Genomic DNA, 57,671 nt, shown 5'->3' with positions numbered 1-57,671 from the left:
GACTTGAGATGGGGTGATTTTCAAGTAATTGTGTAACCTTAGGCATGACGACCAGCGGCAGCGCCCCCAAAACGTCTGTAGTTCAAGGAATGAAGATAGATTTTGAGGTACGTAGTACCGGAACTATTGCTCTTGTTCCGGTGCTACGCACCTTAACCGTCCTACTTGGTCTAAATACTACAGACGTTTTGGCGGCGCTGCCGCTGGTCGATGATCATAAGTTTGATAATTTGTTGATTATCAATTTACCTCAGATTTAAGAATAATCACCCCTCCACCTCCTTCATCAACCCCAACCCATATTCCCTAATCCGCGTAATCAACTCAATACTCCCCTTGCCTTTTTCCGTCAGGCTGTATTCCGTTTTTGGTGGCACCACGGCGTACACTTTCCGATCGATGTAGCCATCTTCCTCCAGTTCCCGCAGTTGGGAGGTCAACATTTTATCCGAAATATGGGGAATGTCACGACGCAGTTCACTGTAGCGGAGGGTGTTGAATTGTAGGCGCCAGAGGATGGGCATTTTCCACACGCCACCCAACTGCTCCATCACCAATTGTACCGGGTTGTAATAAACTTTTCCTTTGTAGATGAAATCTGGCATGCTGCAAGGGTTGATTTGTCCATACTTACCAAAAAGTGTGTATCGCACTTTTGGGTTAAACACTTTACAAAAGTAGGTATAAGCCGGAATTTTGTGGAGACTTTTTAACCCACTAGACAAATTCCGAACCAATGAAAAAGATCATCCTTGTTGTTTATGCACTCCTTTTCCTGATTCCAACATTCGCCCAGCACAATGCCGGAAACAACGGCAAAGTGTTGATGATTGCCTCCAACCCCTCGGTGAGCAAACAAACCGGCTGGCCCATCGGCGTGTGGTACGCGGAGCTGGCGCATCCTTATTGGGTATTCAGCGAAGCCGGATATACTGTAGACATAGCCTCTCCCGAAGGTGGTGAAATCAAATTTGACGGATTCAGCGACCCCGAAGACCCCAGCCAATACGCAGCCTTTGACTACGTGTCGCTGGGATTTAAAAAAGACCCTGCTAAAATGGCTTTGACCAAAAACACGCTCAAACTATCTACAGTCAATCCACAGGATTACAAAGCGATCTTTGTTTGTGGTGGGCAGGGGCCGATGTACACCTTCTACGAAAACACCGAGCTACACCAGTTTTTTGTCAATTTTTACCAAACAGGTAAACCCACTGCGGCCATTTGCCACGGCACCTGTATTTTGCTAAAGGCCAAATTGCCCAACGGCAAGTATTTGGTGGAAGCCAAACGTTGGACGGGATTTGCCTCCAGCGAAGAACAATACGCAGACAACTACGTAGGCCAGCAAATCCAGCCCTTCCGCATTGAAGACCTGGCGCGCAAAATGCCCAACAGCAAATACGAATGTGGCGCTCCCTTTTCCGCCTACGCAGTTAAGGACGGGAACCTGATCACCGGCCAGCAACAAAACAGCGGTGAAGCTGCGGCCAAATTGGTGCTCAAAGCCCTGGAGGAAGACAAAAAACGCTACCCTACCTACGTCCTGATCCACGGGGCTTGGGCCGATGAAAGCGCCTGGGGTTTTGTCCGCAACGACCTGGCCAAACGGGCAAATGTGGTGGTGGTCAATTTGCCCGCCCACGGCATTGACCTGACTCCTGCCAACCAGGTTTCCTTGGCCGCTTATGTCAAAACCGTCAGCAATGCCATCAACGCCCAATCGGGTAAGGTGATTTTGGTGGCCCACAGCATGGCTGGAATAGTGGCTTCGCAGGTGGCTGAATATTTGCCCACTAAAATTGACAAGATCGTCTACGTCAGCGCTTACCTGCCCCGCAATGGTGAAGATTTGTTGACTTTGTCCAAAAAGGACGGGGAAAGCAAAGTAGGAGGCGCATTGGAATTCAGCGCTGATTATTCGGCGGCGAGCATCAAAAAAGACCTGATTGCGCCCGCGGTATGTGCCGATTGTCCCGATTTTATGAAAGAGGCACTTGTCAAATACCACAAGGCAGAACCCGCCAAACCACTGGGTGAAAAGGTGGTATTGACAGCCAAAAACTTTGGCGCAGTACCCAAATACTACATCCACACCAGCAAGGACGCCGCGGTAGGCTACGAACTGCAACAACAAATGGTGAAAGCCAACGGAAGCATCAAAAAGACCTTCACCATGGCCACCTCACATTTGCCTTTTGTGGTCAATCCAGCTGAATTTTTGGGCATCCTTACGAGCATTAAATAAGCTCAAAATGAAATACCTGAAATCTTTAACTTTGGCATTGGTGTTGTTCCTCATCGGGAGCAATGCCATTGCTCAAATCCCGGTGGAAATTTTACTCGGGCACGAAAAGACCAGCTTCGACTTGATGTTTTTTAAATACCTCAAGAAGCATGATGGCAACAACTCCCGGGTTTTGTTTTTCAACCGCAACCGCGCCAGCATCGATTACCGCCAAACTTCCAGCACCTACCTGCCCCAGTTTGGGTTTACCGAAGCCCTTTCTTACAATCACCCTGCCTGGAAGGGTTTTGCTCCGGTATTGGTGGCGCAGTTACTCAATCGGGGAATTTATCCCAAAGCAGGCCTGCAATACGCTAAACTGGCCAAGGATTTTACCTTCTTTAGTTGGGTAGTGGCCGAATTGCAGAAGGAGCCGAATGTTGACTTTTTTGTGCTGACCCGGTATACACCGCCACTTTCGGAACGCCTCCACTTATATACCCAGCTGGAATTGGTCAATGCTTTTCCTACAGTGGAAAACAAAACTTTTAGTCTGATTCAACGGTTTAGACTAGGGTTAAAGGTAAGGGATTGGCAGTACGGCCTGGGGGCTGATTTTAGCCAAAATGGTCGGAATACCTGGACCAATACTGATAACTTAGGCCTCTTTTTACGCCATGAGTTTTAATCATTCGGTTTAAAAGACTTAGCATATGACCCTCGCATTCATCGGCATCGGCAACGTAGGTTTTGCCCTCGCCAATCGACTACAACACCTCGGTCACCAAATCATCATCGCCCATCCCGATGGAAACTCGGATAGCGTCCGTGAAGCACTGGCCCAGAACCCCCATTGGCTGGTTCAGCCCCTGCAAATGGCAATTGACTCAGCAGATATAGTTTTTGTGGCTACCCCTTTCAAGGTGGTCTCGGAACTACTGAGTGGATTGCAATTCAAGGGGAAAACCCTGGTGGATTGCACCAACCCGGTTGGCCCTGGCGTTTCGCACGGCCTCAAAAGTGAACGTTCAGGTGCGGAAGTCGTTCAGGAATTGGCACCGGATGCCCATGTCGTCAAAGCCTATACGATCTACGGCTATGAGAACCTGGAGAACAGCAACTTTCCTGAGTACAATGTAAAACCCGCCATGTTTATTTGTGGGAATGATGCCAACGCGAAAGCCCAAGTTACCCAGCTTAATACTGATTTAGGCTTCGAAACCCTCGACACGGGTGCATTAAGTCAGGCCCTGCACTTGGAGCACATGACCCTGTTGTGGGTAAAAATGGTGAGAATGGGCGGGAGGTCGCCGAGGATGGTGTGGGGCGTTTTAAATAGTGATAAATGATGAGTGATGAATGATGAGTTGTCCGTCAATTCATCATTCATCACTTATCATTCATCATTTATTCCGCTGCTTTAAACTTCTTAAACGCCTCCGTCAACTTTGGCACCACCTCAAAAAGGTCGCCTACCACACCGTAGTCTGCAGCCTTGAAGAATGGAGCTTCGGGGTCTTTGTTGATGACTACGATGGTTTTGGAGTTGTTGACCCCGGCGAGGTGCTGGATGGCACCGGAAATGCCGATGGCGATATAGAGGTTGGGACGAATGGCGATTCCAGTTTGGCCCACGTGTTCGTGGTGAGGACGCCAGTGTACGTCAGCAACCGGGCGAGAGCAAGCGGTGGTAGCGCCCAGCACATTGGCCAGGTCTTCCACGATGCCCCAGTTTTCCGGGCCTTTCATACCCCGACCTGCGGATACCACCAGTTCAGCTTCGGGCAATGGCACAATACCTTCGATCCGGCTCACCGATTTCACCTTTACGCGGCTGGCCGGTACGGCAATTGCCAGGGCTTCAACCGGAGCCGCACTACCTACTACCGCAGGTTGCAGGGAGTTGCCCATTACCGACAACACCTTCACATCCGATTTGATTTCATATTCGGCAATGGCTTTGCCAGAGAAAACGCCTTTTTTAACTTTGAAACCACCATCCACAGTTGGAATGCTGTTGACGCCAGCTACCGAACCAGCGCTCAAACGTGCCGCCAAACGACCGTGGATCGACTTTCCGGTGGAGGAGTGGCTTAGCACAATTACCTTGGCACCCACCTGTTGGCTTGCTTCGGCGATAACCTTGGCGTAAACCTGGCTATCAAATTGATCGAGTGCCGCATCGGCAACGTGCAATACCTTGCTTGCGCCGTACAATCCTAGATCAGCCGCATTGTGTGCCGTGCCCAGGGCCAGCGCCACACATTCAGTGCCAAGCACCTGAGCGGTTTTATATCCGTAAGTCACCGCTTCGAAGGCGGTTTTTTTGAAATTTCCTTTTTGGCTTTCAGCAAATACGAGAACCATAGTTGTTATTTTATAGGGTTGAGAAGTTGAGAAGTTGAGAAGTTTAGGCTACCGCAGTTACTTAGACCACTGCGACTCTCAACTTCTCAACTCCTCAACTTCTCAACTGGAAATTAAATTACTTTCGCTTCCTCATGCAGGAGTTTCACCAACTCTTCCATGTTTTCGGGGGCAATCATTTTTACTGCCGACTTGGCTGGCGGCAAGGTGTATTGTACCGTCACTGCCTTGTCTTCAAACGCAGCAGGAGTCACTACTTTCAGCGCCTTGGATTTGGCCATCATGATGCCTTTCATGTTGGGGATGCGCTGTTCGGCCAGGCCTTTGGCAGCACTCACCACAAAAGGAGTATCTACTTCAACCTCTTCTACACCACCTTCGATGTCGCGCTGGATCGTTGCCGTTTTTCCATCGCTGGTATCTAACTTGGTCGCATAAGAAACGAAAGGCAAGTCCAGGTATTCCGCGATCATGGCACCAATTTCGGAGCCATTGTAATCGATGGTTTCTTTGCCCAAGAGAATCAGGTCGTAACTTTCGGCACGGGCATGTTCTGCAATTTGGAAGGCCACATTCAGGGCACTGGGCGGGTTCATGTCGATGCGTACGGCATCGTCGGCACCAATGGCCAAACCTTTGCGGATGACCTGGTCGTTGTCGGCAGGGCCAACATTGATCAGGGTAACGGTTCCGCCCAGGGCTTCCTTTAGTTCAAGTGCGCGTACCAGGGCATACCACTCATCGTAGGGGTTCATGATGTACTGTACCCCATTGCCGTCCAGCTCGGTGTTGCTGGCGTTAAAAGCGATTTTGGTGGTGGTGTCGGGCGTTTTGCTCACGCAGACCAGTATTTTCATCGAATACGTATTTTTGGCAAAAATGAAGTTTTATTTTAGCTTTATTTTAGCTTTGGCAAAGATATGGATTTCGCTAGCAAAGCTGAAACTAATTTAGCGAATTTTCGCTAGATTCTCTTTTGTAACTTTTTTAAGGGGCAAAAAGTTCACCCTAATAACAAATCAGTGTTTATGTCCAGTAATCGTTTACTTCAACTGTTGGAAATGCAGGAGTCCGATCCGGCAGATACTTTTGTACTGTTTGCGTTGGCCAAAGAGTACGAAGGACAAGCGGATGACTCCGAGGCATTGCATTACTACCAGCAAGTGCTGGAAAAAGACCCACATTACGTTGGTGTTTTTTACCACCTCGCCAAATTGTACGAGCGTCAGGAAGCCTTGTTGGAAGCGGTTTCGACCTATGAAAAAGGCATTGAGGTGGCCAAAGCTACCAGTGATCAACATGCCTTGGCGGAATTGCAGTCGGCGAAATTGAATTTGGAATTGGAACTATGAGGAAGTTTAGGAGTTGAGGGGTTGAGAAGTTGAGGCTACCGCAAGCGACTTAGACGTGACCTTGTCAGAATCGCTCGCGGTAGCCTCAACTTCTCAACCCCTCAACTCCTCAACTTTTATCAATCCCAACAACTCCTCGTGAATCTCCCGCCAGTGCGCATTCAGATTCACACTGCGAATCAAAATATCGTGGGTTCCAAAACGGTAATCTAGCCTGATGGGCTGATCTGTTTGTGGGTAAACGAGCATTCCAGTTGCCACCCGCGAGCGTTCGTCGCGTTGCTCCTGATTGAGTAAGTAGCTGTACAATTGGTAGAGGTTGGTGGAAAACAGTTTATCCACCTCAAAACGACTCCCACCTAGTGGCTGCCGATAATATTTGGCGTCGATAATGATTTTTCGGTTTGTACTTTCCAAGGTAACATCCGTTTCCATAATGGGCAGGTAATTCAAATGCTGGGGATCCTGCGTGGCTTCCCACTGCCAGCGAATTTGCTCGCGGCGTACCCAATACTCCTGCTGTTCTTTTTGGTAAAAACGAAAGAGGAAAGATTCAAAGACGCGGTTCATTTTGCGGTCATCGCGGCGGAAATCGACAAATTTGAACTGGCCAACACTTTCGGTGGGCAGCAAATTCTCCGCCACAATGCGGCATATGTGTAGCAGGAAATGATACAAGCGTTGATCACGCCGCAGTTGCACTTGTTGAAAAGCACGAGGTGTCAGGGCGATTCGCTTCATGGGCGGAAACATCCGCTGCAATTGTTGCAACTCGGCTTTGAGGCTTTTATCCACGGCCGGCGTTTGCAACAAATGTTGGACCGTAGCTGCCAGAATTTGATTGCCGGGCGTATCCGCGCTGTATTCGTCAAACTGGCAGATGCTGCGCCGATGCCAGAGTTGATGAGTTTTTAGGGTGGCGCTCAAATTTAGTTTCCCTTTGATGCCTTCTACCACCTGCTCATGTTCCTCATAATCATGATCCAAACCACGCTTGAACAATACCCGTAGGCCATTGATCAACACTTTAGCAAACAAATCCGGCAGGTTTTTGAATTGTTCGATTTGGATGTTGACCCGCTCAGCCTCGTCCAGGGTATTCCATGCGTAACACAGGAGGTAGTAGAGGTTTTGTATCGGGATCATGGCCGGGCAATTTCCAGATTATGGAAAATTTTATCCACCCGCTCCGGCTGGTCAAACCACATTTCTTCCAGCATGGGCCGGATCTCGTAGCGCAACAAATCCTGGTACCATTGCCATTCGTCCAATGCCGGATTGTAGGTGCAAAAATAGCTGTGCCCCAGCCGAAAATCCTTGCCAAGGTTGGGGTCTCGGGCGATTTCCTCATTTAATTTGGGGATTTGTTGGGCAATAAACTGGGCCAGAGTCGCCGAAATCCCTTGCTTCTGCAAATGCTCAACAAAACTTTGATCATAACAAGGTTCAATGTCGATGAAAGCAAAACGCCGCCGCAAGGCGTAATCGATGATGGCCAGTGAACGGTCGGCAGTATTCATGGTGCCGATCAGGTACAAATTGGGAGGGACAAAAAAATCGGGATCAGTGGCCCTACTGTAGGTGAGGCGCACGGCGTAGGTTTCGCTGCGTTTATCGGCTTCGATCAGTTGGAGTAATTCGCCCAAAATTTTACTCAGGTTGCCGCGGTTGATTTCATCGATGATCAAAAAATAAGCCTTGTCTGGATGTTCATGGGCCACTTGACACAATTGGTAAAAGACCCCATTGCGCAACTCAAACCCACCGTTTGGGGCAGGTCGCAAACCTTGTACAAAATCCTCGTAGCTGTAGGATTGGTGAAATTGAAGCCGCTGAATTTGAGCACTGTTTTTAAATCCCATCAAGCCATAGGCCAGTTTGGTGGCTAAAAAGGTTTTGCCCACTCCCGGTGGCCCTTGCAAAATGACGTTGCGTTTGCGCTTCAACAAATGCATCAGGCGCACAAATTGCTCGGTAGGGATGAAGGGGCGATCGGGGTCGTCCTCGTAGCGATAGCGGGGTACAAAAGCAGGTTCTTCAGGTTCACGCACTACCGCCGAACCTAAATCTTCGGTATTGGGATAAGTTACACTGCTTTTACCCTTTGCTTGATCAGGCACCAGGTTCAATATCTTATCATTGAACTCAAGGACTTCGGCTTTTATTTTTTCAAAAATGGTCTTGGTTTCGGCATAGGATTGCACCACCCAAAGCTGGTTTTCCACCATTTTATCCGGGTTCAGTTTTGCAGGAGCCATTTTGCCCGCAGTGCTGATTTGGCCAATTTTTAACAAAAATTGATTGGATTTTAAGTGCCCCTGGGGAATATCCAGGTGGATACTCACACTCGCCGTACTGCTTCCAAAGGGGGAACTGGAGCGAAAATCGCTAATTTTCACCGCGTATTTTTTCAAATGCAAATCAGCAATGAGTTGTTGGCCAAGCTTTTCTAGAAAGGCCCGGGTTTGCTTTTGAACCTCACCTTCAAAAAGCAAGGGTAAAAAGATGCTGAACGGCTTTTGGTAACCTTGAAAAGGGTCGCGATTGCCCAAAGGGTACACGTCGAGTTGATCCAGGGTGTCCGTATCCAGATGAGCAAAGTAGCTGCGGTTTTTTTGCCGAATGCGTTGTTTGATCTCTTCAACTTTTGCTGCATCAATTTTTTGCTGTTCCGCCAGTTGCCGCAGGCATTCCATGCGTAAAAGCTGGATGGGCTGGAAGGGGAGCTGCTGGTATTTCACGAGCAAATTTTGCACCCTTAGCTGATCCAGTTGCCCCAGGTGGGCATACAATTGCGCTGGGTCTTCGGAGAATTGGTGGTATTGTTGAGCGAGTTGTTGAAGGTATTCAAATTCGGCTTGCATGGTTCTTCTGTGTGCAAGGAAAGGTAAATAAAAATGGGCTAAGTAGTGGGGCAAAAATAAGTGTTCATTTTTTTTGAGCCAAAGGATTAGATAAGAAACTTAAAATGAACCGTTTACTTATCTAATCCTTTGGCAAAATGAAACACTTATTTTTTTATTGCCCCTAAAATAAAAAAGAGCCACCGAAATAGCTTCGGCGGCCCATATACATTCAAGCTCAATATGTGTCAAATTGGATAAACTGGGGATCTTGTTTTACAATTGGTTTTTGGGATTATTTACAATTGGCCAAAAGCTTGCGCAAGTCTTCTTTGTCGTTTAGCACCACCGTTCTGCCATTTTTGGTTTTCACCCGATAAGGGAATACCAACTCTGGTCGATCAGTAGACAATGGGTTGTTTTTCACCCAACGTTCGATCAAATCGCGGAAAGCATCAGCACTGCGGATTTCTACCACCACACCACTAGGCAGTTTTACTTTGGCTGGGAAAATCACATCAAAGCATGGAGTGGGATCAATGCCACATTTTGCATTGGCTTTACGCAGGTCTTCCGCAGAGGCGATCACTGCCGTGGTACTGTCGCGATACACTATACCAAAAGGTATTTTTACAATCGTTGCACCATTAGCCGCAGGGTGTGCTCTACGCCAGGCCAGTGCTTGTTTGGCAAAATCCTCGGCATCCTGTGCTATTGCAGTACTACCATCAGGGTGCTGAATGGTGTCTGGGAAAACGATGCGGAAACAAGGGCGGGGATCATGGCCTAAACTAGGGCGATCGGGGCCTGGCTTACATTCCGCCAGAATTTTCCGCAAATCGTCAGCTCCGCTTATCCGCACAATGGTTCCATCCGCTTTTTCTACCTGATAAGGGATGACAATTTGTGGGTGTCTGTCCGCATTGGGGTGTTTGTCACGCCATCTTTTCAACAGTGCCGCAAATGCATCGGCGCTATTTATCGTAATGGTGCTGTCGTTGGGCAATTTTACTTGCACAGGGAAGATTACCTTGTAGCAAGGCTTTAGACTAGGACGATCTGGTAAACAAGATTCAATCAGTTTTTTCAACTCTTCAGGGCTGTTAAGCGTAGTGTTTGAACCATCAGCAAGGGTTACTTCAATTGGGAAAATGATTTTAGGGCGGCCATTGAGGCTCGAGTTTTTCCAACGTTCGATGAAGTTTTTGTGTTGGCGTTCACCATCAATCACCAGCGTATCCCCATTGGGCAATTCTACACTGATCGGGAAAACAAACTCAAAACAACAACGAGTAGTGTCACGTGGACCGCGTGGTCCCTGGCCCAGCAAAGGGTCGCCAAGGGTGAAGTTATCTTCACTTACGACAAGGTCTTCTTTCTGGCAAGCTGTGAATAACACTGTGGCAAACAGCGCAAACACCGCTCCGATTTGTAAAATGGACTTTAACATGGTTTTTGAAATTTTTGGGTTAAGAATGCTTAGATTGTACTAGTAAGCCGAGGTTTTTTATCTTGTACTCACTTTTTTGAAAAAAAAATTAAAAAATTGTGGGCTAGATAAAAGCACAGGGGCGATAAAAAAATAAGTTTTCATTTTGCCAAAGGATTAGTGCAAGCAAACGGTTCATTTCAAGTGGCTCAGCTAATCCTTTGGCTCAGAGAAAATGAAAACTTATTTTTGCCCCACTATTAAGATTTTCAAATGCGTTTGTTTTTCAATTTTCACCAGGATTCGTCCTGTTCAATTTTTTTCTAGATGTCGGATTTAGAGCGTTGGCAAGCATTAAAAGATGGTGACAAACAGGCCCTGGAGCATATTTACCGCGACCATGCCGCGGTACTGTTTAAATATGGCCGCAAGTTTATGCCGGATGCTCAGTTGGTAGAAGACTGCATTCAGGATTTGTTTATTGAACTGTGGGATGCTCGTCAACGGATTTCAGCTACCGATTCTATTCGCAAGTATTTATTCGTTTCCCTCCGCCGTAAAATTGTCAAAACACTGGATCGGCAAGTGAAAAAAATCGCCTCCGAAGAACCCGAAGAGCGCCATTTTCAGGCTGATTTTGGGATCGATCAACTCTTGATTCAAAACGAAATGGATGCAGAGCGCGAGTCCAAACTGAAAGTAGCAATGGCTGCCCTCAGCGAACGCCAACGAGAAGTTTTGTACCTGAAATATTTTGCCGAGATGGATTACAACCAGATTGGCGAGATCATGGAATTGAACTATCAATCCGCCCGGAATTTGTCGCATCGTGCGCTTGAATCTTTACGGCAAATCCTTTTGGTGATTTTTATTGTCTGGTTGTGTAATTTTTTCGGTTTGATCTGAGTACAAAACAAAACCCGCTGGCTTATCCCAGTAAAAGCAGGAATCAATGCACAAGCTCATTATAGTGTCATTATTGTTAATCACGAGTTTTTCTTGTACCAAAGACGAAATCGCTACGGTAGATACTGCATTACAACCCTTGTTTGACAGTTTTGCCGTTGAAGCCCAAACACGAGGACTAAACCTGGACATGACCCAATACAGTGGGATTTTTATGGAACTGGAAGAAGCCAATGTTGCGGCCAAATGTCAAACGATCTCCAACGGCACCAAAAGAGTGGTCGTGGATCAAAGCTTTTGGAATTCGGCCAGTGCCCTACAACGAGAAATGGTGGTTTTTCACGAATTGGGACATTGCGTGCTCAATCGCGCCCACCTGGATGACGCCCGTACCGATGGCGCTTGTGTCAGTATGATGCAGAGTGGACTCGGTCTTTGCAAAATGAGCTATACGAACCAGACGAGAAGCGCTTATTTAGATGAGTTGTTCAAATAATGTTTTTAACTCAATCCTGCACTTCGGCTTCGCTCAGTGACCGAATTGAGTTAAAAACCCAAACCCTGAATATGTGAAATCAGAAACCTTTACATCTTACACTTCCCTGGACTTTGCCCAGGAACCTTCCTTCATCCGCTGGGTCAGGGCCGGAGATGAAGAAGCTGCCGTTTTTTGGCAAAACTGGCTGCAAGAGCACCCGGAAAAAGCCACTGAGGTAGCGGAGGGCCGCCTGCTTGCCGCTGCTTTGCGTGTACAGGAGGAGGAACCTAGCGCCCTGCAGTTGCAAAACCTGTGGAACCGGATTGATGCTGCTACTGCCGAAAAAGCAACAGTTGCTGAAGATACCCCCATTGTACCAATCAGTGGCGGCGCCAAAATTCGGCCCATGCGCCGTTGGCTCAGTTATGCCGCTGCGGCCTGTGTGACCCTGTTGCTGGTAGCCTTTTTTTACAACCCTACCCGCAGCATCAGCGCTGGCATCGCCGAACAAAAAACGCATCAACTGCCCGATGGCTCCAGCGTGGTGCTCAATGCGGCTAGCAAGGTGAGTTACCATCCCTTGCGTTGGGGCTTGGCGCGCAAAATCGAATTGGAAGGTGAAGCCTTTTTTAAAGTCACCAAAGGCCGCCGGTTTGTAGTCAATACAGCAAAAGGTGCCGTGGAAGTGCTGGGTACCAGCTTCAACGTACGGGTACGGGGCAACTCTTTTGCGGTAGCTTGTGTTACGGGTAAAGTGAGGGTGTCCAATCCAAGAGGGGAGCAAATTTTAACTCCAGGATTAAATACCCAAACCAACGAAAATGGGGATTTGGTAGCTCCTTATACCCTGAATACCCAGGCTACTGCAGCCTGGCGAGAAGGCAAGTTTTATTTCAACGATGCTCCGCTGCAAGAAGTATTCGAAGAAATCCAACGGCAATTCGAGGTGAGGGTACAAACCTCACCCGAGATCGCCAATCGTAAAGTGACGACTTATTTTGAGGGCAATAACCTCGATTCTGCTTTATACAACGTGTGCTGGCCATTGAGATTGGAAACGAGCGTACGTGGAAACCTGATTATTGTAAAATGAGTTGAGAAAGTTGAAGCATTCCACTCTTGGCACTTCGACTCCGCTCAGTGACCGAGAGTGGAATGCTTCAACTTTCTCAACCTTAACTAAAAACAACCATGCCCATCAAAACGCTGGTCGTATGGCTTGTCTTTTCCTTTTTCTCCTGCACCTTGGTGGGCCAGTCGCCCTATGCCTTTGTTGAAAAATTTCAAAATACCCCACTTGAACAAGCATTCGATATTTTAGCCAAAAAGCACAACCTCAAATTCTCCTACGAAAACCTGACAGTAGCCAATATCCGCGTTTCCAAAAGGATCAATGCCAAAGATTTATCAACGGCGTTAAGCCAGTTGTTGGCAGGGCTGGAATTGGAATATCACATCACCGGAACCGGACAAATTTTGGTGCGCAAAGCCTTAAGTGAATCCGAACTCAGCGTGAGTGAAGTGAAAATAAAAGTACCACGTAAAGTCAACGGCGTCCTTATCGATGCCTGGACGCAGCAGCCACTGGCTTATGGCCACGTGCTTTGTGGTCAAGGCGATGGGGTGATCAGTGATGAAAATGGGCGTTTTGAACTTACCCTGGAGGACGGAACTGCCACTACTGAAGTAGCCGTCCAGTACCTGGGCTATCAAACCCGAAAAACGTGGATCAACCCAGGTACCGAGCCACTCGACCTCAAAATAAGACTCACCCCGAAGATAGAACAACTTCAGGGAATGACGGTGACCGCACGTTTGCCCGCCATATCCAACAAGTTGCTGGATGACGCGACGGTGTTGCACGGCCCAGCCTTGCAACGTTTGCCGTCTTTTGTCAACGGTGCCGATGTCATGCGTAGCCTGCAATACTTGCCCGGGGTAAGTGCCCACGATGACCTTTCAGCAGATCTGAACATCCGTGGAGGTAGTGGAGATGAAAACCTGATCATCCTGGATGGCATCACCTTGTACAATGTGACCCACTATTTTGGCATTTTCAGTATCGTCAACCCGCACATGGTCGACGAGGTGAAGGTGTACAAAAATGCCTTCCCCGCAGAATATGGAGGCCGCACTTCTTCGGTGGTAGACATCCGCTCGGCTCAACGCAACCAGGGGGATACGAAAGCACTAGCCATCGCTGATGTAAATCTCATGACCAGCAGCGTCTTACTGGATGTACCGCTGGGAAAACAATTTCGGGTAATGGCGGCTGGGCGGATCACCAACCAAAATCTGGCCAACAGCAAGTTGTTCAATTTGCTCAATTCTGAGGTAAAAGACACCCGTATTTTTGATGCAAGGTCTAGTTTGGCAAGCATAAGGGAAGTGGTATCCCAAAAGCCAGAATTGCGTTTTTTTGACGCCAACCTCAAGGCAAGCTGGCGCCCTTCCGCTCGTTTTAGTGCTGATTTTAATTATTTCAGCGGAGCGGATAAATATGCTTATGCCTATACCCGCACAAGCACTCAACTCATCAACAACCGCAGAGAAACCTTGAACGAATCCTACGATGAAGAAGCCGATTGGTTCAATCAGGGTTTTGGTTTGCAACTGAATCAAAGGTGGAGCACCCGCTTCAATTCCAACCTAAACATTGCCTTTTCAGAATACGGCATCAGCCGGGATTTTTCCCAAAAATCGATCTTCCAAGTTGGCAATCGACTGCGGCCCAATTTTATATTTACCAACAACCACGACAACCACATCAGTGGCCTGGACATCAACTGGAAAAATGAATTGCAGTTGCGGGCAAATCAAAAACTGGTGTTTGGTTTTGAAAGCATCGACAACAAGTCTACCCTCTATCTTAAGGATGGGAAACTGGCTTCATTGGACCTGGATGACCGTGGCACACAACAATCGCTATATGGGGAATACCAGGCTAATCTGGCGGATTCAACCTTGAATTTCAGCTTTGGATTGCGCGGCACCCGCTACAATGAGAACAATTACCTCTCGCCGCGGCTTGGCGTGTTTGTAAAAGTATCGGACGAGTTTCGTTTAAAGGTTTCCTGGAGTATTTACCAGCAGTTTTTATATCAGTTTTTCCACGAGGATATTTACGGCCGTTCTTATCCTTATTGGGTTTTGGCCAAAGGGGACCCACGTTTTCCAGTGACTACCGCGCACAATACCATGCTGGGTGCCAATTTCCGGAAAGGTAGCTTTGAACTGGATGCGGAGTTTTATGTCAAAAATACCAACAACATGGTGGAGCACGCCCGTACCCTGGTGGCACTGCCCGATTCTTTTGAGTACAAATTCACCACCTTTCAGGGTACTGGAAAAACAATAGGCTTAGACCTTTTACTTAAAAAATCCTTCCCCCATTTTGATACCTGGATCGCTTATACCTTGAGCAAAAGCAGCCAAAGTTTTCCCAATATTGCGAATGGCAGGTGGTTTGCATCACCCAACGACCGCCGCCACCAACTGAAATGGATCAACCAATACAACTGGAAAAAATTTGATTTTTCCTTGGCTTATGTTTTTGCTTCGGGTCGCCCGTACACCGACTTGTCCAAATTGAGCGAAACACCACCGACCGATCGGGGTACAATCACTCCCGAAAGCCGTCTTTCCTACCTCGATGACTACCACCGTGTCGACCTGGCAACGACTTATTCTTTCCACATCGGCAAAACCAATGTGCAGGCCAATCTCAGCTTCTTTAATTTGCTCAACCACCAAAACGTGAAGTACCGCCAGTACATCTATTCCTTTGTACCTGCCGATCCGCGTACTGGGCAGACCAAGCCGCAGAATACGGTGCAGGGATTGGAGTTGCAGTCTTTGGATTTTACGACCTCGATGGGGGTGGTGGTGCGGTTTTGAAGCGAAGCAACAATTTTTTAAATCAGTTCCATTTCTTTTAAAAAGCGCGTATCTTGTTGTCTCGTACAATCCACTAGCTGCAATTTTTTTGTGCCAGGTATCTAGCCTTTAGCTACCATGACACCTCATTTATTCAACCCAAATCCATGCGCAGCTTCCTGTCTCTAATTGTTTTTTTCGCTAGCCTTTCCCTTTGGGCAGGCCCGGTCAAAACCACCGAATTCATCAAAGTGGACCAATTCGGCTACTTCTGCCAATCCAAAAAAATGGCCGTCATCGCTGACCCCCAGGCGGGTTTCAATGCCAGCGAAACGTTTTCTCCCGGACTTGGCAACAACCAATACCAGGTTCGCCGCTGGGACAATGATCAGATCGTGTTCAGTGGCACCCTGCAGGTCTGGAACAATGGCAATACCCATAGCCAATCCGGCGACCGGGGCTGGTGGTTTGACTTCAGCACCGTCACCACGCCCGGCAGCTACTACATCTACGATTTGGCCAATCAGGTCGGTTCCTTTCGCTTTGAAATCGGCGATCAGGTGTACGATGAAGTACTGCGCCAGGCGGTGCGGATGTTTTTTTACCAAAGAATCAACTTCGCCAAAAACACGCCCTATGTGGATGCCAAATGGGTGGATGGCGCCTGTTACGGCGGCCCCAATCAGGACAAGGCCGCCCGGAGCCGTTACGACAAAAGCAACCCCGCCACCGCCCGCGACGTGAGTGGCGGTTGGTTTGATGCAGGTGACCCCAACAAGTACACCACCTTTACTTTTGACCCCTTGCTCAACATGTTGGAGGCTTATCGACTCAATCCGAAGGTATTTAAAGACAATTACAACATCCCAGAGTCGGGCAACGGGATCCCAGATTTACTAGATGAAATCAAATGGGAACTGGATTGGCTCAAACGCATGCAAGACGCCACAGGTACCAATGGTTTGATGATCAAGGTGGGCGTTGACAATTTTAATGAAGTGCCCGCGCTGCCCAGTCTGGATACCCGCCCACGCTACTGGGTAGGGGAATGCACTTCGGCTACAATTACCGGAGCGGCCATCTTCGCCTGCGCCGGGCAGGTGTACAAATCCTTATCCGATCCCGCCCTGCAAGCTTACGGCCAAGACCTGATCGACCGTGCCGTCAAAGCCTGGGCCAGAGCCCTGGTGACTACCCAAAACCTGAGCACTTTTGAAACCGCCTGCGACGACCAAAACATCACCTCCGGCGATGCCGATCGGGATGCAGGTAGCCAATTGGGCAATGCGGTAGCTGCTGCGATTTACCTGTTCGAAGCTACGGGAAACGCGGCTTACAAAACCCACATCGATGCCCACTTTGACAAAATTCGGCCAGTAAATGAAAATTATTGGCACCCGTATAACATGGGCGTTTGTTTTGCCTTGCTCAAATACGCCGGAATGCCCAACGCTTCTTTGGCCGCGATCAGCAAAATCCGCAGCCAGAAGGCCGGCATGAATTACGCTTTTTCGATCAACAACTATCAAAACAGAAGTGACCTTTACAGGGCATACATGGAGGATTGGGCGCACCACTGGGGCAGCAACAACATCCGCTCCAATTCCGGGCTGCTCAACCTGGATTTTATCCATTTTGGCATCAATACCCCCCAGCATGCCCTTTATCAGGAGGTAGCCGAGCAATACCTCCATTGGCTGCACGGGGTGAACCCATTGACGATGATCATGCTCAGCAACATGTATGGGTATGGAGGTGAAAAATGTGTGAACGAACTGTATCACCATTGGTACAAAGACAAGTCGGATTGGGACAATGCCCTGACCTCGCCCAAAGGCCCACCACCGGGCTATCTGACTGGCGGACCAAACAAGGATTTTTCGGTGAAAACCATTTCTCCACCTGCTTCCCAGCCACCACAAAAGAGTTACAAAGACTGGAACTTCAGCTGGCCTGAAAACTCCTGGGAAATCAGCGAGCCCGCCATTTATTATCAGGGGGCTTACATCGCGCTGTTGAGTCGGATCATTGGTGCGGGATCGGGGTGTAGCCCGGCTACTGGTTTGGAAGATGTAACCAGGTTGGATATGCGGATGCAGATAGTGCCCCAGCCCAACCAGGGCGTATTTACTTTGGTGTATGAGGCGGAAGAGGCTGGCGCTAGTATCCTTCGCTTTCGCGATGTACAAGGACGTTTATTGTGGGAAAAAAAGGTGGATGTGCTGTCTGGAGAGAACCGGCTTCAAGTGACGGTAAACAAAGTTCCAGCGGGAATGTACCTATTGGAGCTGCGTACGGAGAGTGGGGTAGGGGTGAAAAAGGTGTTGGTGGAATAAAGTAGGGGCAGCCCTAAGTGGCTGCCCCTACTTTATGTTTTGGCAGGCCGATCGTTTTTATCTTTAGGCACGATGCGGAGCCCCGCTAGGGGCGTAATATGGGTAGTGGTGGTTTCCGGGTTTTCCCGAGTCCCGTAGGGACGAAATGTGGGTATTATGCCCCTTTTGATACCCACATCACGTCCCTACGGGACTCGGAAAACATCGGGGCGTTTTTTGCTACCCATATTGCGCCCCTAGCGGGGCTCGGAGTGCACGAAAAAATCGGATCACCTCAGGGCTGCACACTCACCGCCGTCCAACCCCCATCCACTACCAAGGTCTGCCCGGTAATGTGCCGAGCTTGTGGCGACACCAAAAACAAAGCCGCTTCTGCAATGTCCAATGGACTGGCAGGCCGCCCCATTGGGGTGATATTAGACCAAACCTGATCGTATTCCGGATCGTTGAGGGTGCGTTCGGTAGCAGTTGCTCCCGGAGCTACGGCATTGCAGGTGATGCCATAAGGTGAAAGTTCCACGACCAGGTTTTTGGCCAAAATCTGGATTCCGCCCTTGGTCATGGCATAGGCACCCAGGTTTTTGTGCGCCTGGACTCCGACCACTGAGGACATCAGCAACAGACTTCCACCCTCGCCCTGGGCGCGCATTTGTTTGGCGGCAATTTGTGCCAGAAAGAAGGTTCCCCGCATATTGAGGTTCATCACTTCTTCAAATTGGGTGGGCTGGAAGGTCCAAAAATCCCCGAAATGGGTAATGCCTGCATTGGCAATGGCGATGTCCAGGCGGCCAAATTCTTTTACGCAGGTTTGCACCATACTTTCAATAAAGGCAATCTGGCTTGCATCTCCGGCGCAGGCCAAACAATTGCCTCCTTCCCAACGGATTTCTTCCGCGGCGCATTCGGCCAGTTCGGGGTCGCGATCATTGAGCAAAACTGCCGCCCCCCGCAGCGCCAGCTGTCGGCAGATTTCGTAGCCGATGCCTTGCCCGGCACCGGTAACCAAAGCAACTTTTCCTGTGAATGGCATGGGTAGGGTTGAAAAGGGTTTTAGGAGATACAGGATTCAGTCGACACTTCGACTGAATCCCGGAAATTTGTTTACTAGGCTTGAGGCGAGTTAATTATCAAGTAATTGGGTAATCTTAGGCATAAGGACCAGCGGCAGAGCCGCCAAAACGTCTGTAGCTTAAGGAATGAAGATAGATTTTAAGGTACGTAGTACCGCAACTGTTGCCATTTGTTTCGGTACTACGTACCTTAAAAGCATTGTACGGTCTAAATGCTACAGACGTTTTGGCGGCTCTGCCGCTGGTCGTTGCTTCTAAGTTTGTAACTTATCGATAACCAAATCGCCTCAAGTTTAATGCGAGTCTCTCGTCACAGAATCGCCCGATCCACCTTTGAGGAAGTCCAGATCCGCTCCCAGGTGAGATTGGGTGACGTGTTGCTGGTACAAATGCACGTACCCTCTGGCTTCAAATGCAGGTGACTTCCAGGCTGCTCTGCGTTTTTGTAATTCTTCCTCGCTTACTTCCAGGTGCAGGCTGCGGGCATCGACATCCAACTCAATGAAGTCTCCGTTTTGTACCAAAGCCAGAGTACCCCCTGCCGCCGATTCCGGCGAAACGTGCAGTACCACGGTGCCAAAGCCCGTTCCACTCATCCGGCCATCGGAGATGCGCACCATGTCTTTTACACCTTTTTCCAATAACTTGACCGGTAAGGCCATGTTTCCAACCTCGGGCATCCCCGGGTAGCCTTTGGGCCCTACGGATTTGAGCACCATGACACAGGTTTCATCAATATCCAGCGCTGGATCATCGATACGAGCATGGTAATCTTCAATGTTTTCAAAAACCACGGCCCGGCCCCGGTGTTTGAGCAATTCTGGAGAGGCTGCCGAGGTTTTGATAACGGCACCATTTTCAGCCAGGTTTCCTTTGACAACGACTATCCCTGAAAGTGGGTTGATGGGTTCCTCCAGATCTCCAATTATGGCCTTGTTGTAGTTGTCAAATTCCTGAGCGTTGTCGGTGATCGGGCGACCATTAACCGTAATGGCTGGGTGCAGTAGGTCTCCCATTTCCCGCATCAGTGCAGGCAAACCACCAGCGTAATAGAAGTCTTCCATAAAGTATTGGCCGGAAGGTTGCAGGTTGGCCAAAAGTGGAACGCCGCGGGAGTGTACGTCAAAATCATCCAGGGTAAGGTCAACCCCAATCCGCCCGGCCATGGCCAGCAAGTGAATCACGGCGTTGGTTGAACCACCTATGGCTGCATTGACCTTGATGGCGTTTTCAAAAGCCTCGCGGGTGAGGATATCAGACAAACGTAGATTTTCTTTCACCATTTCCACGATGCGCATACCGGAGTAGTGTGCCAGTACTTTGCGACGGGAATCTGAAGCAGGAATGGCGGCATTGCCAGGCAGAGATAAACCAAGAGCTTCCACCATACAAGCCATAGTCGACGCAGTGCCCATGACGGCGCAGTGCCCACGGCTACGCCCCATACAGGCTTCGGCTTCGCGGAATTCTTCGGCGCTCATTTGTCCCGTTTTGTAGGCTTCGTTGAAGCGCCAAACATCCGAAGTACCGATGTCGCCGCCTTTGTATTTGCCCGTCAGCATAGGCCCACCCGATACTACCAGTGTGGGAATGTTGACACTACAGGCGCCCATTACGAGGGAAGGAGTGGTTTTGTCACAACCACACAATAGCACCACGGCATCCATTGGGTTGGCTCGAATTGATTCCTCCACATCCATACTGGCCAGGTTGCGGTACAACATGGCGGTAGGTTTGATGAGGGTTTCACCGAGTGACATGACCGGGAATTCCACAGGAAAACCACCAGCCTCATAAATGCCATGTTTGACCGATTCGGCCAATTCGCGGAAATGCGCATTACAAGGGGTAAATTCCGACCAGGTATTACAAATGCCAATGACGGGTTTGCCTTTAAATTCATGATCAGGGATGCCCTGGTTTTTCATCCAGGCGCGGTAAATGAAGCCGTCTTTCCCTTTTTTTCCAAACCAGCCCTGGCTACGCAGAGCGGATTGATGTTCTTCTGAGTTTTGTTTGTTCATGCTTTTCTTGCGCTAATGTTTGGCAATAAAGATAGCGGGCAAAGATGATCGGACGAAAAAATAGCCAAGAAAATTAGGAAAAACTTGATTCTTATCGATAATAATTGACTATCTGTGGCACAATCGGCATATTTGCAAGCAAGTGTGTTTGAGTAAAAAACCTAAACCATGTTAATCCCACATTTTTTTCATAAATTCATGCCAACAAAAAACCTGAAGCAATATGGGTATCCTTTTTTATGTCCTAATCCTTTTCGCTTTGTTCCTGTTTTTCTCCGGTATTTTCACCGTAAAACAGCAAACGGCTCTGATGATCGAACGTTTTGGCAAATTCCACAGCGTACGGACTGCGGGCCTGCAGTTCAAAGTTCCCTTCCTGGACCGCACGGCGGGCCGCATCAACTTGAAAATCCAGCAATTGGACGTTGTTGTGGAGACCAAGACCAAAGACAACGTTTTCGTCCGCTTGAAGGTTTCGGTACAATTCAAAGTGCTGGAAGACAGTGTTTACGATGCTTTTTACAAACTCCAGAACCCTACCGAGCAAATCACAGCCTATGTTTTTGATACCGTTCGGGCGGAAGTACCCAAAATGCGCCTGGATGATGTGTTTGAACGCAAAGACGATGTTGCCCTGGCCATTCGCCGTGAGTTGGAAGAGGCCATGAATGATTACGGATATGGCATCGTCAAGGCCCTGGTAACGGACATCGACCCCGATCAGGCTGTCAAAAACGCGATGAACCACATCAACGCTGCTGAACGCCAAAAGCTGGCAGCAGAATATGAAGCAGAATCCGAACGCATCCGCATAGTGGCTCGCGCCAAAGCCGAAGCCGAATCCAAACGCCTGCAAGGTCAGGGTATTGCCGACCAGCGTCGGGAGATTGCCCGTGGCTTGGAGGAATCAGTGGATTTGCTCAACAAAGTGGGCATCAATTCTCAGGAGGCTTCTGCCTTGATCCTGGTTACCCAGCACTACGACACCTTGCAACAAATTGGCCAGCACAGCAACAGCAACCTGATTTTGTTGCCCAATGCGCCCACCGCGGCTGCTGACATGTTGACCCAAATGATCACTTCCTTTGTGAGTACCCAGGAGTTGGCGGAAAAAATGAAGATCAAAAATCCGCCGCAGCAAAAGGTCAAAACATTGGATGCGCCCAAAGAAGAAATTTACCTGGAAAAGGAACAACAATAATGTTGGTAGGGCTGCCTCTCTTACAAAAATGAGGCAGCCTTTTTTATTTCGATTGAAACCAAACACAAGACCAGGCCACTTAATAAACATAGGTAGATAAGAGATACAAATCAACTACTTGAAATATTCTATTCAGAAGCGCCATGCTGCTTGTCATCCTTCTCACCTAAGGGGAAACAACAAAAAACCGTACACTATTAATTTATTTTTTTTTAGATTCGTATCAAATATTTATTAGAACTCCACCAAAAAGTCTCTTTGACCTCATTCTGAATCTGGGTTTATTGAATTTTCAATATCAAACCCCACCTATTCAGCGTTCAACTCAAAACGAAGCATCAAATATGAAAAACCTGCAAATATTGCTGTTGCCCCTTTGTATCCTGGCAGCAATATCCAGTTCGGGCCAGGAAGCCCTCGGTTTACGCCTACAACAATTCACTGGCATCAACAGTACCTTGCTCAATCCGGCCCTAGGTGCCTTATACCACAAGAAATGGGACTTGAACCTGGTCGAAACGGTTAATTCTGTGAGCAACAACTACGCCTTCCTGGAAAATTCCAAAGCAGGCGAATTCAGTAGATACCGTAACATTCAGAACCTATACAGCCGCCCGGATATACCCGCTGACCGTACGCCCGGACCGAACAGCCTGGTTTTGGATTATTATACCCGCAATAGCTCTTATTATGGTGATGTGACGGTAAACGTGTTGGGTCCATCTTTTTTGGTTCGATTGGGCCAACATGGCATTGGCTTCACCACTCGGGCCCGGATGGAAATGGAAACCATTTTCCCCACCGATCTGGGGTATTACACCTACATCAACAACAGGGGCAAAGTCAATATGACGCCCTCTCACGTCAATGGAATGGCCTGGCGGGAATGGGGGCTGCATTATGATTACAGCATTGGTTCGGCTGATGATCGTCGACTTGCGCTGGGCTTTAACCTGCGGTATCTGCAAGGTTACGAAGGGCTCACGATTTTCAATGAGCAATTCAGTTACCAGCAAATCCGTACGGATAGTTTTGAAGTGAGCCCGGGCGCGGCTACCTTGGCTTTCACCAGAGGCAATCTGGGTGCCGATGCCGATACTCCTTACAAACTGCAACAGCAAGGGAAAGGCTGGGGCCTCGATCTTGGGCTTGTTTACGAGTACGTTGGGGAGCGTTGGAACTGCAATGCGGGGATTGCCCTCAACGACCTGGGAGGGATTCGTTTTCGGGATAGCGCACAATTGTACCAGTTTCGCAATGTCGGGACCCTTATTTTTGATACCGACCCTTATACCAGCTGGACTGGACCGACTGACTTGCCCAACAAGGCTGCCCAATTGAGTGAATTGCTCAGTGGTGATCCAAATGCAGCTTTGATTGATTCCTCCTTTATGGTAGGTTTACCGACTAATCTGGTCTTGCAGGCCGGTTTTTACAAAACGGAAGGTTTGCGCTTTTTTGCCGTGTATCAACAACCCTTGGCATTTCGAGACAACCAACTGCACAAAGCCAGCACCCTCTCGGTAGTGAGTGGTTGGGAAAACAATTGGGTAGGGGCGTACCTGCCGCTTACGCTGTACCGCTGGCAGAAGTTGCGCCTGGGTGCCGCAATTCGCCTGGCTTTTTTAACCATCGGTACCGATAATCTCATTCCCTGGATGAGCCGGGGCAATCTTTCTGAAGCGGGTTTTTATGCTGCGTTAAAAATTAGTCCCTGGCCAAAAAACTGGTTCAACGGAGGCAAAGGGCGGGGTGGTAAACAAAAAAGTGGACGCGGGATGGATTGTTATGATTTTTAAAGTGCAAAGTGATTTTATCCCAAAAAGTGCTTGATTCAGCCCATTTCTCGAATGCAATGGGCCGAATCTCTATTTTTACAAAAAAAAGAAATGGGGACAGCGACTATACGTAATTGGGGGTATTTATTATTGACCAGCATACTGCTGGCTGTTATTATGTTGGCTACAAGTTATGCTGATTTTAACCTGGCTGAGAATCAGTGTATAGATTGTATTACGCACCAATATGACTACCTGAAAAATGAGATTCTTCCCACCTTTTTGTATTGGCTTGGAGGTTTACTTGCAGCTACTGTATTCCACCAATTCGTGACCCCTTCAATTGTGCGCCAACAGTTGGCCCAAAAATTTGGAGTACTTGCATTTCTGTCTACTTTTTTGAGTTTAGGCCTAATCCTGGCTGCTGCGATGGCTTATGGGTATTTCAATATTGACTTGTTTCGATTTGACTATGAGGAAGGCCCTAATGCTTTTCCTTATTTCAGAACATTGTATGTTTTTCAGGATAGTGTAAAGTTGTTATCAGCCATTCTATTGTATGAGGTTTTTGTAGAAGCCTATATATTTTTAACAGCAAGTGCAAGGAAGAGTCGTAGTTTACTTTTAACAGCTTTATCTGAATTCCTGCTGGGGTTTGTTGTCTTAACCTTGATTTGGTATTGCTTTAGAGCAATTTATTATGTAGTGTATGGTAAGCCTGATTGTAACAATTGTGATGCAATTAGTATAAGTTGGTATTTTATTCTTCCCATCCTGATTTTACATTTACATTGGTTCTATCGGGTGATTGATATTATTAAAAGAGGATTTGGTCAGGAAAATCGCATTTATCTATGGGAAGCAGCCATAGCGCCATTGATTACTGTAGTTTATTTTGTAACTGTGGGTAATGGTGGCCCCATTTCTCTTGAGTTTATTTCTTTATGTTTTTTTGTTCCTTGTATTTTGGGAATCGGAAGTGCTTTTTTACGTTCAATTTTGATCAGCGAAAAACGTACTTTCCTCACTGAAGTCTCCCAAACCTCCGCCGAACTAGGCGCCCTCCGCGCTCAAATCAATCCCCACTTTTTGTTCAACGCCCTTAATACCCTTTACGCCATTGCGATGAAGGAAAACAGTGAAAAAACCGCCGATGGCATCCAAAAACTGGGAGACATGATGCGCTTCATGTTGCAGGAAAACCACCAAAATCGCATCCCTCTGGCCAAAGAGATTGAGTACCTCCACAACCTGATTGAAATTCAACAATTGCGCCTGGACGACAACCAACAAATTGACCTCAAAATCAACTTACAAAACCCTGATCGGGAGGTATTCATCGCTCCGATGTTGCTCAATCCATTGGTGGAAAACGCCTTCAAACACGGCATCAGTTTTCGCAATGCTTCCTGGATCTACATCACCTTGACGCACGATCCCGAACATATCTTTTTCAAGGTGCACAACAGTTATCACCCCAAAAGTGAATTGGATCCCGAAAAAGACAGCCACGGCATTGGACTCGATAATGTGCGCAAACGCCTGGACCTCTTGTACCCGGACAAACACCAATTCAGCATTCAGGTCTCTGAGCATGATTATTTCGTATCTTTAATCCTCACCATTGTGTAGCTGCCATGAAGTTAAGTGCCATTGCCATCGACGACGAGCCCAAAGCCCTGGAGGTTGTACAAATGCATGCTGCTAAGGTGCCTTTTTTGGACCTGCGCGCCAGCTTTGTCGATGCTTTTGAGGCCTTGCCTTATTTGCGCCAGAACAAGGTTGACCTGCTGTTTTTGGACATCAAAATGCCGGACATTTCCGGGATAGAGTTTGCGCAAATCCTGAAAAATGGCCCGCTGGTGGTGTTCACAACGGCGTACAGTGAGTATGCGGTGCAAGGGTTTGATTTGGACGCAGTGGATTACCTACTCAAACCTTTTTCCCTGGCCCGTTTCACCAAAGCCTGTAATAAGGCCCTGGAAATGAAAAATGTACGCGGGGAAGAAACTCCAGACTTCATTTTTCTAAAAACAGGTTACGAAGAAGAAAAGGTTTACCTCAAGGATATCCTCTACATTGAAGCAGCCGGAAATTACATGACGTATGTGTTGAAAGAGCGCAAATTGATGTGCCGCCAAAACGTGCCAGAGGCGCTGCTAGCCTTGCCAGAGCATGATTTTGTGCGGGTGCACCGCTCTTTCATTGTGGGCGTGAAACACGTGGGCAAAATCGCACGGCAGCAGGTATGGGTGAATGGGGTGGAGATTCCGGTAGGGGCTTCGTATGAGGATGGGGTGGCGCGGATTCGGGAAGTGTTGAGTTAGGCTTATTTTTTCTCCTGCTATTTGTGTGCTTCTCGCCGCATCCTTTCCACAATAGGCTCCCCCGTCAAATGTAGAGCCACCCAGCCTCTGAGCAGCGTCGCAATTTCCAATAAACTATTGTTGCTATCCGCCAAGTACTGTTCCATCTTTTGCCAGATGGGGCGTTTTTCCCGTTCGGGGGCCCGATTCAGGGTGCGTAGAAAACCGAGGATGGTTTGTTCAAAATCTTCCAAAAAGCTGATCTCTTCTTTGTCCATCAAACGGTCACTAGAACGCAGGGCGTTTTCAAAATCGTCGTGCTGCAACTCGTACATAGCCATTACCCGCAACAGTCCGGCAATCACCCGGGCATCCTGGCGGTCTTTTACCTGGTGTTGACGAACGAGTAATTCGCAGGATTCGAGGCATTTCTGGTAGGTGCCAGCGATGAATTGCAGGATGGCCAAATTGATGTAAAAGTGAAATTGGCCGGAAATGGTGATGTCGAAACGTTGAATGCCAGCCTTGATTTTTTCGGCCATTTGATCCAGCCCTTCAATGTTGCCTGTGTTGGTGCGCAGCAACAGATCAGTGCCGACGCTTTTTCGAAACCACCAAGCTTCTTCATGTGCGGACTGGGGTTTGTATTGCTCCAATTGCTGTTGGAGTAGGGTAGCTTCCCTATAGTCTTTTTGTTGAATGGCTAAAGTAAGGTGATTGGCCAAATCGTTGATGTAGGAAAAAGGCTCTTCATCCTTCAACACCGGGAATGCTTTCCAGAGGGCCAGGCCTTTTTTGCCTTCAGCATAAGCTTGATTTAGCTCACCTAGATAATAAAATAAGACAACCCGGATTTGAAAACAAGCTAGTTGAGCCCTAATGGCTTGAGGAGTACTTGTTTCATCCAACAGATCGGCAAATTGGCTACGCAATCGCTCGGCATCAGCACGGTTTTCACTGCGCATGACTCGATTGGTTTCTACTATAACTTTGTCGCTGTTGCTTATCGCCCAAAATTCTTCCTGCATTTGTATTTCCAAAAAACGCTGGGCTTCGGTCAGGGCCAGCAAAGTCGTCTCTTTGCCCTGAGTAAAGGTTCTGCGTAGCAACTTGCGGTACTCTCGATTGATTTCCAGTAAGGATAGCGTGTCTTTGGCGGATTCGGCCATCTCCCTGGCTTCGTCCAGACAATATTCAGCCTGCTCGGGCAACCCGACATCCAGCAAATAACGTGCATCGATGATTTTATCCTTGATTTGGCTGTACAAAGATCTTTTGCTACGGTAAGCACGCATGCTACGCAGAATGGCCTCATAGAGGTAGGCGCGGGTATCGGCCAGGCGTTTGTCAAATACTTTTCGCAGTTTGGCTTCATCCAGTTCCTCCATTTTATTGAGCATTTCAAACAAGTCTACATAGTCAGCCTGGACTTTTTCGCCACTGAGTTTTTTGGAATTGACTTTAAAATAGCGCTTTTCCGCGGGCGCCATTGCCTGGATTAAGCTGAACAAATCGTCTTTCATAACCTGTGTGGACGTTTTGGGAGAGAAAATATTTTTTTTTCATTTTTTTTCTCCCCTTCTGAAACTCGAAACTAAAAACTTGGGATTTAGTCTAAAAAAATAAAAGATACGAGAAAAATAAAGTCGAAAGATATTAAAAATGAACGATTTGTGAATTGATAGATCACATTTGTTTTACCGAAGTACCTGTTTAATCGGTGCTTTTTTGCTCGTCTGAATTCCGATTTTGGGGCACTTGGTGGTTTTCCTGGGCAGGGCTTTCGGAATACCTTTGAATCGTGATCAGAAAGCAAGATACACGAACATACTATGAGAAATTTACAATCGCTAAACTCCAGGTTTTTTTTATCATTTTATCCCAAAACAACGCATATCAAAACACCTAAAAACCCGTTTGACGGCCCACGAGCAATCGTGGGCCAACCCCAGAAAATCTCAGTTAATTTTTAACCTAAAAAACACCTAACACCTATACACCTATTTATCCCTACTCCGGTTGACGTACTTTACCCCTGGTTCGCGGGGATGAATGTCCCCGCGAAAAAAGAAAACCCCTAGTTAGTGATTTTAACCTGTATGGACGAACGTATTATGAAAAGCAAATGGCGAACGGGGACTCCGTTCGCCATTTCTTCTTTATCGATCTTGCGATCGATCCCACGGATAAATCCATGGGGCGATTATGTATGGTGGCCTCCCACGGCTAAAGCCATGGGTTGGCGTTTACAACCATTTAATCAGGCCTAAATCCTGGCGGTGTGGCAGGTTTTCGTGTTTTGGATACAATCGGAAACCGTATTCGTATACACCCGACATTTGTGGGTTGATTTCAGAGCTGAAGGTCGCAATGTCACCTTTGCCATCGGTCAATTCCAGCGGGAAGGTGCTACGCAGCTCCAGTTCTGTTTCACTTTTGCGTTTGAAAAACAGAATCTCTACACCCAGGTTTTCTGCTTTGACCCCGTTGCAATACACCTTTACACCAACATTGAAGCTTTCGCCGAGGGTCAAAGAGTAATTGTCGGTATCAAAAATATCGCGGTCAACCAAGTGGATACCTGCCCAACGTTGTAACATCAGTTTTTTCCAATCCGCCATTACTTTGGCGTCCTTGAACTGGTCTTTTTTGAATTGACCACCCCGCTTGGCTAATTTGTTGTAGAAGCGGGAGAAATAGTCGTCCATCATTCGCTTCATCGTGAACAGCGGTGCCACCTTGGCAATGATGTTGCGAACGTATTGTACCCATTCTTCGGAAATGCCTTCCGCGTTTTGCTTGTAATAGGTTGGGATGATGTCTTCCTCAAACGTATTGTACAAGGTTTCAGCGTCCAACTCATCTTGCAAAATAGGATCGTCATAGGTGTTTTCCAAGGGAAGCGCCCAGCCTGAATCGGCACGATAGCCCTCGGCCCACCAGCCATCCAGCACGCTAAAGTTCATGACCCCGTTCATGGCGGCTTTCATTCCGGAAGTACCCGAGGCTTCCAATGGACGAGTTGGGGTATTGAGCCAAATGTCGACACCTTGAACCAACAAACGCGCCATTTCCATATTGTACCCTTCCAAAAAGAGGATTTTTCCGGCGAATTCAGGGCGTTTGGAAATGTTGACGATGTCTTTGATCAATTTTTGACCAGGGTGGTCCGCAGGGTGGGCCTTTCCCGCAAAAATGAACATCACCGGGCGTTGTTTGTCCCCTACCATTTGGGCCAGACGTTCCAGGTTTTGGAACAACAAATGGGCCCGTTTGTAGGTAGCAAAACGACGGGCAAAACCAATCACCAGTGCATTTTCAGGGATGTTGTTCAACACCTCAAAGATGCTACCGGGCTTTTCCCCACGGCGGGTTAATTCGGATTTGAGTTTGTCTTTTACATAATGCAAAAGGCGGGTTTTTAGCTTTTTGCGAATCTCCATGATCCGCGCTGCCGGAATTTTTTGAATTCCTTCCCACAATTTCAAATTGGACTGGTCCTTGATGAATTTTTCACCACAAAATTCTACATACAACTTGTGCCATTCATTGGCAATCCAGGTTGGATAGTGCACGCCATTGGTTACAAAGCTTACATGCAATTCCTGGTGGTTATAGCCAGGAAACATGGGCTTGAACATCTGCTGCGAAACCAGTCCGTGCAATTCACTTACCCCGTTTACTTCCTGGCACAAGTGGATGGCCAGGTGGCTCATGGAGAAAGGTTCGTCATTGTTGTGCGCGTCGATGCGACCCAGGGCCATAAAATCGTGCCAGGTCAGGCTCAATTGGTGGCAATATTCCGAAAGGTATTTGCGCAACAAATCCTCCGTAAAGTAGTCGTGCCCGGCAGGAACCGGGGTGTGCGTAGTGAACAAGGAGGAGGAGCGAACTACTTCCGTTGCCTGTTGGTAATTGAGGTGGTGGTTGCGAATCAGTCCCCGCGTGCGTTCCAGCGTCATAAAGGCAGCGTGACCTTCATTGCAATGGTAAATGTCTGCATCGAACCCGAGTGCTTCCAAGGCACGCGTTCCCCCGATCCCCAAAAGGATCTCCTGTTTGAGGCGGTGTTCTTTGTCCCCGCCATACAGGTGGTGGGTAATGCTGCGGTCCTCCCAGTTGTTTTCGTTGAGGTCGGTGTCCAACAAATACAGTGGAATCCGGCCAACGGGCAATTCCCATACTTTGGCAAATACCTGACGACCAGGCAGGTCAATGACAATCTTCAGCCATTCCCCATTTTTGTCCCGTACCGGATGCATTGGCATTTTGGTGTACTCCTGGGGTGCGTAGTTGTTGACCTGATCACCATACAGAGAAATACTTTGCTCAAAATAGCCATAACGGTACAACAAACCAATCCCCGCCATATTGACGTTTTCGTCACTGGCTTCTTTCAAAAAATCACCAGCCAAGACCCCCAAACCACCGGAATAAAGGCGCGCCGAGATGTGCAAACCGAACTCCATACTGAAGTACGCAATCTTGGGCGATCCAGCTTTGGGTTCTTCAGCCAGGTATTTTTTGAAGGAAGTATGGGCCTTGGTCATCAGGCTCATAAAAGCCTTATCTTTCAACAACTCTTGGGCTCTATCCATCGAGAGTTGATCCAGTATTGCGATCGGATTGTAATTGAGGGCTTCCCATTGCTCCGGGCTGATTTGTTTAAACAGCTCAGTAGCATCATTACTCCAGGACCAACAAAGGTTGTTGGCCATTTCCTGTAGGGGTTCGAGTTCTTCTGGCAAGCGTGATTCAATAAAAATGCGCTTTAGTTTGACTCCGCCGTCATTCAAATGCTCAACCATAAAATTTCAATTTTGTGAACAATAACACGCCCGCAAGGTAAGGCTAAAATCCTGAATTTTGACATACCTTACCCCAATGCCGGGACACACAAACGTTTGCAGTGGATAAAAGGACAGAAAAAATGTGGTCTTGCGATTATTTGACTTTGGCCCGGAACAAAAAGACACCAAAGCCCAGACGAAGGCTAAAATTACTAAGGGTAAAATCATTATCGACGTAGCGGTATTCATCAACACGCAGCTGCGCCGCTTCCGTATTGCGCAAATTTCGCAACATTTGGGAGTATTGCGCATCCAGCAGCAGGAAAAAACGATGCAAATGTAGTTTGACGCCGGCCCCAGCCAGAACAGAAAAGTTGCTGGACTGGCGGTAATCTCCAATCCGTGTGCCGGGGTTAGTGGTGGAAGTGTCATCTGGCGGAAAACTTAACTTGAGCGAGCTCAGTTTAGCCGTTTGTCGGAGCAAGTGGTCGTAACTGCCACCAAATTTAAGGTAAGGAATCACGTGTCGTTCGACGATGCTTTCGCGTGGCACCAGGTTAAAAGACAAAAACAAGGGTGTCCTCAGCCAAAAATGTTTTTCAGCAATGAAGAGCCTGGCCCGATCGAGTTCCTTGTCGAAATTGGGCACATTGTCCATTTCCTGGACGTAGCGGAAGGTGTAACGGGAAACATCGAGGCCAAAATGCAGGTCAAAATTGGAGCGTCGATCCAGGGCAAGTCCAAACTCCAGTCCAGCAGTAAAGCCCCAACTTACATCAAAATCATCATCCACTCCCTTGAGACTAAACTTACGACTGGCCAGCGTGCCACCGGGATAAACCTCAGCACTTTGAAAATTAGCTCTGGTGAGTAGGTTAGGGCCAAAAAAACCGGAAATTTCTACACAAGGGTAGGTGACCACTTGCTCCCGCAGGTAACGCATTTCAGGAATGTCTTTATTGACCTTGTAGAAAGGGTCGAGGCGTAAAAGCTCCAATAAAGTGAGTTGGGCGAGGCTGACGCTGTCCATAAAAATAAAAGACTCCGCGGCCATGTTGAGGGCAGACCGACGGGTTACCCGGCTTTCATCGTGGTTGTAAAGGCAATTACCCAGGGTTTGGATCACCTGACTGAGTTTGCCCTTTTCGTACAATTGGCTGGCTTGGATGAGGCGTTCCTGGCAGCTGTCGACTTGAGCCAATGCTCCAAAGTGCAGCAGCAGAAAGCAACAACCAAGCACCACTTTGCTCCAAAAAGCCCCCCCTTGCAGATTGTTTAATTTCCGCCACATACCCGTTGTTGTTTAATTTCTGTACCAAAAAAGCGGCGCCAATCCTCGTCGTCCATTTGGTCGTAACGTGGGCTGAGGTAGTTGATGCGCAATTGATTGCACAAATGCTCGGCATAAACGCGTGGTTCGAGGTTCCAGAAGGCTACTTCCCCATTTTTGGTACCTACCAGAAGGAAACGTTCATCGGGGGTAAAACAAACCGAAGTTGCCCAGCCTTCATGGTCTTCCAACAACAAAGGCTGATAAGTAGGGTCCTTTTCCGAATTTTTTAAGTCCCAAATGGTCACTCGACCATCCAAACTGGCGGCTGCCAAATAGCGACCATTGGCGCTAAAAGTGATATCGACAATGGGGGACTGGTTTTGTTTGAATAGGGGGACCAATTTTTCTCGTACTTCTAGGGTATTGGCATTCATCTTGCCCAGTACAATTTGCCCGTTTTGAAAACCCATGGCCAATAAACCTTCTCCACTCGCTTGCTGCGCCGCGATAGAAGTGAGGTTGCCATACTTGCTTTGGGCGTTGATTTGCCGGGTGCCAAATTCTTGCCGGTACAAACGGCCATTGATCAAACCTTCGATGTTGAATTTGGTCAACTCTTGATACAGTAATTGTACCGTAAGTGCAATAACCCCCTGACTAGTGCTTAAAAAAGTACTGGCCCGTGAACTGACTTTAGGAATATCTGCAATGGCTGTATTTTCATCTTTCAGGTAATAAAAATGACTGCGGCCCATTCCGACCAAGGAGCCGTTATTGAGAAAGCCTACGGAAAAGATTTCTTCGGTGCTTTTCCCTTTGGGCCAGTCAAAACGTTTGACCATTTTATTCTTCAGGTTATACACCTGCAAATAGCTTAACTCACCTCCTACGAGCAAACGATCCTCATTCGGGCTCAGTGCCAGTGAATTGTGTACGGCATCGCCCTCAAAGGGCAGGCGCGTTTGTCGGTGAGCGGGTACGCCCAGGGCGTTCCATTCATTGATGTCCCATTGCACCACCTGGCCGTCGCTGCTCGTAGTGAAAAAACGTTTGCCATCATCCTGAAAAATGATGTCGCGTACAGCACCCTCATGGGCCTTATTGCGAAAACGAAGGTTGTTGTCTACGTCTTTCACCGCATAATACAAGGCATTGTAGATGTAAGGATGCCGGGTAAGCCCCAATTCTGGTGATTCACTCACGATATTGTATGCTTGCCGGGCGACGAGTGCTTGCAGGCGGGGATCATCGAGTTCCTGGCTTTTGAGGGCGGCATTGAGGGCTACAACGGCGTTGCTGAACACTATGGCGCGCTGACGGGCATCCTGGGCGTTTTTTTCAGCTTTTTGGGCTTCTATACGCAGTTCTTCTGCGCGTTCGGCGGAGCGTTTGGCAGCGGCTTCGGCCCTGAGTGCGGCTTGGCTGGCGCTAATGGCACTATTTTTTTCGCTCTCGGCTCGTCTTCTTTCGGTTTCAGCTTTTTTAGCGTTTATGTTAGCCCGGGCGGCTTCGGCATTAGCTCGGGCGGCATTTGCAGTTGCTTTTTTCGCCAAAGAATCTGCACGATCTTTTTCTTCTTTAAGCGCGTCCAGACTCTGTTGTGTTATTTCGTTAGCTGCGCGCTCATTCGCATAAGCATGCCTTGAACTATCCCGACTTACTTCCAACTCTTTAACAATGACGGCTAATTCTTTCGTTTTTTTGCGGGCTTCCCAGGTTTGCATCGTAGCCCAAAATGCCATCAGTGAAAGCGCGGAAACAAACAAAGTCAACAAAAATCCCCGCCGCCTTTTCTTCCGTTGAATGGTATCCCTGGACTCTTTTACAAATTCATATTCCTCCTGCGTCAAATCCAACAAATCCAGTGAAGAAGTGATGTAGTTCAAATAATGCTCGTCCAGCAATTCCTTGCGCGCCATGCGGTCGCGGATATTGGAGCGCATCGTGCGCAATACCCGGTTTTCAGCTTCTACTTTTTGAAAAGCGCGTTGAGCCAGGAGGTTGTTGCTGAGTTCGTATTTTCCACCAGGGGTTTTGCGCAGCAGATTGGCCTTGAGCATTTGTTCCAAGATGCGCTGCACCATCATGAAGCCCAGGCCTTTTTTATTTTGCAATTCCTCTGCAATAGCGGTTTCGCTGAGCTGCACCCGATTCCCACTTTGTACAAACATGGACAAAACCTTATTGCCCATGCCCCGGTAGTTTTCGCCCAGGATGGATTCGATTTCGCGCACTTGCTGGTCGAGCAGGTCTTCCACAATGTTGTTGCCAGTCCCGACTTGATCGAGGCTGTCCAGTGTGATTTTTTTCAAGCTATCAGCAATTTATGCATGTATAATTGTAAAAAAGTCAAATTGATTTTGCCATCACCCTCGGTTACGTTTTGCAGGATTCGCTCCATTACCTGTTCATTGTCCAGATCAACCTTGGCGAAGTGCAGGTTGCGGCGAATCACCTCGGCAGCACTGAAACGATCCAAAGGTTTAACGCGCATTTGCTCCTCAAGAATACCTGGAATAAAAGATTCAAGGTCTTGCAAATTGGCAAAAAATTCGTCGCGGATCACCAAAACCAGATCGCAATTTTGCGTACCATCGATCAGGTGGGCGAGGTGGCGGTAAAAAAATTCCAATTGAGCCGTTTCCGTCACCCAAATGAACACTTCTTCCAACTGATCGAGCACCAGTATTTTGCGCTCTTCGGTGTTGATCTTCGCTGTATCCGCGCCAAAAAACAATTCCAAGAGCCTAGGAGCCTCTTTCTTGTTCGGTGGACCTAAAAATAGCTCCGAAAACAGCGGCGAATCAAACATCTCCCGACTCAGAGCCAGGTAAGCGGTGCGGAACAACTGTTGTACCCTTGGAATTAAACCAGCCCGCAGCAAAGAGGTTTTACCCACCCCGATTGGGCCAAAAACCAGCGTAGAGCGCACGGCAGTATCGTTGATGACTTTATCGAACAATTCCCGAATTTCCTTGTCCCGTCCAAAAAACAATTCAGCCATTTCGGGGCTGTAGGGGGCGAAATTCAGGAAAGGATTGGCGGGTAATTGTTGTGCTGGAACTTGTAGCGGCATGGGAATACCTGCCGTTTTGGTTTGGGACAGTTTTAAGGCGATGCTATCGTGGATCAGTTCGTACTGGTCACTGTCCAAAGGCCGTAATATGCGGTGATTGACAAAAAACTGAAGGTAGTTGAAGTGTTTGAGGCGGCCCAGTTCGGGCATGGCGCGTTCTACGTCCTGCCGTTTGATCGGGATTTTGGTGCCTTTGTCGGATACAAAAAGCTTGAGCCATTTGAGTCCCAGTTCTTTGGTGTCTATTTCCTGGGCAAATACGTCCAGTTGCTCGTCCAAAAAGTCGCGAAGCACATCTTCAATCCGCCCCACATCATTGACCAATTCATTGTCAAAAATAATCTCAGAGCCACCCCGCAAGGCAGCTACCCGATATAATTTGTCGAGAAAGACCTGCAAATAAGTGAGCTGTACCCGGCCCATTCCTTCGGTGACCTTGTCGATAATGGTATCGGCAACCTGCTCATTGCTGAGGGTTACGTGGATCTTGTCATTTTGTAAGGTATTGACAATGACCCGGCGCGCATTGTTCCGGCTCATGGGTTCCACCCGCAGGCGTTTGTCAAAAATTTGGGGCACCACTTTTTCAAAACTCGATAAATGCCCCAGGTATTCCTCCCGGATTACGATGATGATCTTGCAGGGGAGCTCAGCGGCCAGTAGTTTTTTGATGGTTTTGACAAAAAGGGCCTCTTCTTGTGGGGAGCCCAAGATGAACAACTCTTCGAACTGGTCAAAAATCAGGTAAATGGGCCGCAAATAGTCCAGGTACAAGGAGTGGATCATTTGATCAGGCGCGAAGCCATCTTCAAATGATTTTTCCAGGTCGTGTTTTTTCAACTCATCGCAGAAGGAGTCGTTCAGGTTGGTTTTGCGGCGGATGGTGATGTCGAACAAATCACTGGATTCAAATTTTCCAGCCAAACCACATTGCACCAGACTGGTTTTGCCAGTACCCGATACCCCATACACCAGCATTAAGTTGGTTTGGAAACTCATTTGATACAGCGATTCCACCTCCTCCTCACGTCCGAAGAAGATTTCGGTATCTGCTTTACCGTATGCGTCCAAAAACTTGAAAGGTGTACGGGTCATACCTTAAATTTATTGATGAAGCCATCAAAAAGCTCGCTCACCAGGGGATAGTTGTCCCTCGTAATGTTGAGGGTGTCTTTCAAATTGTCGATCAGGGTAAAGTTGATTTGTTTGTTCTCGTAACTGGTAAAAAAGAACAATTTAGAGTTTTGCTGGCCGGATAGGGCGTTTTCGTCCAAAATAAATGGGGACAAATTCAACGAAGGAGAAACCGTTTCTTCGTCGCGCATTAGGATCACCGAGTTGTTGTCGGTGTATTCCGTCGTTTCCAGTACATCGTCCAGTACGCCAATTGCCGCAGTAAGCTGATTGAGCACGACCAGATTGTGCCGAAACCGGGGGGTAGCGTGCCTGGGCTTAATCAATTCAATCGTTTTGATGGTAGCCAGGGTATATTTGGCGGCAAAACCAATGTGTTTGAAGATTTCACACAATTTGTCTTCCCCTTGCACACAAAAACTCTCAATCTCATCGGCGGCTACAGTCCCCATGAGTTCCCGTTTCATTTCTTCCAGGAAAAGTACGGCGGTTTTTAATGCTGGTTCCTCCTGGTATTGTTTGCGTAGGGTGTTGAATTCCTCTACAAACAAGGGGGTTTTGCTTTCCGCCAGCGTATCCCCCAATGCTTCAATCAGGTTGACAAAATTATAGGTCGAACTATCTGCGGTAGTGAGCGACAAAAACGTTTTGAGCGCTGCTTGGGTGACGGGCAGAATGGTGTAGTTGGAATTGCTGAACTTTTCATCCCAAACCTGAGCCAGTAAAACATAAGCCAGGAACTGTGCCGACACCTGATACAAATTGACAATTTTCTGGAGTCGATCCGTACCTATTTCTTCCACGATCAACAACTTGCGCAAGTGCATGCCAATCGGGGTAGGGAAGGAGTCGATTACCGCTACCCGCAAGTCGCGCATTTTAGGCTCGCGGTTTTTGGATTTGGCCTCGTCCAGGATCAACTGAATACTGCGGCTATGTGGTGCGATGGCATTGGCAATGGCCATCACCAGTTTTTGGTTGATAACCACTCCACTCTGGTATTTCAGCCCTGCCCCACGCACTATGAAAGAACCTGCGCTTTGCCGGGGAATTTTCCAGTTCAGTACAGCTTCTTTACCTTCGGTGATGTAGAGCCCCCAGGGAAGTGGGTCGGTTTCCTCTTTGCGTATCCGCAAACCTCGGTTGATACCTGCGGCCTGGCCGGTGGTCATCAAATGGTTGGCAGCGGCGAGTTTATAGGCTTCTTCCAGGGTATGGTCTTCAGCCAAAGCCCGGTAAAACACGTCGGAAAAGCTCCGGGCAGAATTATCTGCAATAGGGATAGAGGTGGCAATGACCGCCGGAATGCCCAGCTCCTGTAAAAGCCCCACTTGAGCCTTCGTGGAACAACCGTTGAGAAAAACAACCTTTAATTCCTTTTGTAGAGCCAACAATTGGGCAATGCCATCGGAGTTGGCCGTTTGATCCTGCAAAAGAATCTCTTTACTGCCTGCGTGCCCTCCGTAGTGAAAGATATTGATGCGGTCTTTTAGGTCGGTAACAAAGCGGCTGATGTCGGCAGTGGTAGCGCTGGGTTCAATCACCAATTGCAGGTACTGCTGGTTGGCCAAGGGAAGCAAATGCCCGTTAATGACCTTGCGTTCCTCATCGAGGAGGGGCAGGTGATCATCTTTGTCATTGGCAAAAGCCAAAAAAATTACGGGTTGCTTCATGATTAGGCGCTAGTCGGGGCTGCTCTGTGTGGCTGCCCTTTTTAGAGGCTGCCCTAATGGCGGCCCTTTTAAACAATTCAGGAAGTGAAATTAATTTTTTTTCCGTTTCCAAATTAGTTTTGGCAAAGATATGTCTGGTTTTAGAGCCAGTTTATCCTCCATAACGCTTTTTTCATCAGATATTGGTTGCAAGTTGATGAGAAAAAGTAGTAATTTTCCGGCATTAAAAGTCCTCCTGTCCTGTATTGATCGCAACTTTTTGTCCGTTTATCTTGTCTGACCTTGCGGTTGCCCGAGAATCAACCTTCACAAACAACCATGCTTGTTAAACCTAAAACTATTATACAATGAAAAAACTGTTTTTCCTGTTCGCCTTTTTGGGTGCTGTTTTGTTCAGTAACGCGATTCATGCTCAATCTTACAATTCTGCCATTGGTTTGCGCCTGGGCGTTCCGCTCTCTGTTTCTTACAAAACCTTCCTTTCAGAATCTAACGCCCTGGAATTATTTGCTGGTTTCCGTGGCTATGCTGGCTATAGCTGGGTGAATGTAGGTGCACTTTACCAAATTCATAAGCCAATCAATGGTGTAGATAATTTGCAATGGTATTTCGGTGGTGGAGCCAGTGCATTTTTCTATAACTATGATGCTGGATTTAGCGATGCTGGTAGTTTTGGCCTGGGGATTATGGGTAACTTGGGACTAGATTACAAATTCCCCAATACACCCATCAACATCAGTGCAGACTGGGTGCCCACCATTTACATCGGCAGTGGTTACCTTACTGGTTTTGGAGGCGGCTACGGCGCCCTCGCTGTTCGCTATACGCTGAACTAAACACTGCGAAGTTCTTCTCTAACCACGTATACTAAAGAATCGCGTCGGGTGAATGGCACATGGTCATTCACCCGTTTTTTTTGTATTCTTCACAATATTCTTACCAAACCAAATCAGAATCTTATTGTTAATCTTCCCTTAATGTTTGTTCTTTTTTTGGGAAAAAACCATTTCCTCTTCCTATTTTTACCGCGCTTGTTTACTTTTAGAGAATTCGGAAATCATGCTATTCAATCATGCCCAGCAGTGAAGTACAACTTAGATTAGCGCTGCATTACTGGGTATTAATTCTTTTTCAATCATGCAGAGAAGAGAAGCAGTAAAGATCTTTACGGCTGTTTTCGGAGCCTCCTTGGCTGTACCGGAAACCGTTTTTGCCCGGCTCGCCGAGCCTATGGACGCGGGCATCAAGCCGACCCTTCTGAGCGGTAAGCAACGCAAAACACTGGCTGCCGTTGCCCAATGCATCATCCCTAAAACCGATACACCAGGAGCTATCGAGGCGGGGGTACCACGCTGGTTTGAAATCCTGCTACAGGATTGCTACAAACCCGATGCGCAAAAGGTCATCATGGATGGGTTGACCAACCTGGATGCAGAGACCAAAACCAAACATGGATCCACTTTTGCCAAACTCAAAATGCCACAACAAATTGAAATCCTTACCGCCATGGAAAAAGCAGAACGGGATGCAAAGGTTCGTGGTGGATTTATTCGTGCAACCAAAGACCTGGTGAAATCCTGCTATGCCAATAGCGAAGTAGGGGCGAGTACAGCCTTTGAATACCAGCTCGCCCCAGGCCGCTGGAGTGGCGAAGAATTGTACAAAATGGGAGACAAAATTTATTTGTAGTCGTCATCGCAAAAAAAACATCCATGCAAATCAATCATAACGGCGTTGTTGCAGAAAACACTTACGACGCCATTGTAGTAGGTTCGGGTATTTCCGGCGGCTGGGCTGCCAAAGAATTGACCGAAAAGGGACTCAAAGTGCTGGTACTCGAACGGGGTCGCGATCTGCGGCACGTAGTCGATTACCAGACTACCATGAGTATGCCTTGGGATCTTCCTCACCAAGGTCGTTCATCCGAGGAAAACCTCAAACTACAAAGTGTGCAGGCCCGCACAGGGTATACCGTACAAAATGAGGGCACTGCTTACTTGTTCGTCAAGGATACCGAACATCCCTACATCGAAAAAAGACGTTTCGACTGGATGCGGGGTTACCACAAAGGGGGCCGTTCCATCACCTGGGGCAAGCAGAGCTACCGTTGGAGCCAGATGGACTTTGAAGCCAATGCAAAAGACGGCATTGCTACTCCCTGGCCGGTTAATTACGACGAAATCGCCCCCTGGTACAGCTATGTGGAGCGCTATGTAGGCGTCAGTGGTTCGGTGGAAAACCTGCCTCAACTGCCTGACAGCGATTTCCAACCTGCAATGGACCTGACTGCCGCCGAGAAAGTGCTCAAAAGAGCAGTTGAATCCAAGTGGAAAGGCCGTAAGATCATTCCAGGTCGCGCTGCGCACCTGACCGCACCTACCCAGGAGCAATTGGCCTTGGGTCGGGGCAAATGCCAATACCGTAACCTTTGTTCTCGCGGTTGCCCTTATGGTGCCTATTTCAGCAGCAATGGGGCTACTTTAATTTCTGCCGAGCGTACGGGGAACATGACCTTCCGCCCACATTCTATTGTCGGGTCCCTGATTTATGATGAAGCGACAGGCAAAGCTAAAGGGGTAAATGTGATTGATGAGGTGAGCAAACAACCTATGGAGTTTTTTGCCAAAATCATCTTCCTGAACGCCTCCTGTATTGGCTCCACCTCCATCTTGATGAACACCAAAACCCAGCGTTATGGTGCTGCAGGTTTGGATGAATCTGGATCCTTGGGCCGTTACTTGATGGATCATCACCTGGGTGTAGGTGCAAGTGGCATTTTTGAAGGTGAGTTGGACAAAACGACCTTTGGCCGTCGACCCAACGGCGTCTATGTACCCCGCTATCGCAACCTGCACGAAGAAGGCAAGGGCTACATCCGGGGCTTTGGTTATCAGGGAGGAGCTGCTGGTCGCCAGGGCTGGAGCCGCGATATTATGGGCTTTGGTGAAGATTTCAAAAAACAATATACTTCACTTGGGCCATGGAGTGTCAACCTGGGTGGCTTTGGGGAATGGTTGCCTTACAAAGACAACATGATGACCCTCAGTCCCGATAAAAAAGACCAGTGGGGCTTGCCACAAGTGGTGATCGACGCGGGTTATACCAGCAACGAGCTCAACATGCGCAAAGACATGGAGGCCGACGCAGCTGAAATGTTGGAAGCAATGGGTGCCAAAAACGTGAGCAGCCGCACCAGTGAGCCTGCGCTGGGTTTGGGCATCCACGAAATGGGTACTGCCCGGATGGGTACCGACCGCAAAAACTCGGTGCTGAACAAGTGGAACCAGGTTTGGGTAGCTCCTAACGTATTTGTTACGGATGGCGCTTTCATGACTTCGGCCAACTGTGTGAATCCTTCTTTGACCTATATGGCCTTTACTGCTCGGGCAGTGGATTACGCGGTGTCAGAGTTGAAGAAAGGGAATTTGTAAGATTAGTTGAGAAAGTTGAGGGGTTGAGAAGGTTGAGGCTACCGCGAGCGACATTCAACTCCCAATTTTGAAATAGATTAAGAAGCGGCGGCAGACGAGTGGGTTTGCTGCCGCTTTTTTTTATTTTTAGACCAAATTTCACACCCGATGGAACAGAAACACCTCGCTCAAATCAACATTGGTCGCCTCCTGGCGCCCATCGATGACCCACTCATTGCTGACTTCGTCCGGCAGCTTGACGACATCAATGCCTTGGCGGAAAGCAGCCCCGGTTTTGTGTGGCGCTTAAAAGACGACACCAGCAATGATGCCACCAGTATCAATGTATTTGGTGATCCACTGATCATCGTCAACATGTCGGTGTGGGAGTCGGCGGAGGATTTGAAAAACTTTGCTTATAAATCCGCTCATTTGCAGGTTTTTCGGGATCGGGCGCGCTGGTTTGAGAAGATGGAAGTGGCACACATGGCTTTGTGGTGGGTGCCAGTTGGGGCTATGCCTACGGCTGAAGAGGGGAGGGAGCGGCTGTTGTATTTGCGGGAGAATGGGGAGTCGGAGTGGGCATTTACGTTTAAGAGTTTGGGTGGAAGGTAACCCAACAAAAATGGCTCCTATTCGTGCAAGTGAAGCTGGGAAAATTCGGATTGGTTTAAGGCTTTTAATGCTGTGTTCTACGCACATGTGTTTTTTTCTCGTTCCTCGTATTCAGCCAATAGCTTATTGGAGCGCCAACGATTGCCCGCTAAAGCACGTCTTTGGCAAGTAGATCATCACTAAACTTTGGTTGTATGAAAAATATAAAAACACTTTTACTGCTTTTTGCCCTGCTGGTTTTTACCCAATGCACTAAATCTGAGAACTCCACTACTCAATTTGAAGGCCAATACATTGGAACCTTAGTTGGCGAATGGGAAAAAACCACCATTGAAAATTTCAATACCAACCCAGATACCTCCTATTCTTCAAACCAATACAAAGAGGAAAACCTAATTTTAACGCTTAAGAACTTTGATTTTGAATTTGTAAATTCCAATCGATTGAATACGGGAACATTTTCGGTCAGAGGTGATTCCATCTTTTTTGTAGACTTATCTTTACCCTGTCCCGAACACATCGACTGTGGTTCTTACTTAGAAGGAGGATGGCAATATGAAATAAGCAAGTCTGGCTTGAGGCTCACCAGTGCTTATTATGGGTGGGAACGGCAGAATAGCATAAACAAGGAATTGTTCAAAGGAAAAAGGGTTTACGAACTGAAAAAGGTAAACTGAATGATATGCTGCACTCCGCCAAGTTTTGTGCATAGGCATACGCAAAACTTGGCGGAGCGCAGTATAAAAGGCAGCAACCCCCAATGCCGTCTTTCCTTCAACCAAACTGATAAAATTTTTTAAGTTTGTCAATTCATCAACGATCGACAAACAAAACATGAGAATAGCCGTCCTTTCTTTACTTCTCCTCCTGCAAGTGGCACCGATTTTTGCCCAAAACAAAGCCGTCTTTTCCGTTCAAGCAGACAAACCGGGCGCAGCCGTTTCACCCACCATGTGGGGCATCTTTTTTGAAGACATCAACCTGGGTGCCGATGGAGGCATGTACGCTGAACTGATCAAAAACCGCTCCTTTGAGTTTTTTAAACCCCTGATGGGCTGGCAACTGCGCAGTAGCAAAGCGATGGGAAGCGTGAATTTTGGGTCCAACCTCCTGATCATCAATCGACCAGAAAAATCAGAAACCAACCCGCGTTACTTGCAGGTTACCCTCCATAAAACGCCTAAGGATAGCCTGGGCTTAACCAATGAAGGTTTCCGAGGCATGGGTATCAAAAAGGGACTGCGCTACGATTTTTCGGTGCTTTATCGTTTGCAAAGTGGGAACGCCAAAATCCACCTGGAATTGGTCACGGAGAAGGGGGAAGTCATTGGCTCCGGCCAGTTCGCTCCCAAAAATACGGGCGACGTATGGCAAAAGGGCGAAACCAGCTTTACCGCTACTGCTACCGAACCCAAAGCCAAACTCAACATCTGGTTTGAAGGTACTGGCGTATTGGACATAGACATGCTCTCCCTTTTTCCCGGTGATACCTGGAAAGGGCGCAAAGGAGGCCTCCGCGCCGACATGATCCAAATGCTGGCTGACCTGAAACCTGGCTTCATCCGCTTCCCCGGTGGCTGTATCGTGGAAGGGCACGACCTATCGGTGCGCTACCAATGGAAGCGTACGATTGGTCCCGTGGAGGATCGCAAGCTCGTGATCAACCGTTGGAATTATGAATTTGCCCATCGTCCTACGCCAGATTATTTCCAAACCTTTGGCCTGGGTTTCTTCGAGTATTTCCAAATGGCCGAAGACATCGGTGCTGAACCCTTACCCATTTTGAACTGCGGCATGGCCTGCCAATTCAACTCGGCTGAAGTTGCGCCACTGAGTGACCTAGCACCGTATGTCCAGGATGCCCTAGATTTGATTGAGTTTGCCAATGGATCTATCTCCACCAAATGGGGCCGAATGCGCGCCGACATGGGGCACCCTGCTCCCTTCAACCTCAAAATGCTCGGCGTAGGCAACGAAAACTGGGGGCCCCAGTACATCGAACGTCTGAAAGTCTTCCAGGCGGCCATCAAGCGGGAATATCCCAACATCAAACTGGTGTGCAGCAGCGGCATCAACCATAGTGGGGAACTGTTCGACTATCTGAATGGGGAATTGCGGGCAATGAAGGCCGAGTTCATCGATGAGCACTATTACAGCCGCCCGGAATGGTTTTTGGCCAATGCCAAACGCTACGATAGTTACGACCGCAAGTCTGTTTCTAAAGTTTTTGCCGGAGAATACGCCGGGCAAAGTGACAAAACGGTTAGTGTGAATAACAAAAACAACTGGCGGACTGCCTTGGCGGAAGCTGCCTACATGACCGGGCTAGAGCGCAATGCGGATGTGGTACAGATGGCTTCTTATGCCCCACTTTTTGGCCACGTGGATGGTTGGCAATGGAAACCAAACCTGATTTGGGTGGATAACTTAAAAACCATGCCTACGCCAAACTATCATGTGCAAAAATTGTACGCCAATTACAAGGGGAGCCGGGTAGTGCCCATTTTGTACAAGGATAAAACGCCCGCTACCGGGCAGGATAGCCTTTATGCTTCAGCCACATTGGATCAGGCCAGCAATGAGTTGATCATTAAAATTGTCAATGCTTCGGCTAAAGCCCAAACTACGGAAGTGAACATCGATGGCGTGAAAAAACTGGATGCAAAGGCGAAGTTGATCACCTTGCAAAATGACAATTTGGAGGCGGAGAATACGATGGATATGCCGACAGTGGTTGCGCCAATGGAAAGGGAAATCGAGACGAAGGGGAAGAAAGTGGAATTGGAGGTGAAAGGGTATTCGTTTTCGGTTATCCGGGTGAAATTGTAGGGGCAACCCTACGTGGTTGCCCCTGACACCCAATTATCGCATGTAAAATGCGATAATGCGGTAATGAAATATTGAAAATGGCTGTCTTGTGGGGAAACCACACAGGGTTTCCCCTACGAGTTATTCTTCAATCTCGTGCAACATCAGCGGCGAATCCTCTTTCGCCTCCAAGCCCGAATGCCCCATCAGGAACAAATCCACCTGACGCGCACATTCGCGACCTTCGGAGATGGCCCATACTACCAAGGATTGACCCCGGCGCATGTCACCTGCTGCAAAGACTTTTTTATTGCTGGTTTGGTACTTCTGCTCGTTGGCCTTGACGTTGCCACGCTCGTCCAGTTCTACGCCCAATTGTTCGAGCATGCCCTGGTGTTGTGGGTGAACAAAACCAATAGCCAAGAGGGCCAGGTCACAGGGAATGATTTGTTCAGACCCCGCCACTTCTTTGAAAGAATAGCGGCCAGTGGTTTGATCCATTCCCCACTCAACCTTCACCAATTCCAATTGTTTGACATTGCCTTGTTCGTCACCGATGAATCGTTTGGTCTGGATGGCCCATTGACGGTCAGCCCCCTCTTCATGTGAAGAAGAAGTCCGCAAAATCATTGGCCAATTGGGCCAGGAATAAGGATCGCGCTCCTTGGGTGGTTTGGCCAACAATTCGATTTGGGTGATCGAAGCAGCCCGGTGGCGATTGGATGTTCCCACGCAGTCTGCACCTGTATCTCCACCACCTATCACGACTACGTGTTTATCGGTAGCCCAAATATCTGCGTCAGCAGGCAATTGATCGCCAGCCTGGCGGCGGTTGCTTTGCTCCAGAAAGTCCATCGCGAAATGCACTCCTTTCAGTTCCCGGCCAGGGATGGGTAGGTCGCGTGGAATGGTGGAACCACCAGCCAGAACGACTGCATCAAAATCATTGAGCAATTGTTTGGCTTCGATGTCTACACCGATGTTGGTATTGACGCGGAAGTTAACCCCTTCTTGCTCCATAACCCCAACGCGGCGCTCAATGACCCATTTTTCCAGCTTGAAATCAGGTATGCCGTAACGCAGCAAGCCCCCAACGCGGTCTTTGCGCTCAAACAAAGTGACCTCATGGCCAGCCTTGTTCAATTGTGCTGCAGCACCCAGACCAGCAGGGCCCGAACCGACGACGGCCACTTTTTTACCGGTACGGTGTGCAGGTATCTGTGGCTTGACGTAGCCTTTTTCGAAGGCCAATTCGGCAATCGACTTCTCGATGTGCTCGATGGCTACGGGGGGCTGATTAATGCCCAGTACACAAGCTGCCTCGCAAGGAGCCGGACAAATGCGTCCGGTGAATTCCGGGAAGTTGTTGGTGCTGCTGAGGATTTGGTACGCTTCGTCCCAGTTTTCCTGGTATACTGCGTCGTTGAACTCAGGGATAATGTTCCCCAATGGACAACCGCTGTGGCAAAAGGGTACACCACAGTCCATACACCGAGAAGCCTGATTAACCGTTTTTTCAGCGGAAAACGGCTCGTAAATCTCGCGATAGTCGTTGATGCGCTCTTCGGGTTTGCGTGAAGAGGGGAGCTCGCGAGTATGTTTGAGAAATCCTTTTGGATCTGCCATTGGTTTGTTTTTCCCCCACGAATAAATTCGTGGGTTGGTTCTTGTTTGGTGCCTCCCACGGATTTATCCGTGGGTTAGCTCCACGGCTGAAGCCATGGATTGATTTCGTCTGTGCCTCCCACGGCTAAAGCCATGGGTCGGGTTGGATTAAGACACTAAAGCTGGTTTGATGTCAACCTTCATTTTCTCAGCGCGCTTGGCGAGTACAGCTTTGTAATCGCGTGGCATCACTTTGGTGAAGAATTGGCGTTCAATGTCCCAGTTTTCCAGCATCTCGCGGGCCACTTTGCTACTGGTGCAGGTGAAGTGGTTGCGCAACATGCGGCGCAGCAAGTCGAAATCTTCGTCTTCCATTGGGTCGAGGTCGACCATTTCGGTGTTGACGCGTTTTTCGAATGCCCCGAGTGGGTTGTATACGTAAGCTACGCCCCCACTCATCCCGGCAGCAAAGTTTTTACCTGTTTCGCCCAGCACCACTACTACGCCACCCGTCATGTACTCACAACCATGATCGCCAATGCCTTCTACTACGGTTTTGACCCCGGAGTTGCGCACGCAGAAACGTTCGCCCGCCATACCTTTGATGTAGGCTTCGCCGGAAGTGGCACCGTAAAAGGCCACGTTGCCGATGATGATGTTTTCCTGTGGTTCGAATTTGGCCTCACGATCGGGGACTACAATCAGGCGACCACCGGAAAGACCTTTGCCGAAGTAGTCATTGGCTTCTCCTTCCAGCGTGAACTGCAAGCCTGGCGCAGCGAAAGCACCAAAACTTTGTCCCGCCGAACCTCGGAACCGGAAATCAATCGTGGCATCGGGCAAACCCTTGCCTTTGTAGCGCTTGGAAACTTCGTTGGAGAGCATCGCTCCCACGGCACGATCGGTATTTTGAATTGGGAAAATTGAACTCACTTTTTGTCCATTCTCCAATGCCAACTTGGCCTGATAGATTAACTTGCGGTCCAGAACCCCGGCAATGCCGTGGTCTTGTTCAACCCGCTTGTATTGGCCTACGTTTTCATCCACTGGCTGTTTGAAAAGGATGGCATTCAGGTCCACCTGACGGTATTTCCAGTGTTGAATATTGTTGCGCAGGCGCAGCAATTCCACTTTACCCACCATTTCGTTGATGGTACGGAAGCCCAATTGCGCCATGATTTCACGCAAGTCCTCAGCCAGGAAGCGGAAGAAGTTGATCACGTGATCAGGATCGCCTTTAAAGCGTTTGCGCAACTCAGGATCCTGGGTGGCAATCCCTACGGGGCAGGTGTTGACATGGCACTTGCGCATCATGATACAGCCTTCTACCACCAGGGCCGCAGTAGCTACACCCCATTCTTCAGCGCCTAAAAGGGTCGCGATGGCGATGTCTTTACCCGTACGCAATTGGCCATCGGTTTGAACCACTACCCGGTCGCGCAGTTTGTTGCGGAGCAGGGTTTGATGGGTTTCGGCCAGGCCAAGTTCCCAGGGCAGACCCGCATGGCGAATCGAGGTGAGTGGAGAAGCTCCCGTACCCCCATCGTGACCTGAGATCAGAATGGCATCAGCGTGTGCTTTGGCTACCCCTGAAGCAATGATCCCTACCCCGGCTTTGGACACCAATTTTACGTTGATGCGGGCGGCAGGGTTCGCATTTTTGAGGTCATAAATGAGCTGTGCCAAATCCTCAATGGAATAAATATCGTGGTGTGGCGGCGGTGAAATCAAACCAACTCCAGGAGTGGAGTGACGCACGCGGCCAATCCATTCATCTACTTTATGGCCGGGCAGTTGACCGCCCTCGCCAGGCTTGGCACCTTGAGCCATTTTGATTTGTAGCTCAGCAGCGTTGGTCAGGTAATAACTGGTTACCCCAAAACGACCTGAAGCTACTTGTTTGATGGCCGAGCGTTCCCAGTCGCCATTTTCTTTAGGTTCGAAGCGAATCTCGTCTTCGCCACCTTCCCCACTATTGCTTTTGCCGCCAATGCGGTTCATCGCAATGGCCAGGGTGGTGTGTGCTTCGTGAGAAATCGAACCAAAGGACATGGCCCCGGTAGCAAAACGCTTCATGATGTTTTCCACTGGCTCCACTTCCTCAATCGGAATGGGATTACCCTTGCGGAAAGTCAACAAACCCCGTAGCGTCAGCGCCTGTTCGCTTTGTTCGTTGATGATCGTAGCGTATTTTTTGTATTCCTGATAATCGTTTTTGCGCGAGGCCACTTGCAGGTGGTGGATGCTCTTGGGGTTAAACAAGTGTGCTTCCCCACGGCGTTTCCACTGGTAGACCCCACCTACGTCCAGTTGAGCTCCAGGTACCGGGCTCTCTGGATAGGCAACAGAGTGACGTGCCAATACTTCTTCAGCGATGCCATCGTAACTGATCCCTTCGATACGAGAGACCGAACCGATAAAACATTTTTCCACCACCTCTCTGGAAATCCCCAGAATCTCGAAGATTTGAGCCCCCTGGTAAGATTGCAGGGTAGAAATTCCGTTTTTGGACATCACCTTGAGGATGGATTTGCCGATAACCTTGTTGAAGGTATCGATCATTTTTTCCAACTTCATGCTGGCATCCAGGTGGCCTAATTCACGCTCCTGGGCGATGGTCGCATAAACCATATATGGGTTCACGCAAGTGGCTCCGTAACCGATCAAGGTGCAGAAGTGGTGCGTTTCCCGAATATCGCCGGCTTCAACAACTATTGAAGTCAAAGTGCGCAAACCGCGACGGATCAAGTGGTGATGCACCGCGCCAATGGCCAAAAGGGAAGGCACTGGCGCGTGTTTTTCGTCCACATTGCGGTCGGAAAGGATCAGGATATTGGCACCCTGACGCACGAGGTCTTCTGCTTCAGCACAAATGTTATCGATGGCTGCTTTGAGGCGGCCTTCCTGGCCGTCAGCCCGGAACAGGATATTGATGACGCCTGATTTGAAGTAACCTTCTTCGAGGTATTTTACGCGATTGAGTTCTCCATTGGTGATGACCGGACTCTCCAGGTGGATGAAACGGCCACGCTCGGGCACCAGATCCAGGTGCTTGGGGTTGCCGCCCAACATGGCGAACAATGACATCACTGAACGTTCCCGGATGGGGTCGATCGGTGGGTTGGTAACCTGGGCAAACAACTGCTTGAAGTAATTAGACAGGTGCTGCGATTGGTGCGAAAGTACCGCCAGAGGTGTATCTGCGCCCATCGAGCCAAGGGGTTCCTGGCCATCGGCTACGGTTGGGTTGATCAACACCTTGATGTCTTCTTTGCTGAAGCCAAAGAGTTGTTGGTTGCGCAACAAACTTTGATCGTCCATCTCTACCGTGCCAGGGATGTTTTCTGGCAAATCGTTCAAGGTGAGACGGTGCTCCTTGAGCCAATCCCGGTATGGCAAACGTTGGCAGATGACACTTTTTAGCTCTTCATCCCCTACGATGCGGCCTTCGTCCAAATCGGCGATCAACATCCGACCTGGTTGTAGGCGTCCTTTTTTCACCACTTTGGATTGGTCCACAGGCAAGGCACCCGCTTCGGAGGCTACAATCAAGGTATTATCCTCCATCAGGCAGTACCGTGAAGGGCGCAGGCCATTGCGATCGAGGGTTGCCCCTACCAAAATACCGTTGGTGAAACAAATGGAAGCCGGACCATCCCAGGGCTCCATGATGGTTTTGTGGTATTCGTAGAAGGCTTTTTTGTAGTCCTCCATGGTGTCATCGTGCTCCCAAGCCTCGGGGATCATCATCATCAGGGCATGGGGCAAGGAATAACCACTCATCACCAGGTATTCCAGGACGTTGTCGAAATTACCAGAATCGGACAGATCGTCACCACAGATGGGTTTGATCAACTCCAATTCTTCATCGGAAAAAATTTCCGACATCAGGTTTTTCTCCTTGGACTGCCACCAGTTCAGGTTCCCTCTTACCGTGTTGATTTCACCGTTGTGAGCGATGTAGCGGAATGGTTGCGCTAGTTTCCACTTTGGTACGGTATTGGTTGAAAAACGGGAGTGAATCAGGGCAATCGCCGATTTCAGGTCCGCGTCCTGTAAATCCAAAAAGTAAGGGCGCAGCTGATACGTGGTCAGCTGGCCCTTGTATACAACAGTTTTGTATGAAAATGAGGCGATGTAGAAGCTTTCCTTCACGTGAGGGAAAACTTTGTAAATGTTGTGGATCACAAATTTCCGCAGGATGTACAAACGGCGTTCCAGCGTTTGTAATTCCATTTCCTGCTTGGGTTTTACAAATACTTGCTCCACTCGCGGCTCGGTTGCCACTGCGGATTCGCCCAACAACTCATGATCGGTAGGTACTTTGCGCCAGCCAATCAATTCAAATCCACATTCATCGATGTAATCCTGGAATAAAACCCGACACTCCTGGCGTTGCGCCCGATCCATGGGGAAAAAAACCATCCCTACCCCGTATTTGCCAAAATCAGGTAGGTCGATCTTGAGTTCCCGGCATTTTTTCTTGAAAAATTCATGAGGAGTTTGGATAATGATACCGGCACCGTCCCCGGTATTGGGTTCACAACCACAAGCTCCGCGGTGCTCCATGTTGGCCAACATGGTGAGGGCGTCCTCGACCAGTTCATGGGATTTGATGCCATTGAGATTGGCCATCAAACCCGTGCCACAAGAGTCTTTTTCCAACTGCGGAACGTACAAACCTTCATTGGTCTCCTTCATATGCAAAACTGTTGTCTGATCAATAAAAAATATCTTTAACGCGTAATGCGTTTCAGTTGAAATTGGGTTGCTGAAGCAGCAGTATGGTTAGAGCAATAGGGACTTAGGTTGCTAAGTTCTTGGTGATTCAAAGAATAGGCTAAAGAATTGGAAATAATCTGGTCGTAAATTGGCTAGTAAGCACATGTTGCTGTCAAGTAGAAGTTCAAAAATATTGCATCAAACCCGAAAAGCCAATTGCTCAGAATGAAAAAAGTGTACGGAACTGTTAATTTAATTCTTTTTTCTCCGACACTTAACCGCAAAATATGCAAAAAAGCGGAGTTTTTTTAAAAATTTTTCAAAGCAAAGATTAAAATAATAATTTGCGGTAAAAGCGAAAAACCACCGCAGAGCTCAATTTTTAGGAAAAGCCACCAAAAATTATTTTCTTTTTTGAAAAAAGCTCCAACGTCAAGACCTCAACGAAAGAAGGGATTTCCTACAACTCCAAAAATGCAAATGGCCTGCCCAAAGAGCAAGCCATAAGACGTGGGAATGAGGGAGTTTGGTTGCCCTTAAAGAAAGGGGCTAAAATTCTATTTTGAAAAACTCAACATTGTCCAAACCACGTGCTTCCATCGTGATTTTGGGGGTAGTTGCTGACCAATCGATGCGCAAGACGCCAAAACTACGTTGATTGACCAAAGTGGAAACCCGGAAGCGATTGGGTTCGGTCGCATTACCTGCATAAGCGTGGGTAAGTCCGCTGGAGGTGAAATCATAAAGCGGATATTCCCAACCAGGCAGTTCCATTTTAGACACTTCAGAAATGTGGCGATCCCCACTGATCAGCATGGTTTTGGCGGGTTTAATTTGCGCCAATAGGTCCAAAAGCCGTTTGCGGGCAAGCGGGAAGTTGGCCCATTTTTCAAAGGCATGCTCATCATGGATGAATTGGATGCCACAACCGATGATGTGAATTTGTGCAGTACTGTTGCGCAGTTCTGTTTCCAGCCATTGCCATTGCACTTCCCCGAGCATGTCGCCAGTTTCATTGATAAAATAACGTGGAGTGCCACTTGGATTAGCTTTCAGTTCATCGCGAAAATAGCGTCCATCCAACAAGATGAATTTGACCTGGCGCCCTACTGGCCCGATTGTATAGGCTTGATAAGCCCCTTCATGCTTCCAGACAGGATCTGAGGCAGGAACATCTAAAAATTTCAGCATCAAGGCTTTGCTCTGTTGCTTTTTGTGGTAGGTTTTATCGCCGTCATTTACTCCATAATCATGATCATCCCAGATGCCCATGATTGAACTTTGTTCGCGCAATTTGCTGTAGTCAGGTTCACTCTTTACTTTATGGTACATCCTGGACATTGCTTGCATATTGTCCGTATCCGCATAGATGTTGTCGCCCAACCATACCCACAAATCCGGTTCATTCAATGAGATGGGTTTCCACATCGATTGATCCTTTTCCTGGTTGTTGCAGGAACCAAAGGCGATTGTGTTCAATTGTTGCTGGAAATCGATTGGCCGTATGATTGTCCTGGCGATTGCTGCGGATGGTGGAGGCGCAATACCTTGCGCTCCAAGCGTTGCTTGCAAGCATACAAAACAAAGGAGGGAACAAAAGCATTTCATGAGCAGTTCGTGGTATGCTGTAGTAAAATAAACTTTGGCTAAGTAGTACTGAGGTAAACTTTTGGTTAAGGCAATGAAAGGACCGACGGTAAGGGCCTTATTTGTTAAACCACTGTTGATTAATGTTATTTACACACTTTGCGTAGAGAAAAGGACTGGAAGTCTGCGTTGCAATAAAGCATATCAGTTGCGTACAACCTGAACCGTAATTAACTTGTTTTCCGCAAACGTTTGCAATTTACAGACGATCCGAGGACACAATCCAAAATTTCCGCGGTTCAGTAAGAATTTTGAGGTTTTTGGTAAGAATTTTGGTTTTTTTGGTAAAGGTGAAAGTATTTAAATGGTATTTTTTTACTCCACATTTTCCATAGGGTAACTCAGCCCAATTTGCCTACGGATTTCATCCAAAAGCTCCATTCTGGCCAGGGTATAATCCAGTTCAATGCCCGGGCTTTCGGTGAGCCCTGCTGCAACACAACGCATTACCTCCTGGGCTTCGAAAGTATAACCATGAACTTCCTGGTTGAATTGGAAAAACTCGGGGCGTTTTCCTTCCCGTAATAAACTCATCGAGGTCATTTCGTGAAAACGACTGTGAAAATGGATGGTACCCGTTTCGCCATAAATAAAGGCTTCTGATTTGGTACCCATCCGGATGGTAGTATGGAGATGGGAAAGGGATCCGTTTTGGTGGCGTAAAATGATGGCGGTATCTTCATCTACTCCGGTAGAACCAATGTAGGCCTTGGCAGTCACTTCAGTAGGCATTCCCAGTACCAGCGTTGCCAAAAAGAGCGGGTAAACCCCAATGTCCAAAAGCGCTCCACCGCCTAAATCTGGATTGAACAAGCGCCCTTCCGGTTCATAAGGCGGTTTAAAGCCAAAATCAGCTTTTACTCCGAGAATCTGCCCAATTTGCCCCTCTTCAATGAGCTGCAACATTTTTTGGGTGGTGGGCAAAAAACGCGTCCAGAAGGCTTCCATCAAAAAGGTTTGTTGCATCCGGGCCTCCTGCACCATTTGGCGGGCTTCGTGGATGTTGATGGAAAATGGCTTTTCACACAACACTGGAATTTGATGCGCCAGGCAGAACAAAGTATTGTCGCGGTGAAGATTATTCGGGGTGGCAACGTACACTGCATCGAGGTCGGGGCACTGGATGATTTCCTCGTAGGTACCATAGTAGTGGCTGGCACCATACTGACGGGCAAATTCAGCCGATCGGTCCATATCTCGGGAAGCTACTGCCGTGAGTTTAGCTCCCGGTGTTTTTGCCAAATCTGCTGCAAATTTGTGGGCGATGCGCCCTAGGCCGATGATGCCCCAGTTGAAAGTATCCATGAGCGTTGAGAAGTTGAGGGAGGTTGAGAAGTTGAGGAGTTGAGAAGTTGAGGCTACCGCGAGAGACTTAGACAAGGACTTTGTCAAAATCGCTCGCGGTAGCCTCAACTTCTCAACCATCTCAACTCCTCAACTATTTTTTAAATAATTGCAAAGCCGCTTCACTCATTGCCGCTACCCCCGTTTTGATGGTGGGTTCTGGCACCGGGCAAAATAAGGAAGAGTGCAAAGGGGGCAATTGAATTTCACCTTTGGCCGCTTTTTCAGCTTGCTGAGGGTCCTGGGTGCCGAGCCAAAACAGGAAGATGGGCACTTTTTCGGGAGTACGACCAAACAAGGCGAAATCTTCACCCGCCATGGAAGGTTCTACCTCCTGGATTTGGGCTGCGCCAAAGGTGCTTTTAAAATGATTGACCACCCGTTCGGTCAAGGCAGGGTCGTTATAGGTTGAGGGGGTTTCTTCAGGGCGCATCGTGATTTTAGGAAATTTGCTTTCGGGCAAACCCGCGGCGATCGCCTCACCCCGGCAAATCCGTCCAATTTTTTCAATCGTATTTTTGCGCACCTGATCGGAATAGGAGCGCATGGTCAGTTGCAATTGTACCTCGTTGGGAATGACATTGCCCTTGGCACCACCGTGAATGGCACCAACGGTGACTACCGCAGGCTCTAGCGGGGAAGTTTCCCGACTGACGATGGTTTGTAGCGTAGTGATGATGCGGGCCGACAGCACGATGGGGTCGATGGTAGTATGTGGATAAGCTCCATGCCCGCCTTGACCATACACCGTAATGTCCATAAAGTCGACGTTGGCCAGGGTGTACTCCTTGCGGAAACCGATGCGACCAGCGGCCAGGGTGGGGCTGACGTGGGTGGCTAGGGCGTAGTCTGGTTTGGGGAATTTGCTGTACAGGCCATCCTTGAGCATCGCTTTGGCACCACCGCTACGTTCTTCGGCGGGTTGGCCCACCATGATCAGTGTGCCACTCCATTTGGATTTCATTTTGGCCAGGGTACGAGCAGCTCCCGTCCATACGGTCATGTGCACATCGTGGCCACAGGCGTGCATGACGCCGACGGTATTGCCACTTTCATCCTTGGTTTTTACTTGGCTGGCGTAGGTTTTTCCGGTTTCCTCTACTACGGGTAGGGCATCCATGTCGGCGCGGATGAGGACAGTTGGGCCAGGGCCATTTTTCAGGATGCCTACTACGCCAGTGCCACCAAAGTTTTCGGTGACTTGAAAACCCGCTTGGCGCAACTCTTCTGCCAGGCGTTTGGCCGTTTTGGTCTCGTAAAAGGAGAGTTCGGGATTTTGGTGGAGGTGGAGGTATAACTTTTCCAGGTAGGCATAATCCTGCGCACTGTACTCCTTTGCGGTTTGGGCTAACAATGAAACACTTAGCAGTGTAAAAACGAACCCATAAATCAATTTCTGCATCTTCTCTCGATTTCTGGAGGGAAAAATAAGGAAAAAGAGCATTTGTCACAGCAGCTTATTGCGATTCGGGCTTAAATTAGTCATTGTCGCTAAAAAATATTTTAAGGAGACCTGATATAACTAATTTTCAAAACTTCTATCTTTCCCCAAACCTACACCATGCTCGCACTACTTGGCTTTGCCACCATCGCCACCTTTTTAGCCCTCATCATGACCAAACGAATGGGCGTAATGACCGCTTTGGTCTTGGTTCCTATTGTATTTGGCCTCTTGGCCGGAGTAAATCCGGTAGATTTGGGGAAAATGATTCTGGAAGGGATTACAAAAGTGGCTCCAACTGGGATTCTCCTGATGTTTGCAGTCTTGTACTTTGCCACCATGCTGGACGCGGGTTTGTTTGACCCGGTGATTGCGGGTATTGTGCGCGCGGTGAAAGGCGACCCACTCAAGGTTTTGCTGGGCACCGCTGTCCTCACCATGATTGTACACCTGGACGGAGATGGTACCGCCACCTTTATGATTGTCCTTTCTGCCTTTGTGCCGATTTACAAACAATTGGGCATCAATCGGTTGATGTTGGCGGGCATCGTGGCGCTAAGTGTAGGCCCCTTACACCTGGTGCCCTGGTCGGGTACTTCAGCCAGGGCGATTTCAACCTTGAATACCAATGCGGCCACTATTTTTAACCCCAATGTACCCGCCATTTTGGGGGGCGTATTGTGGGTGTTGCTGGTTGCTTACATTTGGGGCAAACGGGAGCGCAAACGCATCGGTATCCTCGATTTGCAATACCATCCCTCCGACAATTTGAATGAAGAGCAAAAACGTTTACGGCGCCCCAAACTCATTTGGTTCAATGCCATATTCACCATCTTGCTCATTGTCACCTTGATGAAAGCCTGGGTGCCGACCGCGGTGTTGTTTTTGGTAGCGAGCATGATTGCACTGTTGATCAATTACCCCAAATTGGCCGATCAGCAAAAAATCCTGCGCAATCACGGCATGAACATCTTTATGGTGTCGAGTATGATTTTTGCAGCGGGGGCGTTTTCTGGCATTTTGGGCGGCACCAAAATGATAGATGCGATGGCCAGTGCGCTGGTGGCGTTGATTCCGGCCCAGCAGGCAAACCTATTGCCTACTTTGACCGCTGTAACCAGCTTGCCTGCAAGTATCCTCTTTACCCCCGATGCTTATTATTTTGGGGTAGTGCCGATTTTGAGCCAAACTGCCACTGAATTTGGGATCGATCAGCTGGAAATTGGCCGGGCGGCCTTATTGGGACAAATGACCGTGGGATTTCCAATCAGCCCGCTGACTGCCTCCACTTTTTTATTGGTGGGTTTATCGGAAGTGGATTTGGGCGAACACCAAAGGTTCACTTTTTTCTGGGCCTGGGGCACGACCATTGTAATGACGATAGTGGCATTGCTGAGCGGATCAATTCATATTTAATCCATGGGAAAAGCAAAAATCAGAATTGGGTGTGGCGCAGGATTTTCTGGAGATAGATTAGAACCTGCTATAATCCTGGCCGAAAAAGGCGAGCTGGATTACCTGGTACTGGAATGCTTGGCAGAGCGCACCATTGCCCTGGCGCAAAAACGCAAGTTGCAAGACCCAGAGCAGGGCTATGACCCCTTGTTGGAGCGTCGCATTCGCTCCTTGTTGCCCTTGTTGGTACAAAACAAGATCCGCCTGATCAGCAACATGGGGGCCGCGAATCCAATTGCCGGTGCAAAAAAAATCATCGAAATTTCCCGGGAACTTGGGCTCTCCATCAGTGTAGCGGCAATCAGGGGTGATGATGTGTTGGCAAAAATTGACCCGCAATGGCTTGCACTGGAAACAGGTGAGCCCTTGGAAAAATCAGGGCCCATTATTTCTGCCAACGCTTACCTGGGTATAGAGCCGATCCTGGAAGCCTTACAATCTGAGGCTCAAATCATCCTCACCGGGCGAGTCGCCGATCCATCGCT

The 57,671-nt window shown here is 48.4% G+C and carries 42 protein-coding genes (2 of these 42 only partly in view); 23 read left to right on the top strand and 19 right to left on the bottom strand.

The features are described 5' to 3' along the window. On the top strand, position 1 holds a 1-nt sliver of the coding sequence (locus ACO08K_RS06915; protein WP_421795658.1) for a hypothetical protein. 575 nt of this gene lie to the left of the window's left edge; only 1 of the gene's 576 nt is visible here; its start codon lies off the left edge, out of view; only part of the stop codon is in view: it crosses the left edge, with 1 base visible at position 1. 43 nt (positions 2–44) lie between these two features. Then, positions 45–260 (top strand): hypothetical protein, encoded by a 216-nt coding sequence (locus tag ACO08K_RS06910; RefSeq protein WP_421795657.1) that lies wholly within the window; start codon positions 45–47, stop codon positions 258–260. 6 nt (positions 261–266) lie between these two features. Here ACO08K_RS06910 and ACO08K_RS06905 read toward each other — a convergent pair whose 3' ends face one another. Continuing rightward, positions 267–605, bottom strand: a complete 339-nt coding sequence (locus ACO08K_RS06905; RefSeq protein ID WP_421795656.1) for a winged helix-turn-helix transcriptional regulator — start codon at positions 603–605, stop codon at positions 267–269. A gap of 131 nt (positions 606–736) precedes the next feature. Here ACO08K_RS06905 and ACO08K_RS06900 point away from each other — a divergent pair, with 131 nt between their 5' ends. Genes ACO08K_RS06900 through ACO08K_RS06890 form a run of 3 tightly spaced genes read left to right on the top strand, consistent with a single transcriptional unit; the run spans position 737 to position 3,576 of the window. Continuing rightward, entirely contained in the window at positions 737–2,248 is a 1,512-nt protein-coding gene (locus ACO08K_RS06900; protein WP_421795655.1) for an alpha/beta fold hydrolase, read from the top strand. Between the two features lie 7 nt (positions 2,249–2,255). Next, a complete protein-coding gene (locus tag ACO08K_RS06895; RefSeq protein ID WP_421795654.1) occupies positions 2,256–2,915 on the top strand; it encodes a hypothetical protein in 660 nt (219 codons plus the stop codon). A gap of 25 nt (positions 2,916–2,940) precedes the next feature. Next, positions 2,941–3,576, top strand: coding sequence for an NADPH-dependent F420 reductase (locus ACO08K_RS06890; RefSeq protein WP_421795653.1), 636 nt, complete (start codon positions 2,941–2,943; stop codon positions 3,574–3,576). 58 nt (positions 3,577–3,634) lie between these two features. On the opposite strand, the gene ACO08K_RS06885 is transcribed toward ACO08K_RS06890, so the two are convergent. After that, positions 3,635–4,594 carry an electron transfer flavoprotein subunit alpha/FixB family protein gene (locus ACO08K_RS06885; RefSeq protein WP_421795652.1) on the bottom strand — a complete coding sequence of 320 codons (960 nt, stop codon included), beginning with the start codon at positions 4,592–4,594 and terminating at the stop codon, positions 3,635–3,637. Positions 4,595–4,707: 113 nt separating this feature from the next. After that, the gene (locus ACO08K_RS06880) at positions 4,708–5,451 is read right to left on the bottom strand and encodes an electron transfer flavoprotein subunit beta/FixA family protein (RefSeq protein WP_421795651.1); all 744 of its coding nucleotides are present in this window, start codon (positions 5,449–5,451) and stop codon (positions 4,708–4,710) included. A 171-nt stretch (positions 5,452–5,622) separates the two neighbouring features. On the opposite strand from ACO08K_RS06880, the gene ACO08K_RS06875 reads away from it, so the two are divergent. After that, positions 5,623–5,946, top strand: coding sequence for a tetratricopeptide repeat protein (locus tag ACO08K_RS06875; RefSeq protein WP_421795650.1), 324 nt, complete (start codon positions 5,623–5,625; stop codon positions 5,944–5,946). A gap of 93 nt (positions 5,947–6,039) precedes the next feature. On the opposite strand, the gene mcrC is transcribed toward ACO08K_RS06875, so the two are convergent. The 3 genes from mcrC to ACO08K_RS06860 all read right to left on the bottom strand — a co-directional run bounded on the left by mcrC (position 6,040) and on the right by ACO08K_RS06860 (position 10,239). Then, positions 6,040–7,092: a 5-methylcytosine-specific restriction endonuclease system specificity protein McrC gene (mcrC, locus tag ACO08K_RS06870; RefSeq protein ID WP_421795649.1), complete on the bottom strand. Its 1,053-nt coding sequence runs from the start codon at positions 7,090–7,092 to the stop codon at positions 6,040–6,042. Further along, positions 7,089–8,810 carry an AAA family ATPase gene (locus tag ACO08K_RS06865; RefSeq protein WP_421795648.1) on the bottom strand — a complete coding sequence of 574 codons (1,722 nt, stop codon included), beginning with the start codon at positions 8,808–8,810 and terminating at the stop codon, positions 7,089–7,091. The genes mcrC and ACO08K_RS06865 overlap by 4 nt, the downstream gene beginning before the upstream one ends. Positions 8,811–9,084: 274 nt before the next feature. Then, positions 9,085–10,239 (bottom strand): hypothetical protein, encoded by a 1,155-nt coding sequence (locus ACO08K_RS06860; protein ID WP_421795647.1) that lies wholly within the window; start codon positions 10,237–10,239, stop codon positions 9,085–9,087. Positions 10,240–10,545: 306 nt separating this feature from the next. On the opposite strand from ACO08K_RS06860, the gene ACO08K_RS06855 reads away from it, so the two are divergent. The 5 genes from ACO08K_RS06855 to ACO08K_RS06835 all read left to right on the top strand — a co-directional run bounded on the left by ACO08K_RS06855 (position 10,546) and on the right by ACO08K_RS06835 (position 17,814). After that, on the top strand, positions 10,546–11,124 hold the full coding sequence (locus ACO08K_RS06855; protein ID WP_421795646.1) for an RNA polymerase sigma factor: 579 nt from the start codon (positions 10,546–10,548) through the stop codon (positions 11,122–11,124). A 46-nt stretch (positions 11,125–11,170) separates the two neighbouring features. After that, on the top strand, positions 11,171–11,620 hold the full coding sequence (locus ACO08K_RS06850; RefSeq protein WP_421795645.1) for a hypothetical protein: 450 nt from the start codon (positions 11,171–11,173) through the stop codon (positions 11,618–11,620). A 73-nt stretch (positions 11,621–11,693) separates the two neighbouring features. After that, entirely contained in the window at positions 11,694–12,695 is a 1,002-nt protein-coding gene (locus ACO08K_RS06845; RefSeq protein WP_421795644.1) for a FecR domain-containing protein, read from the top strand. Between the two features lie 98 nt (positions 12,696–12,793). Then, a complete protein-coding gene (locus ACO08K_RS06840; RefSeq protein WP_421795643.1) occupies positions 12,794–15,499 on the top strand; it encodes a TonB-dependent receptor plug domain-containing protein in 2,706 nt (901 codons plus the stop codon). Positions 15,500–15,645: 146 nt separating this feature from the next. Then, positions 15,646–17,814, top strand: a complete 2,169-nt coding sequence (locus tag ACO08K_RS06835) for a glycoside hydrolase family 9 protein (protein ID WP_421795642.1) — start codon at positions 15,646–15,648, stop codon at positions 17,812–17,814. Between the two features lie 274 nt (positions 17,815–18,088). Here ACO08K_RS06835 and ACO08K_RS06830 read toward each other — a convergent pair whose 3' ends face one another. Then, a complete protein-coding gene (locus tag ACO08K_RS06830; protein WP_421795641.1) occupies positions 18,089–18,844 on the bottom strand; it encodes an SDR family NAD(P)-dependent oxidoreductase in 756 nt (251 codons plus the stop codon). Between the two features lie 333 nt (positions 18,845–19,177). Continuing rightward, the gene (locus ACO08K_RS06825) at positions 19,178–20,908 is read right to left on the bottom strand and encodes an IlvD/Edd family dehydratase (protein ID WP_421795640.1); all 1,731 of its coding nucleotides are present in this window, start codon (positions 20,906–20,908) and stop codon (positions 19,178–19,180) included. Between the two features lie 223 nt (positions 20,909–21,131). On the opposite strand from ACO08K_RS06825, the gene ACO08K_RS06820 reads away from it, so the two are divergent. From ACO08K_RS06820 to ACO08K_RS06805, 4 genes are all read left to right on the top strand, one after another. Then, entirely contained in the window at positions 21,132–22,109 is a 978-nt protein-coding gene (locus ACO08K_RS06820) for an SPFH domain-containing protein (protein WP_421795639.1), read from the top strand. Positions 22,110–22,453: 344 nt separating this feature from the next. Beyond that, positions 22,454–23,908: a DUF5723 family protein gene (locus tag ACO08K_RS06815; RefSeq protein ID WP_421795638.1), complete on the top strand. Its 1,455-nt coding sequence runs from the start codon at positions 22,454–22,456 to the stop codon at positions 23,906–23,908. A 978-nt stretch (positions 23,909–24,886) separates the two neighbouring features. Further along, on the top strand, positions 24,887–25,519 hold the full coding sequence (locus ACO08K_RS06810) for a sensor histidine kinase (RefSeq protein WP_421795637.1): 633 nt from the start codon (positions 24,887–24,889) through the stop codon (positions 25,517–25,519). A gap of 5 nt (positions 25,520–25,524) precedes the next feature. Further along, positions 25,525–26,214, top strand: coding sequence for a LytR/AlgR family response regulator transcription factor (locus tag ACO08K_RS06805; protein ID WP_421795636.1), 690 nt, complete (start codon positions 25,525–25,527; stop codon positions 26,212–26,214). Positions 26,215–26,231: 17 nt separating this feature from the next. On the opposite strand, the gene ACO08K_RS06800 is transcribed toward ACO08K_RS06805, so the two are convergent. The 6 genes from ACO08K_RS06800 to ACO08K_RS06775 form a co-directional block, all read right to left on the bottom strand. Continuing rightward, positions 26,232–27,716 carry a hypothetical protein gene (locus ACO08K_RS06800; RefSeq protein ID WP_421795635.1) on the bottom strand — a complete coding sequence of 495 codons (1,485 nt, stop codon included), beginning with the start codon at positions 27,714–27,716 and terminating at the stop codon, positions 26,232–26,234. 723 nt (positions 27,717–28,439) lie between these two features. Then, the gene (gene glgP / locus ACO08K_RS06795; RefSeq protein ID WP_421795634.1) at positions 28,440–31,001 is read right to left on the bottom strand and encodes an alpha-glucan family phosphorylase; all 2,562 of its coding nucleotides are present in this window, start codon (positions 30,999–31,001) and stop codon (positions 28,440–28,442) included. A 136-nt stretch (positions 31,002–31,137) separates the two neighbouring features. Continuing rightward, on the bottom strand, positions 31,138–32,274 hold the full coding sequence (locus ACO08K_RS06790; RefSeq protein WP_421795633.1) for a hypothetical protein: 1,137 nt from the start codon (positions 32,272–32,274) through the stop codon (positions 31,138–31,140). Next, positions 32,259–34,568, bottom strand: coding sequence for a hypothetical protein (locus ACO08K_RS06785; protein ID WP_421795632.1), 2,310 nt, complete (start codon positions 34,566–34,568; stop codon positions 32,259–32,261). The genes ACO08K_RS06790 and ACO08K_RS06785 overlap by 16 nt, the downstream gene beginning before the upstream one ends. Further along, positions 34,565–36,427 carry an ATP-binding protein gene (locus ACO08K_RS06780; RefSeq protein WP_421795631.1) on the bottom strand — a complete coding sequence of 621 codons (1,863 nt, stop codon included), beginning with the start codon at positions 36,425–36,427 and terminating at the stop codon, positions 34,565–34,567. Before ACO08K_RS06780 ends, ACO08K_RS06785 begins: the two co-directional genes overlap by 4 nt. Beyond that, complete coding sequence (locus tag ACO08K_RS06775) at positions 36,424–38,139, bottom strand: CHAT domain-containing protein (protein WP_421795630.1); 1,716 nt, start codon at positions 38,137–38,139, stop codon at positions 36,424–36,426. Before ACO08K_RS06775 ends, ACO08K_RS06780 begins: the two co-directional genes overlap by 4 nt. Before the next feature lie 347 nt (positions 38,140–38,486). On the opposite strand from ACO08K_RS06775, the gene ACO08K_RS06770 reads away from it, so the two are divergent. The 6 genes from ACO08K_RS06770 (at position 38,487) to ACO08K_RS06745 (ending at position 44,993) form a co-directional block, all read left to right on the top strand. Next, positions 38,487–38,975 (top strand): hypothetical protein, encoded by a 489-nt coding sequence (locus ACO08K_RS06770; protein WP_421795629.1) that lies wholly within the window; start codon positions 38,487–38,489, stop codon positions 38,973–38,975. A 301-nt stretch (positions 38,976–39,276) separates the two neighbouring features. Continuing rightward, positions 39,277–39,828, top strand: a complete 552-nt coding sequence (locus ACO08K_RS06765) for a gluconate 2-dehydrogenase subunit 3 family protein (RefSeq protein ID WP_421795628.1) — start codon at positions 39,277–39,279, stop codon at positions 39,826–39,828. A 23-nt stretch (positions 39,829–39,851) separates the two neighbouring features. Next, positions 39,852–41,570 (top strand): GMC oxidoreductase, encoded by a 1,719-nt coding sequence (locus ACO08K_RS06760; protein ID WP_421795627.1) that lies wholly within the window; start codon positions 39,852–39,854, stop codon positions 41,568–41,570. Positions 41,571–41,717: 147 nt separating this feature from the next. Then, positions 41,718–42,164: a DUF3291 domain-containing protein gene (locus ACO08K_RS06755; protein WP_421795626.1), complete on the top strand. Its 447-nt coding sequence runs from the start codon at positions 41,718–41,720 to the stop codon at positions 42,162–42,164. A 194-nt stretch (positions 42,165–42,358) separates the two neighbouring features. Further along, positions 42,359–42,841, top strand: a complete 483-nt coding sequence (locus ACO08K_RS06750; RefSeq protein ID WP_421795625.1) for a hypothetical protein — start codon at positions 42,359–42,361, stop codon at positions 42,839–42,841. 157 nt (positions 42,842–42,998) lie between these two features. Next, the gene (locus tag ACO08K_RS06745) at positions 42,999–44,993 is read left to right on the top strand and encodes an alpha-L-arabinofuranosidase C-terminal domain-containing protein (protein WP_421795623.1); all 1,995 of its coding nucleotides are present in this window, start codon (positions 42,999–43,001) and stop codon (positions 44,991–44,993) included. A gap of 120 nt (positions 44,994–45,113) precedes the next feature. Here ACO08K_RS06745 and ACO08K_RS06740 read toward each other — a convergent pair whose 3' ends face one another. The 5 genes from ACO08K_RS06740 to ACO08K_RS06720 all read right to left on the bottom strand — a co-directional run bounded on the left by ACO08K_RS06740 (position 45,114) and on the right by ACO08K_RS06720 (position 55,692). Then, positions 45,114–46,598 carry a glutamate synthase subunit beta gene (locus ACO08K_RS06740; RefSeq protein WP_421795622.1) on the bottom strand — a complete coding sequence of 495 codons (1,485 nt, stop codon included), beginning with the start codon at positions 46,596–46,598 and terminating at the stop codon, positions 45,114–45,116. 147 nt (positions 46,599–46,745) lie between these two features. Then, positions 46,746–51,278 (bottom strand): glutamate synthase large subunit, encoded by a 4,533-nt coding sequence (gene gltB, locus ACO08K_RS06735; RefSeq protein ID WP_421795621.1) that lies wholly within the window; start codon positions 51,276–51,278, stop codon positions 46,746–46,748. Positions 51,279–51,848: 570 nt separating this feature from the next. After that, positions 51,849–52,871: an alkaline phosphatase D family protein gene (locus ACO08K_RS06730; RefSeq protein ID WP_421795620.1), complete on the bottom strand. Its 1,023-nt coding sequence runs from the start codon at positions 52,869–52,871 to the stop codon at positions 51,849–51,851. A gap of 390 nt (positions 52,872–53,261) precedes the next feature. Then, entirely contained in the window at positions 53,262–54,251 is a 990-nt protein-coding gene (locus ACO08K_RS06725) for a Gfo/Idh/MocA family protein (protein WP_421795619.1), read from the bottom strand. 133 nt (positions 54,252–54,384) lie between these two features. After that, positions 54,385–55,692, bottom strand: a complete 1,308-nt coding sequence (locus ACO08K_RS06720) for an amidohydrolase (RefSeq protein ID WP_421795618.1) — start codon at positions 55,690–55,692, stop codon at positions 54,385–54,387. 159 nt (positions 55,693–55,851) lie between these two features. Between ACO08K_RS06720 and ACO08K_RS06715 the strand changes: the two genes are divergently transcribed. Then, positions 55,852–57,147: a CitMHS family transporter gene (locus tag ACO08K_RS06715; protein ID WP_421795617.1), complete on the top strand. Its 1,296-nt coding sequence runs from the start codon at positions 55,852–55,854 to the stop codon at positions 57,145–57,147. Between the two features lie 3 nt (positions 57,148–57,150). Beyond that, on the top strand, positions 57,151–57,671 hold the beginning of the coding sequence (locus tag ACO08K_RS06710; protein ID WP_421795616.1) for an acyclic terpene utilization AtuA family protein. 805 nt of this gene lie beyond the right edge of the window; the window shows 521 of its 1,326 coding nt (coding positions 1–521); its start codon is at positions 57,151–57,153; its stop codon lies off the right edge, out of view.

This window comes from Haliscomenobacter sp. (genome assembly GCF_965225875.1).
In the GTDB taxonomy this organism is placed as follows: Bacteria; Bacteroidota; Bacteroidia; order Chitinophagales; family Saprospiraceae; genus Haliscomenobacter.
This window is presented reverse-complemented; position numbering and strand designations above follow the sequence as displayed.

Excerpts from the sequence above, each read along its gene's own strand:
- gltB (WP_421795621.1), bottom strand. The coding sequence starts at position 51,278 with ATGAAGGAGACCAATGAAGGTTTGTACGTTCCGCAGTTGGAAAAAGAC.
- ACO08K_RS06805 (WP_421795636.1), top strand. The coding sequence starts at position 25,525 with ATGAAGTTAAGTGCCATTGCCATCGACGACGAGCCCAAAGCCCTGGAG.
- ACO08K_RS06775 (WP_421795630.1), bottom strand. The coding sequence starts at position 38,139 with ATGAAGCAACCCGTAATTTTTTTGGCTTTTGCCAATGACAAAGATGAT.
- ACO08K_RS06755 (WP_421795626.1), top strand. The coding sequence starts at position 41,718 with ATGGAACAGAAACACCTCGCTCAAATCAACATTGGTCGCCTCCTGGCG.
- ACO08K_RS06850 (WP_421795645.1), top strand. The coding sequence starts at position 11,171 with ATGCACAAGCTCATTATAGTGTCATTATTGTTAATCACGAGTTTTTCT.
- ACO08K_RS06855 (WP_421795646.1), top strand. The coding sequence starts at position 10,546 with ATGTCGGATTTAGAGCGTTGGCAAGCATTAAAAGATGGTGACAAACAG.
- ACO08K_RS06880 (WP_421795651.1), bottom strand. The coding sequence starts at position 5,451 with ATGAAAATACTGGTCTGCGTGAGCAAAACGCCCGACACCACCACCAAA.
- ACO08K_RS06885 (WP_421795652.1), bottom strand. The coding sequence starts at position 4,594 with ATGGTTCTCGTATTTGCTGAAAGCCAAAAAGGAAATTTCAAAAAAACC.
- ACO08K_RS06765 (WP_421795628.1), top strand. The coding sequence starts at position 39,277 with ATGCAGAGAAGAGAAGCAGTAAAGATCTTTACGGCTGTTTTCGGAGCC.
- ACO08K_RS06770 (WP_421795629.1), top strand. The coding sequence starts at position 38,487 with ATGAAAAAACTGTTTTTCCTGTTCGCCTTTTTGGGTGCTGTTTTGTTC.
- ACO08K_RS06815 (WP_421795638.1), top strand. The coding sequence starts at position 22,454 with ATGAAAAACCTGCAAATATTGCTGTTGCCCCTTTGTATCCTGGCAGCA.
- ACO08K_RS06745 (WP_421795623.1), top strand. The coding sequence starts at position 42,999 with ATGAGAATAGCCGTCCTTTCTTTACTTCTCCTCCTGCAAGTGGCACCG.
- ACO08K_RS06875 (WP_421795650.1), top strand. The coding sequence starts at position 5,623 with ATGTCCAGTAATCGTTTACTTCAACTGTTGGAAATGCAGGAGTCCGAT.
- ACO08K_RS06825 (WP_421795640.1), bottom strand. The coding sequence starts at position 20,908 with ATGAACAAACAAAACTCAGAAGAACATCAATCCGCTCTGCGTAGCCAG.
- ACO08K_RS06895 (WP_421795654.1), top strand. The coding sequence starts at position 2,256 with ATGAAATACCTGAAATCTTTAACTTTGGCATTGGTGTTGTTCCTCATC.
- ACO08K_RS06890 (WP_421795653.1), top strand. The coding sequence starts at position 2,941 with ATGACCCTCGCATTCATCGGCATCGGCAACGTAGGTTTTGCCCTCGCC.
- glgP (WP_421795634.1), bottom strand. The coding sequence starts at position 31,001 with ATGGTTGAGCATTTGAATGACGGCGGAGTCAAACTAAAGCGCATTTTT.
- ACO08K_RS06835 (WP_421795642.1), top strand. The coding sequence starts at position 15,646 with ATGCGCAGCTTCCTGTCTCTAATTGTTTTTTTCGCTAGCCTTTCCCTT.
- ACO08K_RS06820 (WP_421795639.1), top strand. The coding sequence starts at position 21,132 with ATGGGTATCCTTTTTTATGTCCTAATCCTTTTCGCTTTGTTCCTGTTT.
- ACO08K_RS06740 (WP_421795622.1), bottom strand. The coding sequence starts at position 46,598 with ATGGCAGATCCAAAAGGATTTCTCAAACATACTCGCGAGCTCCCCTCT.
- ACO08K_RS06725 (WP_421795619.1), bottom strand. The coding sequence starts at position 54,251 with ATGGATACTTTCAACTGGGGCATCATCGGCCTAGGGCGCATCGCCCAC.
- ACO08K_RS06830 (WP_421795641.1), bottom strand. The coding sequence starts at position 18,844 with ATGCCATTCACAGGAAAAGTTGCTTTGGTTACCGGTGCCGGGCAAGGC.
- ACO08K_RS06860 (WP_421795647.1), bottom strand. The coding sequence starts at position 10,239 with ATGTTAAAGTCCATTTTACAAATCGGAGCGGTGTTTGCGCTGTTTGCC.
- ACO08K_RS06905 (WP_421795656.1), bottom strand. The coding sequence starts at position 605 with ATGCCAGATTTCATCTACAAAGGAAAAGTTTATTACAACCCGGTACAA.
- ACO08K_RS06840 (WP_421795643.1), top strand. The coding sequence starts at position 12,794 with ATGCCCATCAAAACGCTGGTCGTATGGCTTGTCTTTTCCTTTTTCTCC.
- ACO08K_RS06750 (WP_421795625.1), top strand. The coding sequence starts at position 42,359 with ATGAAAAATATAAAAACACTTTTACTGCTTTTTGCCCTGCTGGTTTTT.
- ACO08K_RS06715 (WP_421795617.1), top strand. The coding sequence starts at position 55,852 with ATGCTCGCACTACTTGGCTTTGCCACCATCGCCACCTTTTTAGCCCTC.
- ACO08K_RS06800 (WP_421795635.1), bottom strand. The coding sequence starts at position 27,716 with ATGAAAGACGATTTGTTCAGCTTAATCCAGGCAATGGCGCCCGCGGAA.
- ACO08K_RS06910 (WP_421795657.1), top strand. The coding sequence starts at position 45 with ATGACGACCAGCGGCAGCGCCCCCAAAACGTCTGTAGTTCAAGGAATG.
- ACO08K_RS06760 (WP_421795627.1), top strand. The coding sequence starts at position 39,852 with ATGCAAATCAATCATAACGGCGTTGTTGCAGAAAACACTTACGACGCC.
- ACO08K_RS06900 (WP_421795655.1), top strand. The coding sequence starts at position 737 with ATGAAAAAGATCATCCTTGTTGTTTATGCACTCCTTTTCCTGATTCCA.
- ACO08K_RS06865 (WP_421795648.1), bottom strand. The coding sequence starts at position 8,810 with ATGCAAGCCGAATTTGAATACCTTCAACAACTCGCTCAACAATACCAC.
- ACO08K_RS06780 (WP_421795631.1), bottom strand. The coding sequence starts at position 36,427 with ATGACCCGTACACCTTTCAAGTTTTTGGACGCATACGGTAAAGCAGAT.
- ACO08K_RS06720 (WP_421795618.1), bottom strand. The coding sequence starts at position 55,692 with ATGCAGAAATTGATTTATGGGTTCGTTTTTACACTGCTAAGTGTTTCA.
- ACO08K_RS06790 (WP_421795633.1), bottom strand. The coding sequence starts at position 32,274 with ATGTGGCGGAAATTAAACAATCTGCAAGGGGGGGCTTTTTGGAGCAAA.
- mcrC (WP_421795649.1), bottom strand. The coding sequence starts at position 7,092 with ATGATCCCGATACAAAACCTCTACTACCTCCTGTGTTACGCATGGAAT.